Source organism: Mucilaginibacter sp. P2_A4, from assembly GCF_056405015.1.
The window spans coordinates 115344-170423 of record NZ_JBFUCX010000017.1 but is presented as its reverse complement, the minus strand read 5'-3'; the positions used below and the strand labels follow the sequence as shown (position 1 = coordinate 170423).

At 39.4% G+C, this 55080-nt stretch carries 37 protein-coding genes (1 of these 37 cut by a window edge); 15 read left to right on the top strand and 22 right to left on the bottom strand.

The genetic code is table 11. The features are described from left to right. Positions 1–730: 730 nt before the first annotated feature. Positions 731–1138, bottom strand: coding sequence for a GNAT family N-acetyltransferase (locus AC1DYB_RS25760; protein ID WP_295712035.1), 408 nt, complete (start codon positions 1136–1138; stop codon positions 731–733). A 111-nt stretch (positions 1139–1249) separates the two neighbouring features. Between AC1DYB_RS25760 and AC1DYB_RS25755 the strand changes: the two genes are divergently transcribed. Next, complete coding sequence (locus tag AC1DYB_RS25755; RefSeq protein WP_477439193.1) at positions 1250–1438, top strand: hypothetical protein; 189 nt, start codon at positions 1250–1252, stop codon at positions 1436–1438. Between the two features lie 52 nt (positions 1439–1490). On the opposite strand, the gene AC1DYB_RS25750 is transcribed toward AC1DYB_RS25755, so the two are convergent. The 6 genes from AC1DYB_RS25750 to AC1DYB_RS25725 form a co-directional block, all read right to left on the bottom strand. Continuing rightward, on the bottom strand, positions 1491–2651 hold the full coding sequence (locus tag AC1DYB_RS25750) for a glycoside hydrolase family 130 protein (RefSeq protein ID WP_477439191.1): 1161 nt from the start codon (positions 2649–2651) through the stop codon (positions 1491–1493). 10 nt (positions 2652–2661) lie between these two features. Then, positions 2662–4002 (bottom strand): sugar porter family MFS transporter, encoded by a 1341-nt coding sequence (locus AC1DYB_RS25745; protein WP_477439189.1) that lies wholly within the window; start codon positions 4000–4002, stop codon positions 2662–2664. A 57-nt stretch (positions 4003–4059) separates the two neighbouring features. Continuing rightward, positions 4060–5109, bottom strand: a complete 1050-nt coding sequence (locus tag AC1DYB_RS25740; RefSeq protein ID WP_477398875.1) for a LamG domain-containing protein — start codon at positions 5107–5109, stop codon at positions 4060–4062. Positions 5110–5134: 25 nt separating this feature from the next. Then, positions 5135–6646: a RagB/SusD family nutrient uptake outer membrane protein gene (locus AC1DYB_RS25735; RefSeq protein ID WP_477439187.1), complete on the bottom strand. Its 1512-nt coding sequence runs from the start codon at positions 6644–6646 to the stop codon at positions 5135–5137. 18 nt (positions 6647–6664) lie between these two features. Then, a complete protein-coding gene (locus AC1DYB_RS25730; RefSeq protein ID WP_477439185.1) occupies positions 6665–9964 on the bottom strand; it encodes a SusC/RagA family TonB-linked outer membrane protein in 3300 nt (1099 codons plus the stop codon). A gap of 258 nt (positions 9965–10222) precedes the next feature. After that, entirely contained in the window at positions 10223–11320 is a 1098-nt protein-coding gene (locus AC1DYB_RS25725; protein WP_477439183.1) for a FecR family protein, read from the bottom strand. A 142-nt stretch (positions 11321–11462) separates the two neighbouring features. Here AC1DYB_RS25725 and AC1DYB_RS25720 point away from each other — a divergent pair, with 142 nt between their 5' ends. Then, on the top strand, positions 11463–12014 hold the full coding sequence (locus AC1DYB_RS25720; RefSeq protein ID WP_295712015.1) for an RNA polymerase sigma-70 factor: 552 nt from the start codon (positions 11463–11465) through the stop codon (positions 12012–12014). Positions 12015–12138: 124 nt separating this feature from the next. Here the strand turns inward: AC1DYB_RS25720 and AC1DYB_RS25715 are convergent, their stop codons facing one another. The 7 genes from AC1DYB_RS25715 to AC1DYB_RS25685 form a co-directional block, all read right to left on the bottom strand. After that, positions 12139–13959, bottom strand: a complete 1821-nt coding sequence (locus tag AC1DYB_RS25715; protein ID WP_477439181.1) for a glycoside hydrolase family 35 protein — start codon at positions 13957–13959, stop codon at positions 12139–12141. Positions 13960–14032: 73 nt separating this feature from the next. Continuing rightward, positions 14033–15373 carry a vanadium-dependent haloperoxidase gene (locus AC1DYB_RS25710; protein ID WP_477439178.1) on the bottom strand — a complete coding sequence of 447 codons (1341 nt, stop codon included), beginning with the start codon at positions 15371–15373 and terminating at the stop codon, positions 14033–14035. A 4-nt stretch (positions 15374–15377) separates the two neighbouring features. Continuing rightward, positions 15378–18713 carry a VCBS repeat-containing protein gene (locus AC1DYB_RS25705; protein WP_477439176.1) on the bottom strand — a complete coding sequence of 1112 codons (3336 nt, stop codon included), beginning with the start codon at positions 18711–18713 and terminating at the stop codon, positions 15378–15380. A gap of 96 nt (positions 18714–18809) precedes the next feature. Further along, positions 18810–20660, bottom strand: coding sequence for a RagB/SusD family nutrient uptake outer membrane protein (locus tag AC1DYB_RS25700; protein WP_477439173.1), 1851 nt, complete (start codon positions 20658–20660; stop codon positions 18810–18812). A 10-nt stretch (positions 20661–20670) separates the two neighbouring features. Continuing rightward, positions 20671–23970 (bottom strand): SusC/RagA family TonB-linked outer membrane protein, encoded by a 3300-nt coding sequence (locus AC1DYB_RS25695; RefSeq protein WP_477439171.1) that lies wholly within the window; start codon positions 23968–23970, stop codon positions 20671–20673. A 504-nt stretch (positions 23971–24474) separates the two neighbouring features. Beyond that, positions 24475–28581 (bottom strand): hybrid sensor histidine kinase/response regulator transcription factor, encoded by a 4107-nt coding sequence (locus AC1DYB_RS25690; protein WP_477439168.1) that lies wholly within the window; start codon positions 28579–28581, stop codon positions 24475–24477. A gap of 378 nt (positions 28582–28959) precedes the next feature. Continuing rightward, a complete protein-coding gene (locus AC1DYB_RS25685) occupies positions 28960–29769 on the bottom strand; it encodes a patatin-like phospholipase family protein (protein ID WP_477439166.1) in 810 nt (269 codons plus the stop codon). A gap of 231 nt (positions 29770–30000) precedes the next feature. Here AC1DYB_RS25685 and AC1DYB_RS25680 point away from each other — a divergent pair, with 231 nt between their 5' ends. Further along, positions 30001–30690, top strand: coding sequence for a VIT1/CCC1 transporter family protein (locus AC1DYB_RS25680; protein WP_295711993.1), 690 nt, complete (start codon positions 30001–30003; stop codon positions 30688–30690). A gap of 52 nt (positions 30691–30742) precedes the next feature. Here AC1DYB_RS25680 and AC1DYB_RS25675 read toward each other — a convergent pair whose 3' ends face one another. Further along, positions 30743–32044, bottom strand: coding sequence for an NRAMP family divalent metal transporter (locus AC1DYB_RS25675; protein ID WP_477439163.1), 1302 nt, complete (start codon positions 32042–32044; stop codon positions 30743–30745). Between the two features lie 226 nt (positions 32045–32270). Next, positions 32271–34052, bottom strand: coding sequence for a hypothetical protein (locus AC1DYB_RS25670; protein WP_477439161.1), 1782 nt, complete (start codon positions 34050–34052; stop codon positions 32271–32273). Positions 34053–34514: 462 nt separating this feature from the next. Here AC1DYB_RS25670 and AC1DYB_RS25665 point away from each other — a divergent pair, with 462 nt between their 5' ends. The 9 genes from AC1DYB_RS25665 to AC1DYB_RS25625 all read left to right on the top strand — a co-directional run bounded on the left by AC1DYB_RS25665 (position 34515) and on the right by AC1DYB_RS25625 (position 43672). After that, the gene (locus AC1DYB_RS25665; protein ID WP_477439159.1) at positions 34515–36905 is read left to right on the top strand and encodes a heavy metal translocating P-type ATPase; all 2391 of its coding nucleotides are present in this window, start codon (positions 34515–34517) and stop codon (positions 36903–36905) included. Then, positions 36902–37063 (top strand): cbb3-type cytochrome oxidase assembly protein CcoS, encoded by a 162-nt coding sequence (gene ccoS, locus AC1DYB_RS25660; RefSeq protein ID WP_295711981.1) that lies wholly within the window; start codon positions 36902–36904, stop codon positions 37061–37063. The genes AC1DYB_RS25665 and ccoS overlap by 4 nt, the downstream gene beginning before the upstream one ends. 85 nt (positions 37064–37148) lie before the next feature. Next, complete coding sequence (gene ccoN / locus AC1DYB_RS25655; protein WP_295711978.1) at positions 37149–39275, top strand: cytochrome-c oxidase, cbb3-type subunit I; 2127 nt, start codon at positions 37149–37151, stop codon at positions 39273–39275. Between the two features lie 7 nt (positions 39276–39282). Then, positions 39283–39474 (top strand): hypothetical protein, encoded by a 192-nt coding sequence (locus AC1DYB_RS25650; protein ID WP_295711976.1) that lies wholly within the window; start codon positions 39283–39285, stop codon positions 39472–39474. Further along, positions 39471–40370: a cbb3-type cytochrome c oxidase N-terminal domain-containing protein gene (locus tag AC1DYB_RS25645; RefSeq protein ID WP_477439156.1), complete on the top strand. Its 900-nt coding sequence runs from the start codon at positions 39471–39473 to the stop codon at positions 40368–40370. The genes AC1DYB_RS25650 and AC1DYB_RS25645 overlap by 4 nt, the downstream gene beginning before the upstream one ends. Before the next feature lie 10 nt (positions 40371–40380). Then, on the top strand, positions 40381–41754 hold the full coding sequence (ccoG, locus tag AC1DYB_RS25640) for a cytochrome c oxidase accessory protein CcoG (protein ID WP_477439154.1): 1374 nt from the start codon (positions 40381–40383) through the stop codon (positions 41752–41754). A gap of 3 nt (positions 41755–41757) precedes the next feature. Continuing rightward, entirely contained in the window at positions 41758–42180 is a 423-nt protein-coding gene (locus tag AC1DYB_RS25635; RefSeq protein WP_477439153.1) for a FixH family protein, read from the top strand. Then, entirely contained in the window at positions 42177–42866 is a 690-nt protein-coding gene (locus AC1DYB_RS25630) for a sulfite exporter TauE/SafE family protein (protein WP_477439152.1), read from the top strand. Before AC1DYB_RS25635 ends, AC1DYB_RS25630 begins: the two co-directional genes overlap by 4 nt. 71 nt (positions 42867–42937) lie before the next feature. Continuing rightward, a complete protein-coding gene (locus AC1DYB_RS25625) occupies positions 42938–43672 on the top strand; it encodes a YoaK family protein (RefSeq protein WP_477439150.1) in 735 nt (244 codons plus the stop codon). A 16-nt stretch (positions 43673–43688) separates the two neighbouring features. Here the strand turns inward: AC1DYB_RS25625 and hemN are convergent, their stop codons facing one another. From hemN to AC1DYB_RS25605, 4 genes are all read right to left on the bottom strand, one after another. Then, complete coding sequence (gene hemN / locus AC1DYB_RS25620) at positions 43689–45059, bottom strand: oxygen-independent coproporphyrinogen III oxidase (protein WP_477439148.1); 1371 nt, start codon at positions 45057–45059, stop codon at positions 43689–43691. A gap of 3 nt (positions 45060–45062) precedes the next feature. Continuing rightward, complete coding sequence (locus AC1DYB_RS25615; protein WP_477439146.1) at positions 45063–46094, bottom strand: 2-hydroxyacid dehydrogenase; 1032 nt, start codon at positions 46092–46094, stop codon at positions 45063–45065. Between the two features lie 81 nt (positions 46095–46175). Then, positions 46176–47228: a response regulator gene (locus AC1DYB_RS25610; protein ID WP_477439144.1), complete on the bottom strand. Its 1053-nt coding sequence runs from the start codon at positions 47226–47228 to the stop codon at positions 46176–46178. Beyond that, positions 47225–48412 (bottom strand): PAS domain-containing sensor histidine kinase, encoded by a 1188-nt coding sequence (locus AC1DYB_RS25605; protein WP_295711958.1) that lies wholly within the window; start codon positions 48410–48412, stop codon positions 47225–47227. Before AC1DYB_RS25605 ends, AC1DYB_RS25610 begins: the two co-directional genes overlap by 4 nt. Positions 48413–48732: 320 nt before the next feature. Here AC1DYB_RS25605 and AC1DYB_RS25600 point away from each other — a divergent pair, with 320 nt between their 5' ends. From AC1DYB_RS25600 to AC1DYB_RS25590, 3 genes are all read left to right on the top strand, one after another. Further along, the gene (locus tag AC1DYB_RS25600) at positions 48733–50019 is read left to right on the top strand and encodes an acetyl-CoA hydrolase/transferase family protein (protein ID WP_295711956.1); all 1287 of its coding nucleotides are present in this window, start codon (positions 48733–48735) and stop codon (positions 50017–50019) included. 151 nt (positions 50020–50170) lie between these two features. After that, a complete protein-coding gene (locus AC1DYB_RS25595) occupies positions 50171–50584 on the top strand; it encodes a hypothetical protein (protein WP_477439141.1) in 414 nt (137 codons plus the stop codon). 158 nt (positions 50585–50742) lie between these two features. Then, positions 50743–52140: a L,D-transpeptidase scaffold domain-containing protein gene (locus AC1DYB_RS25590; protein WP_477439139.1), complete on the top strand. Its 1398-nt coding sequence runs from the start codon at positions 50743–50745 to the stop codon at positions 52138–52140. A 46-nt stretch (positions 52141–52186) separates the two neighbouring features. Here the strand turns inward: AC1DYB_RS25590 and AC1DYB_RS25585 are convergent, their stop codons facing one another. Together AC1DYB_RS25585 and AC1DYB_RS25580 are read right to left on the bottom strand one after the other, a co-directional pair. Continuing rightward, the gene (locus tag AC1DYB_RS25585; RefSeq protein ID WP_477439137.1) at positions 52187–54343 is read right to left on the bottom strand and encodes a c-type cytochrome domain-containing protein; all 2157 of its coding nucleotides are present in this window, start codon (positions 54341–54343) and stop codon (positions 52187–52189) included. 94 nt (positions 54344–54437) lie between these two features. Then, a protein-coding gene (locus AC1DYB_RS25580; protein WP_295711949.1) for a DUF1501 domain-containing protein crosses the window boundary here: on the bottom strand, positions 54438–55080 show its 3' portion. The gene runs 815 nt beyond the window's last position; 643 of the gene's 1458 nt are visible here — the last part of the coding sequence; its start codon lies off the right edge, out of view; the stop codon is at positions 54438–54440.

Sequence of the window (55080 nt, the reverse complement as noted above, 5' to 3'; positions counted from 1 at the left end):
TATGTTTTGGAGGTTTTAATACCTCTTAACTTTTCATTTTTATTGGCTAAAATCGCTTTAGCTTTTTTTACTTCTTTTCCTCTTTCAAGGACCCTTCCGTTTGGGTCTGCAAAGGTAGAAACCTTTTCCGCTTTTCCAAAACCTTTTTCGCTTTTATTTTTTTAAGCGTTTTTTCAGTTTTTAATCCCCTTTTCTTTCTCTCTCTTCTCCTTCAGCGGCGGGGTGCAAAAGTAGCAAACTTTTTGGCTTTCCGAAAATTTATCTGATGTTTTTTTGAAGCTCTCTTCTTCTCACTTTCACTCTTCTTGCTTCAAAAACCCTCTTCTTAACCTTTCTAAGAACAATCCCCGCTTCCTCGTTTGCGGGCTGCAAAGGTACGCCGATTTCACAATTACGCAAGCTATTTTTAACAATTACTTAACCTGTAAGCTTAACTCCTTAGCAATCAATCTGAAAAACTTTTTCAAAGGCTGTTTAACGGAAATTATGCGGGGAAACGGGGGATTCTTCACAGGATACCATACCGTTATATATAGTAAAACATTATTTCGCAAAGACGGAAAAGCAAAAAAGGATTGAAAGCTCACAATCCCTATTTCCTACGGTTATTTTTAACTGCTACACAATGCACGGATAAAAGCTATCAATATTAGAGTAGAGTCTTAGAATAGAGTCACGAAGAGAGCTGTACTGAATTGATTGAGATCAATTCAGTAACTAAGGATAACTACTATAATAACTTTTCCAAAATTATATATGGACCTTTTCTTTCCAATTCATTAAAACCTAATTTCTTACAAGCGTTCAACGCAGCAAGATTGTTCGCATTTACCTCCGTAAGGCATCGTTTAAAACCTTTATAAATTAAATCGACAAAGCAAAAATCAACCAACCTTCTTCCATACCCCATTTTTCGTGTTGATGGTGAAACTACCGCCATTGATAAAAAAGCAAGCTTATTTTCATAGTCATTAGCGTAATATGCTAAAAAAGCAAGTAGAACATCGTTCTCCATTATAGAAATTAAACATCCTTTTTCGATGATTTTATCAATGTAGGCATTTAAATCACCAAGTTCATATGTTCCACTACCATCATTGATCAATGGATACATTAAATCATAAATTTTTGATTTCATTTGCGATTGGGCTTGAAACACAATTTATATCTATTTTTCTACACGATAAAAAAAATGCGAATAATGCACACAAATTGTAAAGTTTGAGCCGTTTTAAAATACATATTGCACATGATTACTCTGATAAACAATTCATACGATTTTGGAAGTAATATAAGTGAATTGCCCGAAAACTTTTATGGAGGGTACACAAACGGCCTTAGCGATAACGCCAAAGCCGTTGTTGCACCACGGAGAGCGGCACGAAAAAATCTACTGGTAAAAACAGTCTATACTTATTTATATACGTCTGGCCTATGACTCAAAATTAGTGAGGCCGCATCTATCGTTAGTTTAACCGTTGCCCTTGTTATTACTTATCTTCAACAGGATCTGCAGAAGCTGGCATGGATGGGTTATATATTGCAACACCAACCCTTGAATCGGCGCAGCCGTAGTACAGAAACCATTTCTTTTTGAAATAAACCATGCCTTCTATAAAGACTGTACCATTAACATATTGTCCGCTTTTTTCAAATGGCTCCATAGGTCGCAGGAAAGGCACATCCAACCTGGTAATATTTTTAGAAGGATCCTTCTTATCAAACAAAGCTTGCCCTGCGCAATACGAATTGGCGTTAAACCTTTTATCCCTATTATCATCTGCTTTGTTTTTACCATTATAAAATAAGATAATACCTTTTTCTGTCATCAAGGCCGGCGGTCCGCATTCCGTTAAATCGCTGTCGAAATAACCATTGCGGGGGGATATCAATTGTTTCAATTCGCCATTTTTATCCACAACCGGCGCCCAGTCAACCAGGTTGGTTGATGTAGCAGCATAAACATGTTGCTCTCCCCAATACAGCCAGTATTTACCATTAATTTTAATCACTACTTGCTTTCCATTTACCACTTTTGTTAAAATGGATGCCGACTTACTTGCAATATTAAAAAACTTACCGTGGTAAGCAGTTTCAAAGATAGGACCATGTTTTTTCCAGTGCACCAGATCTTTAGAGGTAGCTGCACCCAAACGAGGCAGTTTACGATTCCATTCGGTATAAAACACAACATATGTTCCATTGGGCGTAACTGCTACACGCGGATCCTCACACCCACCAGGCCATTCATATTGCTTGGCAATATCATTATCCGGATAAAGTACCGGTGTTTTTTTTCGGTTAAAATGAATGCCGTCACTGCTTTCCGCATATCCTAAACGGGATGTGCGAAAACCGATTCCTATACCAAACAGGTCTTCCGCGCGATACATTACAACCACTTTACCGTTTTTTATAGCTGCGGCCGGGTTAAAAGTATCATTTGCTTCCCACGGTACCATCTTGTTGCTTACCGGGTCTTTAAACCTCGAGCTGGTATCTGGTGATATAATGGGGTTGATATTTGCAGGTCTTTCAAACCCGCCAAAAGCCCATGAGGGTAAAATATTTTTATTGGATTGACCTAAGCATGTCTGGGCCACTAATACAAGGGCCAAAATCTTTCCGGTCTTTATTAAATTAATCAGCATAAATGGTTTGTTAAATATTGGCATATAATTCTTCAATTTTTTCAAGGGGCACACCTTTTGTTTCAAACACATAACGACTTACAAATAAAATCATGCTGATATTAATTATTCCATAAAGGCCAAATGTGATTACAGGCCCCAGTTGAGAAAGCATGAGCGGGAAAGTTAACGAAACAATAGAGTTTGCTACCCAGTTACCAAATACCGCAATGGAAGTTGCTGTTCCACGGATCTTATTGGGAAATATCTCTGCCACATAAACCCAAAGCACCACACCCCAGGTACAGGCAAAGCCACCGATGTAAATGAATATGGTAAGTAACACAAAATAATTTTGCAACAGATTAAAATAAAATAACGCAGCTAAGATGAACATACATAGCCCCATAATAACTGAGCCCGAAAGTAATAGCTTTTTACGGCCAAGTCTGTCAATCAACGGAAAGGCAAGTAAAGTAAATATCAGATTAACAATACCTGTTAATATGGTTTGAAATAAAACACTCCCTCCAAAATGTATTTTTTCAAATATCAGCGGAGCATAGTAAAATATAATATTAATACCTGTAAGCTGGGCTATGGAGGCAAACACCAAACCTATTATCACCACCTTTCTGAAGCGTGGTGTAAACACATCCTTAAGTGCCGGAGTACTTTCTGATTCGATATCATCTGTTACCATTTTTACCTGTGCCAAACTTTCCTCTTCTGAATAAATACTGCCAAATACCTTTTTGGCATCAGCAATTTTGTTTTTGGATACCAGCCATCGGGGACTTTCTGGCACAAGTAATAAAAGGATAAAAAATATCACCGATGGAATCACGGCGGCGGCGAGCATATAGCGCCAATAATTATCATTATTTAAAAATGTATAAGAGGCATTTACTATCAAATAGTTGGATATAAAAGAAAGCAAAATACCGGTAACAATTGCTAATTGCTGCAACATACCTAACCTTCCCCTGAATGACGGAGGTGCTACTTCTGAGATATAGATCGGGGCAAGGGTTGATGCCATGCCTATAGCTATCCCCCCAATAAAACGATAAATAACCAGTTGAACAAAGCTGCCGGCAATACCACTTCCTAATGCGGCAATAATATATAAAAGGGAAGTTACGATCATGAGGTTTTTACGGCCGAACTTATCTGCCAAACCGCCGGCAAACAGCGCGCCCGGGATACATCCAATAGATGCCATAGCTACAACTAACCCAATTTCCGCATCATTAAGCTGAAAAAAAGGTTTTAAGTAATGTACTGCACCGGCTATTACAGCTGTATCAAAGCCAAATAACAGGCCGCCTAAAGCTGCTACAATGGATATTAATATGGTATAACTTTTCATAGAAGATTGGTTAAGATCAAAAAAGGGTGGCTTTATATTGCCACCCTTTTATATTAGTTATAAAGTACTTTCAATAGTATAGATCGATAACACCTCGGCATCCGTTAAGGCACGGTTATAGAAACGGAGATCATCCATCGAGCCATTGAAGAATGAGCCACCATAGTAGGCATAATCACTTGACTGATCTGTGGTAATCAAACTTTTAGGAAGTTGTTGCCCTATTGTAAGATTAACAGGATTGGCAAGAGTTAACGGAGCACCCGTTACAGCTGCGGTTTTCACCAGGGCACCATTAACATAAAACTTCATAGTGCCGTTGGTATAGGAAACGCTTGCATGTGTCCAAACTTCCAAAGGTACAGCGCCGGGATTATCATCCACATCATGGTAGCCGTTATCAGCATGAAAAGTCATGAATAAAAAATTATTGCTTTGCAGTTGGAATTTAAACCCGTTCCAACGATTTAAAGACATAATATAGTTGTCGGAGTAAGTGCTATGCCTTTTTATCCAAATACTTATTGTAAACTCCTTAGGGTTTAATGTGATGTCATACGGAACTTCAATATAGGCTCCGTTATTAAAATCGAAGGCCTTGTCTGTCCTGCCAAACCGGTCGGCAATCAACTTTGGCAGCGTATTACCATCTACCGGCGCATTACCGGGACCAATTATACCTGTTTTTAACATTCCGTTATGGCCATTTGTGGTAGCATCATTGGCATTTCCATCAAATTTCCATTGCGCAATAAGGTTAGCTGCAGATACTTCCTGGATAAGCCGGCTTTTAAACTGCGTTAAAACGCGATTAAGATTTGCCTGCGCATTATTTACCTGCTGTTGGGTAAATGTGCCTGTTTTAACACCTGCCGCAAGGTCAATTGCTGTTTTAAGATCGGTTCTTGCACCTACAGCGTACTGTCCTGGTTTACTGCCTTCAACCGTAGCCGTGTACAATAAAGTTGCCGAATCAATGGCTAAGCCCAGCTTTGTTTTGTCAGAATTATAATTGGGTTTATCCGCACTTTTTGTGCAGGATTGAAATATACTTATCAACGCTATCATCACCATGAAAGCTGCTGACGACTTTTTGAATCTACTCATTTTATAATATTTTTAAGTGTTACCGTTACTTACCTAATTTTAAATTGGTTTGCCTTTCGCTTAGCGGAATAGGGAAAAACTGATTACTGCTAAAGCTAAAGTTAGGCACATCTTTAAGTGCATCGTTGGCGTAGGCTGAACCATAACGTATAATATCAAAAAAGCGATGAAACTCCAGCGCCAGTTCTGAGCGTCTTTCCTTGCGGATAACATCCCGCAACTGACTTTGGTCGGTAATTGTTATATCTGGTAATAAACCAGCCGGGATAACTCCGCCGGCATATCCAGGCAGTGTTTTATCATTTACATAACTCTCACGTGCTCTTTTGCGCACAAGGTTCAAAGGCGCTAAAGCTCCGGCAGCGTCTCCTTTTTCATTTAAAGCCTCAGCCTGAATCAACAAAACCTCTGCAAACCTGATGGCCTGGTAATTTAAGTTACCATCACCTTTTATAGATGTTGGAATTTCGCTTAACGGCTGAATATCCTTTTTACTTAAATATCCGGTGGAAGTCCATGTAGGATCAAAACTGGTATCAAACCATGGATGCCCTGCCCTACCCACCGTATAGTCAAGCCTTGGATCATCAACGCCACCAGTTGATTTTTCAAAATTGTTGACCAGGCTTTGTGTTGGATAGAAAAATCCATAACCATTTTGCGAACGCGGAGCAAACCATTGATTCAAGGTATTTCCGGCAAATGGCACCAAACCAGTTGCATGCTGGATAGAAAAAACAGCTTCCGCATTGTTTTTTGTAGCAGCCCTGAAGTTATCTGCAAAAATTGGCAGTAAGCTGTAAATCCCTAAATCGTTAACTGATTTAGCTGTAGATGCTGCCAAATCCCATTTCTTTTCAAAAAGATAGGTTTTAGCAAGGAGTGATAACGCTGCTCCCTTTGTTGCACGGCCCAGATCAGTAATACCCCAGGTTGTTGGCAAGCTATTGGCAGCTGCCTGGCAATCTTTCTCTATCTGCGCAAAAATTTGTGCCTGTGGCAATGCCGGGCTTTGTAGCTCCTCGGGAGTTTCTACTTTAAGATGCAATGGAATATCACCATATGCAACAGTTAAATTAAAATAATAGTAGGCCCGTAAAAATTGAGCCTGTCCAATTACCTTTTTCTTAACATCATCAGATACTGCTTTATTTGCATCTGTTAATCCATCGGTAACTACGTTACATTTAAAAATGCCATCGTAATATCTTTTCCAAACGCCTTCAACTGCTGAGTTTGATGATAAGATGTTAAAATCATTAATGCTTTGAAAATCGGCCTGATCACCAGGGTTTCCTCCTTTTATAGCATCATCAGATGCCACATCGCCCAATACCCATATGGCATTAGAAGAAGCATCTGTGAAAGTAAGCGGATTATAGGCAGCATTTACAGCCAATGTTGCATTAGCATCTGACGTGAAAAATTTATCTGCCTGGTATTGTCCCGAAATAGGTTGCTCCAGATTCTTCTTACATCCCGTATTCATAAAAACAAGGACGGCGGTAGTATATATAATAATATTTTTTGCTTTCATCTCTTAATTAAATTTAGATTAGAAATTTGCGTTAACACCAAAAGTGATTGTACGTGCTGATGGGTAAGTTCCCCAATCAATACCTACCGCCCGGTCACCATCTCCAGAATTGTTGCTGTTGCTATACATTTCGGGATCAAGACCTGTGTATTTGGTAAAAGTGAGCAGGTTTTGAGCACTAACAAATATCCTTAAAGATGATATGCTAAGGCTACTCAAAGCATTTTTACCCAGTTTATATCCCAATTGGATATTTTTAAGCCTTAAGTAAGAGCCACTTTCAAGGAAACGAGTTGATGGCATCTTGTTATTTTGCCCCCCTGACCATGATAAACGCGGAAATTCATTTGTTGAATTTGGTCCTGTCCAGCTTTGGGTTGCTATTCTTTCGGTTATGTTAAATGGTCGGTAAAAACCTTCTATATCTGTAAGCACCTGGTTGTAAATCTTGTTACCATATACTCCCTGGAAAAACAGGTTCAGATCGAAGTTTTTGTATTGGATATTAGCTGTAAGGCCATAAGTGAATTTAGGGATTGGGCTACCAACAAATGAGCGATCCTTTTCATCAATAACACCATCATTGTTAATATCCTTGTACATCACATCGCCCGGTTTAATACCAGGTCCCTGGTAAGCATGTGTGAACACCTGTTGAGCATTCTGGAAAATACCTTCTTTTTGTAAAAGGTAGAATGAGCCTATAGGTTGCCCCGCTTCTGTAAGTGTTGCATAATAGTTATTATCTATACGTCCACCAACAATTGGTAGTCCACCCGCAAGGGATGTAACCTTGTTAACCACCGTAGCAAAATTACCGTTTAAGGAATAGCTCCAGTCTTTATTGATATTACCACGAAAACCAAGTTCCAGCTCAAGCCCGCTGTTGCGCACTTTTCCAGCATTTACTGCTGGGTTACCGCCATTTCCTGCACTACTTGGTTCAGGCAGCTTTAGCAATACATTAGACGTATTTTTGATATAATAATCAGCGGTAAGTGTTAATGCATTCTGAAAGAAACCCAAATCTACACCCACGTCTTCCTGTGTGCTTGACTCCCATTTGATGTTAGGATTTCCTTTTTGAACGATGCTATAACCTTGATTGGATGTGCCGCCGAAAGGGTAATAAAACCCACCGGATACAAGCGATGCGTATGGATAATTACCGATGGAAGAATTCCCTAACTGCCCAACGCTTGCCCTTAATTTAAACGTTGATATGGGTTTAATATCCTTCATGAAATCTTCCTGATCAATACGCCAGCCTAATGAGCCCGAATAAAAGCTTTCATAGCGCGAAGCGGGAGATAATTGCGAAGACCCATCCCGTCTGTAATTCACACTTGCCAGGTATTTATTATTGTATTGATACCCTATCCGTCCGAATAATGAAAACAGGCCAACATCAGATCTGTTACCACCATTTTGTTGCGTACCGATACCACTATCCAGGTATTGAAAGGTTGACGATTGATCAATAAAGTTGGTACGGGAGGCTGATAAAGCCTGCACATCTGTTTTGATGGTTTCTGTACCTGCTAAAAAATTAATCACGTGCTTACCTAAGGTTAAATCGTAGGTTGCTGTATTCGTCCAGTTATAATTCAGTTCGTTTTGATGCGATTGTGCAAGGGAACTTGGAGAATTAAAAGATCGGTCGATACCATAAGTTTCAAAGAATTGCTTATAATCTGTCAGGATCATATTAATACCGATGTCAGACTTAATTCTTAAATTTTTAATCGGTGTCACTTCTGCAAACGCATCGCCTAAAATGGTATAGTTGTAAAAATTGCGGTTTGTGGCATCGGCCAGCGCTACCGGATTAATACCATCGCCCAATACATCATAATGAGCAGGTAGATCAACAAATTGACCTGCCGCGTTATAAACAGGGGTTGCAGGAGTACGGAATAAAGCATACCGAACAACGCTCGGCCCGGGGTTTCCATCTCCATATCCATCACCGGAGGTACCTACCTGCCTCGTTTTAGAATAACCAAGGTTAATATTTGTACCGATTTTAAGGTATTTTGATAATGTGCTGCTTATTGCCGTACGCAGGTTAAAACGGTTAAATGATGAATTTTTTATTAATCCATCCTGGTTAAAATAATTGGCAGATACTATGTATTGCGAATTATCATTTCCACCGCTTACTGAAAACTGCGCATTGGTTACCGGCGCAGGCTTAAGTACCTGCTTTAGCCAGTTCACATCAGAAAATGTTTTAGCAAGACTATCTGAGATAGGTGCCCGTCCGTCATTTTTTGCGGCGGTATTGTAAGCTGTTACATATTGTGATGTATTAGCCATCTTAATAAGATTCTCTGCAGTTTGAACACCAGTATAAGCACTTACAGATAGTTTTGCCTTGCCAGAACTGCCACGCTTAGTGGTAACTATTACCACTCCATTTGATGCCCTGGCGCCATAAATAGCGGCAGAGGAAGCATCTTTTAAGATGTTAATACTTTCAATATCGGCCGGTGATATTTCATTAATACCATCTTTAGTAGGTACCCCATCAATAATATATAGGGGGTTATTATCATTTATAGTCCCTACTCCTCTTATCCTTACAGATATGGCATCACCTGGCGCTCCGGTATTTTGGCTCACCGATATCCCGGCAGATTTACCCTGCATGATCTGGTCAACACCGCCCACAGGTATCGCGTTGATGTCCTTTGCGCTAATTACCGATACGGCACCGGTCAAATCCTTTTTCTTTTGAGTACCGTAGCCAATAACAATAACTTCATTAAGGCTGCCGGCCGCATCTTTAAGTGTAATGGTTAAAGTGGTTCTGCCTGCAACAGCTATTTCCTGTGATTGAAAACCTATATAGGAAATCACCAAAACGGCTGTTTCGGGTACGGTTACAACAAAGCTGCCGTTTACATCGGTAACAGCAATATTTTTACCGTTTTTTAAACCTACAGTAGCTCCTATCAAAGGTGCGCCTGTTGCATCAACTACTTTGCCTGTAAATTTAATATCTGCCACGTGTGGTGCAGATAACTGTGTGATGACTACCAGCTTATCAGATAATACCCGGTATGATAAACCGGTGTTTCTTAATGTAAAATCAAGTATCTGCAGAACGGTGTAGTCTTTAACATCAATGTTGACGACTTTATTGGGTATAGCCTGATCGCTATACAAAAAGGTGTAACTACTTCTTTTTTCAAGTAGTTCAAAAAATTTCTCCAGGTTAACGTTTTTAACATTTAAATCGAGTTTTTCCTGAGAATGAACCCTTGCCGAAACATGGATAAGGGTAACTAAAAGCAGAATACATGTTAATTTCACGTACAAAAGAATTTTTTTGACACACGGAGGATTAATGAAAGAACTAAAAGTTTTTTTCATACTTTTGATTTGTTGAGGTTAGTAAAGTTTATAAAATTCCTGAGATCCGTCCAGATATTAGGTTGTATGCACTGGCCCCAATGAAGGAAGTGTTCCCGCACTTCCTTATTTTTTGGGACTAATAAAACATTTTGGTTGGTATGATTTATTTCATCTGATAGTTCCTTTCTTCTCTTTTTAGTTTATTTAATTGGCTGGTTACCATATATGAATCTGATTATTGGCTATTGAATAGTGGAATGGTTCGGTATACTGAAAAGCATGGATAACTTCGTTAATACCCTGGTTGTTAAATGTTCCCGTAAATTTCTTTGTAGTATATTTATTATTATCAAAAACTATCCTGACGTTATACCAGCGCTCAAGCTGCACGGCAATCTCCTCAAAACTTTTTTGCTTAAATGACAGTCTATTATTTAGCCAGGCTGTTTCATCAATGGCGGTATCCGGTAAAGCAACCGACGCTGGAGTGGATACAATCATTGAATCTTTTATCGTGGCTTTATTGATCAGCAACACTTTTTTAGCCGTGTTTTTAATTGTATTTATAGTAATCTTTTCATTAGGATACATTACTATATGAGCAGATGGCGTGTTCTCGTTTAAGATCTCTACTTTACCTCTTATCAGGGTTGTTTCCACAAACTGGTCGCCATTGTAAGCTTTTACGTTAAAAGCGGTTCCCAAAACAACAACATTAAGTTTGCCGGCATGTACAATAAATGGATGTTGAGCATCATGCTTTACATCGAAATAAGCTTCACCAGTTAAGAAAACCTCTCGTTTACCGAGGTTGTTTAGGTTGCTAACAAATTTAATTGATGACGCTGCGTTAAGCCAAACAGATGATCCATCAGGTAAAACAGTGTGGACCCTTTTTCCGTTTGGTGTTACAATGGCCTGTTGCTGGATAGGTGTATCCGTATGACCGGTGTAAAATTTAATCCAAAGGCCTGCCATCAGTAAAATAGTCACAGAAGCAGCAATCATCCAGCTTTTGCGGGTATTGCGCTGCAGCGGGTCAAGCCGCCCGTGATAGATCAGTGGCTTTTCGGCGAAACCGCTTTCATTGTTCAGGGCCTCATCAAATTTTTCAAGGCCCCGTTCCATAGCCCGGCGCTCTGCCATAGAAAAACTCCCAGGAGCCATTGTTTTAAGATTCCTGATACTCTCATGTTCAGCACGCAGTTCTGGCCTGGCCTGGAATATCAATTCCAGTTCATCAATCTCATCAGCAGAAATTTCTCCTGATACAGATCTTGAAATGAGCAGCCAAATCTTTTCTTCTGATGTCATATAATACAAGACACAGAGAAGTTTAAAAACCCCCAAATGAAAAATAAATATTTTATAAAAAAAGGTTTTTATTTGGGGATTAATATATCATTAAAAAAACTCTACCTTTATTAACCAATTATAAACAGGGTATCTCCTACTTATGCAAGTTATTCTCAACAAAAGTTTTGAGCGGACAGACCTTAAGGATGAGCAGGTTTTTAAAGACCTGTACAGGCAATATTTTGTTAAATTATACCGGTTCGCAACATCCCTGGTGCATTGTAATGAAACCGCGGAGGAGATAGTTCATGATGTGCTGATCAATTTGTGGAAGAAAAGGAACACTTTTACTGAGATAGAAAATTTGAATACCTATCTGTATGTATCTGTGAAAAATCTTTCATTAAATCATTTAAGAAACGAGCGCAAATACCTTTATGAGGATATTGAAACGATATTCAATGAAAACAACTACATTACTGTTGATCCGGAAAGTGTGATGATCAGTAAAGAAGGTGTCAATACCTTGAATGGCTTTATCAATAACTTACCTTCCAAGTGTAAACTTATTTTCAGACTTATAAAAGAGGACGGCCTTAAATACAAAGAAGTTGCTGTATTGTTAAACTTGTCTGTAAAAACTGTAGAAAACCAGTTGGCTATAGCACTGAAAAAAATCTCAGAATCTATAAAAAAATCTTCGGCAATATAGGTTCCACGTCCCTACCAACGTGTATCATCCAAATATTAGGGCTGATGGATTAAAAATCAGATCACGATTTCTAATCCATCAGCCCTATACCATCTATAATACTAAGCGAATCGTATTAATCAAATTACAACAACTGGCTTAGTATCGGCTTACTTATTCCCGAAAGTTGATTTTGGCCCGGTTTCAGCAATTCCAGGATAACAATTTCATTATTCCCTTTTTTAAGCCACTCTGCAGGTAAATACACTGTTTGCTGCGGACCAATATTCCAATATCGGCCCAAATTGTGCCCGTTTACCCAAACTACGCCTTTACCCCAGTTGCTCAGATTTAAATAAGTATCAGCTACGTTGTTCAGGCTAAAAACACCTTTCCTTATTACCGGTGATTGTGAATTAACAGCCGCATTGTTAAATTTAATTTTGCTTAAGTTATTAAACGGAAGCGAATACATTTTCCAGTGGTTTAACTCGATACCACCAAAAAGTACGTTTTCGGTAATTCCCTTTTTATTTTGCAACAGGTATTTGCCAAAGTTTATCCGGCCCAGGTTTTCAACTAATATTTCTAAAGTTACTTTTCCGGCTGGCAGTGTAAGTGTTAAACTATCCTGGTTTAACCTGCGGTCGAGCGTGCCTGCTTTTTTACCATTTACCATAACAATAGCGTAATCCCTTAAATCCTTAAGCTTAAGCACTCCGCTTTTACCTCCCTGAAGGATGGTTTTATATAATACAAAACCATAATCCTGGTGCAAATCTTCAAAAGTTAAGGGAGTTAAATTTTCTTTCGGCATTGGCAACGTTGCCAGTAAATTTACTGCCTGCGTTAGTTTAATTGATGGTATGCTGATGGCCGGTTTAGCCGCCGGAACCGCCGGTAAGTGTACATCAGAAGGCAAGTATTTCTGTATAACCTCTCTGAATTTCATAAATTTTGGCGTGGCATTACCCGCCTCATCCAGGGGAGCATCATAATCATAGCTGCTTATTTGCGGCTCATAGGGTGTTTCATCTTTATAGTTAGCACCATTCATAAATCCGCGGGTTGTACCTCCATGAAACATATACATGTTAATAGATATGCCTGCCGCCAAAACAGAATCGAGGTGACCTGCATAATCCTCGGCAGGGACGGTGTGGTGTTTGGTACCCCACCAATCAAACCATGCCGGGTACCATTCCGCTATATAATAAGGCCCCTTGCCTTCATGATTATCTTTTATAATTTTTTTGACTTTGGCTGGGTTATCCAAGCCATTAACAGCCGGAAGCAAGCCTGGTAAATAGCCTTTTACCAAATCGGGGGCAGGATCGCAGGTGTATAATAATCCATCGAAACCAGCCTCCTTAAACAACTTTTGATTAATGGCCAGGTACTCTTTATCACTACCATATGAACCATATTCATTCTCTATCTGCACCATTAATATATTACCACCATGGTTAATTTGTAACGGCGCCAGTTGTTTGCCTATTTGTTTAATATAGCTTTCATACTCTTTCAAATACGTTGCTTCTTTACTCCGCACTACTAATCCTTTTTCATTTTGCAGCCAGTAAGGGTAACCTCCAAACTCCCATTCGGCACATACATAGGGACTTGGGCGTAATATTACCCACAATCCCTCCTGTTGTGCTATACGTACAAATTCAGCAACATCATTATTGCCGGTAAAATCAAAAAGTCCTTTTTGCGGTTCGTGAAGGTTCCAAAAAACATATGTACCTATAACGTTCAATCCCATGGCTTTTGCCATTTTCATCCGCGCCCGCCAGGCCTCGCGCGGTACCCGGGGATAATGCATCTCGCCCGATATCATCTGGAATGGTTTGCCATCAAGCAAAAAAGACTCATCAGCCATTGCAAACGTATGTGTCTGGGCAAATGTATTGATGACATTTAAAAAGAATATTGTAAGTAGTATGAGGTGTTTGAGTTTCATCTTAGGGTTATTAAAGTTTTTTTGTTTTACAACAGCGTAGTTGAATTATGATTTGTTAGAAGAAGAATGTCTTTTATTGGTGTTTAGCCCGGCCATTATATTTGCTCAATACCCATTGACCAACTTTAACACCCTGTATTATACCATTATCAATAGCATCTTTAAAATGAATGCCGCCCCAAAAGCGAGACATACCAGCTTCGGTAGCCGCCTGGTTAAATGAACTAAAATTACGGGGAGTAAGTCCATATTTTTCTTCCACATTATCTGTGTAATGAAAATTGTCGCCAAAATAATGGGTAAGAATTACTGCCGATGCTGATGATATCACAGAATGGCCGCTGATGTATTCAGGGAAAGGTGGTGTTTGCAACAGTGGTTTCCAGTTAACATCAATGTACTTGCGGATAGCCGTTTCCGGACGAACACGGTTGGTTCGGTATTTATCATCCCAGCAACATATAAAGCCATCCAATAATCCTGTAGCCACCATAGTATGGATTTCCAGTGCTTTTGAAAAGCCGGTTTTTGTTTGTTTGCATGCTATGCCTGTAATTCCCATCCAGTGTGCGCCGGGTGAGATCTTTTTTACGCCTATCAGCATGTGGCCGTTATCCTGAACAGCAAATGGATTGCAATCCCAAAAGCCAGCTATTGTTCGTTGCTCATCTGTTAGGCCTTTTCCGCTCGCTTTGTAGTTCATCAACATGAATTTATAAAAAGCAGACTGTTTATCAGTGGAAAAAGGTATAGGCGGTGCCGGCAGAAATTGAGACGAAGAATCAAGTGTAAGCGGACGGATGGTATTAAAATAAGGTTCAACCGGGGCCATATAAGCCGGAGGTGTAGGATCCCAGGCGCCATCCTTTCCCAGTGGTGTATACCTGGTATAATTACTGATCCTGTTATATCTATCCTTTTTAACATAAGCGAGAATCTGCTTGCTAATAGCCTGCGCATAATGTTTGGAGCTATCAATAACTTCATCTGTAAAACCTATTTTTTTGCACGAATCCAAAAAAGCCTGCTCATATTTAATCAATAAACTACCCGATGGCTGCAGTTTTCCTGCAGTTTCCATCATGGCTATTAACGCACTTAGTTGATAAGCATAACCCTTGGCATATGCCGGTTTTTTAACAACAGGATATTCATTTAAAATGCCATGCATGTTTTTAACACTTTTGTCGTTTTCTGCTATAACTTCATAGCCTGCCAGGCAGGTATAAGAATAAAAACGTGCCGCCAAAGGTGGGTTTGTTACATCATGAATCATAATAACCGTCATATGATCAATCACTTTGGTAATATCGGCGCTTGTTAATGATGGTTGTACCTGTTTCTTATTACTGCAACTGTTATATAACACAGCCGCTGTGAACAATATAAATGCTAAAAAAGCCTTTCTTTTCATATCCTTAAAATTCTTTATAGGCTTTTACTCCCTGTTGATTGATCCCAAACAATAAAGTGCGGTTAACTTCAATTGCACTTCTTACATCTCCCCATAATTTAAAACCAGATTGTAACTGAGATATATATTCAAAATGGCCTTTACCATCACCCTTTAATAAGGTGCCATAATTTGCATCATATTTACCTAAACGTAACCGGGCTTTATTGATGTTACCGCATAAAAGCAAATCCTGCTTACCATCATGATCATAATCTAAAGACGTGATTGTATATACCGGCGAGAACTGTACCTGTAATGGCAATGACGATGAATGTAATTTACCTTTACCATCGCTTAAGAAAAAGGTAGTAGCCAGGTTATTAGCCTGTAAGTAGCCCGCTCCTTTTAACTCCACAGCAGTAAAAATATCGGTAAGAGAAGCATCAGCATAACTTTTATAATCAGGAAAACGCGAACGCATCATACTAATCTGTTCTAAAAGTTCATCCCTGGAAACATAAGGATAACTTTGATGCTGTATGTAAAAGCAAAAGATTGGATCAACTGCACCGTTATCATCAAAATCCTTATAGTACATTTCTGCAGGTTCTTTATCGCTGGCTTTGCATTGGGTATTTAATCCCTGATTCCCAACAAGCAAATCCGGGTGCCCGTCGTGATTAAAATCTTCCACAAGTATCTTATTCCACCAGCCGCTATTGGGTTTATCAAAATAAGTATTGGTACTGTTTACCAGTTTGCCGTTTTCATTAATCATTACGGTTACCGGCATCCACTCTCCTACTAAAATCAAATCAGGTACTTTATCCCCATTCATATCTACCCATGCAGCATCAGTCACCATACCTATATGCTTTAACCCGGAGTTATATTTTACAGTTTCATCAGTAAAATGCCCCTTACCATCATTTACCAGGATAAAGCTTTGTGGTGCTTCGGGGTACCTGCCGGGTATTACTCTTCCGCCTACAAATAAGTCCGGGTGCCCATCGCCATTGATATCAGCCATCCTCACACAGCTTTTACTGCTGCGCATTACAGGTAATGCATCTTTTGATTTGGTAAAATTTCCCTTCCCGTCATTTAAATAAAGTCTGTCCTGCAATAAAGCATCATCTGGTATATAATTATCATACCCACCAGAACATACATACAAATCTGGCTTTCCATCGCCATTGGCATCAAAAAATAGTGCATCCGTGTCATTGCTTTTTTTATCAGCATCAAAAGCGGGTTCTGGTTTTGCATTGAATTTACCACCCGGTTGCTGAAGATACAGCATGCCCGGCATTCCATTGCCTCCCCCTACATAAACATCTTCCAATCCATCGCCATTTACATCTCCTTTTGTAATACATGGCCCCGAAAACGATAGCGGGTTTATCATCAATGGCTGCCGTTTAAAATCGTTAAGACTATTTTTTTCCTGTTTATTAACTATAGGTGAGTTTACCTCTGTAAAAATCGGCTTTTCAATTTTGAGTGTTTGATGAATGTTAGCGGCATCTTTTTCGTTTAAAGTTAGCAGCTGATTGGCTTTAATGTTTTTTACAACCTGCTCTTTTCCCTGCTGCCATATTATGCGCAAAGAATCAATTACTTTATCGGTACCTAACCCAAAATGCAAGATTGGCGAAACGCTGGATTGAAATCCGCGGCTTGGCATTTGCTCCAGGTATTGCTTTTTATTTTTTATGTATATGGTAACTTTTGCTCCTACACCCTGCGTGTTTTTTACCGCGCCATTCAATTTCAGTTGCAGGTAGTGGTTATTTATTTGTTTATCAGATTCGTTTTGATAGATGAATGCGGGTTGGTTAATATTGTTTACCACCAGGTCAAGGTCGCCGTCATTGTCCAGATCGGCATAGGCTGCACCATTGCTGTTTGATGACTGTGTAATGCCCCATGGCGCGCTGGTATTGGTAAAAGTTAAATTACCGTTATTTTTAAAAAAGTAGCTTTTTACTTCCGATGACGGCATTTGTTGCACCAAATTGTATATATCCTTGCGCATCATTCTCTTATCCTTCAAAAAATCGCCCATATATTTTACAAAATCCATGTTGGTAAAATCGCGGGTATAGCCGTTGGTTACAAAGAGGTCTTTCCAGCCATCATTATCATAATCGGCAAATAACGGCGCCCAGCTCCAATCGGTGTTCGAGATACCTGATAGTTGTCCTATTTCACTGAAAGTGCCATTACCATTATTTATCTGCATCATATTGCGCATATATTGATAATAGAAACCTGTGCGAAGAGTTAAGCCAAATTTTTCATAATTATCCGGCGCGAACAATAGTTTTTGCCTGTGATTATCTTCCGGAAGCATATCAAGCGTAAAAATATCCGGTAAGGCATCGTTATTTATATCAGAAACATTATTCCCCATAGAAAACTGTGAGGTATGCCCCAGGGAAGATTGCAGTTTGTTAGTGAAAGTGCCATCTCCATTGTTAATGTACAGAAAATCGGGTATGGTATAGTCATTGGAAATATAAATATCAGGCCATCCATCCCCATTGATGTCAGCTATTGCCGCCCCAAGACCATAAGTAAGGTCCGAGCTGCTAATTCCAGCCTGTTCTGTTACATTTTTAAAAACGTTATTATCGTTTTTGTATAGTCGAACGCCGTTTGGCGAATTTGATTTTTTTAAGATAGCAGCCGTATTTACTTCATCTAAAACAGGTAACTGGATAGGACTATGATTTAATAAAAACATATCCAGGTCACCATCCCTGTCATAATCAAAAAAAACAGCTTGTGTGCTATACCCGGCATCTGCTAATCCATACTGCTGTGCCTGTTCTGTAAAGTGTGGATTGCCGTCTTTGTCATTTCCGGTATTAATAAAAAGTTGATTCTGGCGCTTCTCTGCCCTTACGTTTCCCGAGTAGCAAACATAAATATCCAACTTGCCGTCACCGTTCACATCGGCCATAGTAACTCCCGTTTTCCAGGGACCGGGTCTGCCTGCAACATCGGCTATGGCGGTAATATCTGTAAACTGCATATGCCCTTTGTTAAGGTACAGTTTGTTATCGGTCATATTGCCGGTAAAATATACATCCAGTAAGCCGTCTCCGTTTAAATCGCCTGTGGCTACTCCTCCTCCATTATAAAAGTATTCATACATCAAGACATTAGTATTTAACCCCTCTGTTAAAGTGTTACTAAAGTCTACATGGGTTTGATCTTTTGATAATAAGGTAAATAACGGATTGCTGTTGTTTACACCTGATTCGTTATTTTCGGTTGGATGACCGCAACTTGTTAGTGCAATAATTACGATAAAAAGTAGATGTGGAAATAATTTAATGTTTGTATTCACCAGGTGCCGCTTAAATTAATAGACTGAAAATTTAAAAGAATGCCGGCATTTTACCACCGGCATTCTTCATTCTAATATATAAGTTTTTTATAACTTTTAATTGTAACCTGGATTTTGAATTAACTTCTTGTTTTTGTTAATCTCATCGCGGCTAATAGGCGGGAAATAAATTTTATCATCCCAGGTACGGTTTTCTACTCCTGGATCAAGATCTTGAACCGTGTATGTGTAGTTGTAATTATTGGTATTATACCTATAAACACTTACCGTTTTACCTGCCTTTAAAGTAGCCGTGATTTTTATGATCCTTGCTTTATTGCCCAGCGTTGTTGGCGCAATCATCCAACGGCGTGCATCATAAAACCGTTGTTCTTCAAACATCAATTCTACATTACGCTCGTTTCTGTACCGCTGCAGCAGTGCATCACCGGCATCTGTAATTGCAGGCATTCCTGAACGGAAACGGATTTTATTGAGCCATGTCCTGGCCTCATCTTCCTTATTTAATTCAAGACATGCTTCTACAAAGTTAAATACAACTTCAGTGTATCTAATTAAAGGCGATGGCACTTCCGAACGGGTATTTTGATCAACAATAGCCGGGTTAGGATCCATAAATTTCCTGATAGCATAGCCTGTACGGGTACCATTCCAGTTTTCGATAGGGCCGTTTCTGGTATCCAAGCCGAAATAAGTTACGGGGCTGCTCGTTTTTGCGTCCGTTACCTGATAGGTTCCCATTTGAATTTCATTATATGGATCGATACCTGCACCATCTGCAGTACGTGGTTTCCATGGTGCGCCATCATATAAGATGGAAGCGTAAAAACGCGGATCCCTGTTTGTATAAGGGGCGGCCTTCTGTGCCGCGTTGTTCCAATCAAATTTTGAGCCATCCATCATTTCGTAATCATCTACCATGTTTTGAGTAGGTTCGCTTGATGTCCAGCCGTGATATCCGTTGGTACAATTGTTTCTACCATACCAGGCACCCCACTCATCTTTGCTATTGCTGAAATAACGGGCAAAAATTATCTCTCTTTCGCCGCCATTTCTTGACAAATAAGAATTTTGATAATTTGTAGATCCATCGGCGGCGCTGGCTGGAGCAGCTAAATCAAGGGCATAACCATATCCACCTTTAAGCATAAATGCCTTTGCCAAATCATAAACTTTTTGCCAGTTAACATCATGAGCGTCGGTTGTATAACCTAAAAGCTCGGGATTTTTAAAAGAACTTAAGCTTTTTAATGAAGCTATTCCAGTAGGGCTATGCAACTTACTGGCTGCGTACATCAGCACCCTTATTTTTAAAGCCACGGCGGCATCGGCAGTAGCACGCCCTTTTGCCTGGCTAAGGCCAGTTAACGATGTGTTGGCTGCATCCAACTCGCTCACTATAAAATCAACACATTCGGCATAAGTATTCCTGGCAAAAGTATAATCAGGAGAAGTAAGCGTATAAGTATTCTTTACAAGTGGCACACCGCCATAATAGCGCAGCAGTTGATTGTAAAAATAGGCACGCATAAAATGAGCTTCGCCCATAAGTCTGGTAACCAATGCCTTATCAAGGGTAGACTTGCCCAATTGCTCTAAAGCAAGGTTAGCTGACCTTATCCGGGCGTACATTTCATTCCACTCATAGGTATTGTTTACCCATCCTAAATGCGAAGGACTTATATTAGCCTCCATAATATCCTGTTTACCAAAATTATAGAGTGCATTATCAGTAATACAATCCATACTTTCCTGGTTAAGCTCGGCATCATGTAAGCCGTTATAAAGCTCGGTAACAAAGGCCTCAGAAAGGTTTGGATCGGACCACGTAAGCTCTGCTGATGCCTGATTCGATGGCTTTGTATTCAAAAAGTCCTTCTTACATGAAGTAAGCAGCACTCCAGACAGCATCGCGATTGTTGAAATATTTCTTATAAATGTTTTCATATCGTTCAAATTAAAATTTTACGCTTACACCCATATTCACGACTCTTGCCTGCGGATAATACTGACCTGATGAGTTGGTTGATTCAGGATCAAAAATTTTCTCTTTAGAAAATGTAAGCAGGTTAAGGCCATTTGCATAAAAACGCAAATTGCTAATACCAATTTTTGAAGTTAACGCCGATGGAACAGTGTAACCCAATTCGGCATTTTTAAGCCTGATATAATTTGTATTAAGCAACCAATAAGTATTTCCCCCAGAAAAATACTGGTTATTTCTATCAACTGTACGTGGGGCTGTTGTGCTTGGGTTATCAACCGTCCAACGGTGATCATAACTATACTGCAGAAAATTACCAATAGTGCCCGATTCTGTTTGCAGAAAAATTTGGCCACCGGCTGCACCCTGGAATAAAACAGTCAGGTCAAAGTTTTTATACTGAACCCCAAAATTGAAACCTCCCTGGAAAGTAGGCTGATTGGTTTTATCATTCCTCACCTGGTCGTCCCCATTAATTTTACCATCGTTATTTACATCTTTATACATCATATCGCCCGGACGAAGCGTACTGGCTCCAACACCGCTGTAATCAATCTTATTGGCATCAACCTGGGCCTGGGTAGAAAATATACCAGTATATATGTAATAAAGCTGGCTTCCGATAGGATGCCCTGTTGATTTTTGCCAGGCTGGTGCTCCGGGGGCTTCATCCCATTTGTCAATTTTATTTTTAGCATACCCACCATTTACACCTACGTTATACCTTACTGCACCAATATTATCATGGTAATTGAATTGAAACTCCCATCCTTTATTGGTCACTTTTCCATAATTTACAGGGGGCAGCAGGGCATATGGTATCGCTGTTGCAGGCACCGAAGCTGTAGAAGGCCATAATATCTGGGTGCGTTTATTAAAAAATGCTTCCAGGGTAAAATCCAATTTCCCATTTAGGGTAGTTCCTTCTAACGCTACATCGCTATTGTTGGCTACTTCCCAGGTAAAATTGGGATTCGGTACGCCATTTTCGGTTAATGTTTGAGCTGGCGCACCATTAATTATATATGAACCAACATTATTTAATGCCAAATAAGCATATTCTGCTAATGTAGTGGTACCAGGTTTAACAACATTATCGTTACCCATTTGACCCCATGATCCGCGCAGCTTTAAATTTTGGAAGAATTTTACGTTATTTTTAAAGAAGCCTTCTTCGGAGATTCTCCAACCGGCAGATATACCAGGGAAAAAGCCGAAACGGTGACTTTCCGGAAACATATAAGAACCATCTACCCGCCATAAAAACTCGGCTAAATATTTTTCTTTATAATTATATCCAACCCGGCCAAAATAATTTAAACGAGCCCTTTGCCAGGCGGTGCCGAAATTGTCTTTCTCGGAGTTACCACCCCAGTTTAATTGATCGATAGCAACCGAGTTAAAATATTTACGCGAAGCACCAAATTGGCTATCATTTGATTTTTCTTTGGTTACACCGGCCAGCAATACAATGTTATGACTGCCAAAGCTGTGAGTATAACTCACAATTCCCTCAAGTAAACTACTAAGTTGATCATCAGATGCCTGATTAAGGGTTGCCTGGGCTGGCCCGCGGGCTACTTTGGTAAGTACCGGAGTGCCGCTTGCATCTTTGGTAACATTGTCCCAACTGTACACATACCACGGCATTTGCCAGTCTTTGGTTTGTTGCATATATTTATTTAAAGCAACATTACCGGTAATTTTTAATCCTTCTACTCCGGGAACCAAAATCTCAATTTTGCCATTAGTTTGTACATAATATCTTACATCCTTACCATAACCGGTTTTGTTTGTAGTAATTAATACCGGCTGCTGGCCATTTTCAATATCAGGTCCGGGCAATCCATTTGGCCAATAAGCAGGCCTGTAGGGGTAACCGCGCATTATCATCCTGAATATATCACCTGCACCGGTTCCGGTTGAAAAGAAATTTGTATTGCTTCCGTTTGGAGATAAACGGTTTTCCTGGCGGCCAGATACACCTATAGAAGTGCTCACATACTTATTAACCTTGGCATCAACATTTACACGAAAATCATATTGTTTATAACCTGAAGCCGAGTTTTTGTAGTAGCCCTCCTGGTTTTGGTACCCTATCGAGGTAAGGTACTTAATGTTTTCGGACCCTCCTGATAACTGAATGTTTTGACGTGATTGAGGCGACCAGTCTTTTAATGTTGCTTTAAACCAGTCGGTGTTAGGGTGCCCCCACGGATCAGAACCATCGGCGAATTTTTGGAAATCGAGTGGCTGAAAGGTTGCAGTTGTTGTAGCCCCATTATCAGGCCGGGTAAATTTTCCCGCTGTTTTAAATGCAGCAGAAGCGGCGTTCCAATAGTTTGAAGGCAAACCATATAAATCTATCTCATTTACCATAGTGGCATATTCCGTTGAATTAGCCATTTTAGGTATAGTGGTAGGCTGTCCCCATCCTTTATTATAGGTGTATGAAAGCTCTGGTTTACCTGATTTACCACGCTTGGTAGTAATCAGAATAACACCATTAGCCGCCCTGGCGCCATAAATAGCTGCAGATGCATCTTTTAACACCGAAATACTTTCAATATCTGCAGGATTTAACCGGTCGATATTTGATTGTCCGGCAGGTGACGGCACCCCATCTAAAACAATCAATGCATCATTATTACCCAAGGTGTTAGTACCACGGATACGGATTGTAGAACCATCATTACCAGGTTCACCGCTTGCATTCATAGCAATAACCCCCGGCATACGGCCGGCTATAGAGTTAGAAAGGTTAACGGCTGGAGATTTTACCAGCTCATCCCCTTTAACAGATGTTACAGAACCGGTAACGGTTACTTTCTTCTGTACACCGTAACCAACAACCACAACTTCGTTCAGTCCTTTGGATGATGACTGTAGCTTAATAGTTAAAACACTTCTACCACCTACAGGCACTTCCGAAGTGTTATAGCCAATATATGATACAACTAATATGGCATTATCGGCCGCTGTAACTGTAAATTTTCCGTTTACGTCCGTTACAGTCCCCGTGTTTGTACCCTTGATCAATATTGATACGCCAACCAGCGTTTCGCCTGTTGTTTGATCAACTACTTTTCCCGAAATTTTTATCGGGGCGTTTTCTTTGATCCCCCCCCCGTTTGTTTTTGTAAATTTTGTTTTTTCGATTTTTGCTACGCCGGCGTATGACAGACCAGCAAATATTAAAGCTATTAATATTTGACTCAGCGCAATTTTAAAGACCCTTAACAAGTTTACAGTCTTATGTAAATTGTATTCCATATTATCTTATTTAATTAATTAATATTTAATGCACACTATAAAAGCGAGATAATTTAGGAGCTAATTATTCTTATAATCCACCCCTGTTTGCGGGTTTCTTAAGTTTGTTTTTTTTCCATTTAGCGTTTTGAGGTTTATAATAAATTAAAAATTGGTTTTAGTGCAGCAAACATTTAAGAAGCATATCCAGTCGTATTATCATTAATAACAATAAATAATACTATCACCCGGTTGCTCTCCTTATTAATCTATTAGTAAGATCAGCCTTGAAATCCCCACATTTCATGACAGTATTATAGTTGTTAAACCAGCGTTTAATAACTTAATATTATCATATACTTTCTCTTCAATAAAAATAAATGTGGGTTTTACATTTATACTTGGCAGCACTAAGATGAGTAAAATAAAGATTGTTAATGAGGGGTAAACTCATACAACTTAAGGGGGTAATTGGTAAAATGGAGTTTTTTTTACCGATGTGCAGGCTTTTACCCTATAGTTAAATTAAAATTTCCCTGTTTTTAATTTAACTGCGTTCCTGGTAATATTAGCATGAAAAGGAGCACGAAATTTTTTGACATATTCGGAGGGATTCATTTCAAACAGTTTACTAAACTGTTCTCTAAAATATTTAGGGTCATTAATACCCACATTGTAAGCGGCTTCAGAAACAGTACAATTAGTATTAAGAAACATTTCAGCAGCTTTTCTAAGTCGTATAAATCTTATAAAACCATTGGCAGATTGCCCTGAAATAGCTCTGATCTTTTTATAAAGATTAGAATGGCTCATTCCTATTGTATCTGCCAGGGTTTTGATGCAAAAATCCTTATCACCCAGGTTATCCTCCACTACTTTTATACAGGCCGCTAAAAATTCTTTATAATCAGGCGGAACCTTAAGGTCATTTGATTTTAAAGTGATCTCGTTATAAAAATATTTCTGAAGGTTATTTTTACTCTTGAGCAGGCCATTAACCCGGGCAACAAGTAATTCCCGTTCAAACGGTTTACTTATATAATCATCAGCCCCACCTTCTATTCCTTTAAGCTTAATTTCGGGTGATGAGCTTGCAGTTAATAACAAAACCGGGATATGATTTAGTGCCGGGTCTTCTTTAACTCTGCTGCATAACTCTATACCAGTTAATCCCTGCATCATCACATCACTGATAATAATATCCGGCAAAAATTGATATACCATATCTAATCCCTCTGAACCGTTTACTGCTTCAAAAATTTCAAACTCTGCAGAAAAAATTTGCTTTAAATAGGATCTGATCTCTTCGTTATCTTCCACAATCAGCATTGATTTTGATTCAAGATTATAAGGCTCGGCTTTTTTGCTCTTTACCGCAGTTAAATTTTTATTGTTCGCGGGTATCCACTCATGACCATCAGTAAGCTCATCCAAAAAAACGGAGGTTTCAGCAACATCTTCAAAAATATAATTAGCCGCCAAATGCTCTTTACCTTTCAATAAGCTTATCCTGAACGTGGTTCCTTCTCCGCTTGTACTATGATAGGTAACATTTCCCTTATGATTATCGATAAACTTTTTTACAAGATACAGGCCTATACCAAATCCCCCGTTTAATGGCATTTCATTTTGTACCTGATAAAATTTATTAAATAATTGTTCGCCAATATTTTCGGCTATTCCACACCCGGTATCTTTTATTTCAATGTTAACCGAAGATTCAGTTTGAGAAATACAGCAACTTACTTTCCCATAATCTGGCGTAAACTTAAATGCATTTGATATTAAGTTAAATAAAACAATTTCTATCTTTTCCCTATCAGCAAATACTTCTATCGCATCGGTGTCTGAAACAAAATCAAACGAAATGTTTTTGCTTTTTGCCTGATGGCTGAAACACAGGAAAACTTCTTTACTTAGATTTACAATATTTAGCCTTACAATTTTAAGCCCATCAGATTCACTTTCCGCTTTTCTGAATAACAATAATTGATCAACCAAACTTAATAGCCGGCGTGCATTACGAAAAACAATATTCAAGTTACCTCTTTCTATCTCTTTTTCTTCGGGATTAAACAGTAATTCTTTAACCGGATTTATTATTAAAGTAAGTGGTGTACGAAACTCATGGGAGATATTTGTAAAAAAGGATAATTTACGCTCATTAAGCTCCTTTTCATTTTCGGCAGACATGTGGGCTATTTTTACTTCATATTTCAACTTAGCCTGGTTACTCCGATACAGTAAATAGTAATAAATAAGCGTTGCTACTATAAATAAATAGCTTAAATAAGCCCACCAGGTTTTATACCAGGGAGGTAATATTTTTATTTTTAAGGTAGCATAATTTTCAAACCAGATACCATCCTGATTAGCTGCTTTAACTTTAAATTCATAGTCACCCGCCGGGAGGTAGCGGTAAGTAACTGATTTTTGATTCTTTACACTATTCCAATTTTTTTCTAATCCAACCAATTTATAGGTGAATTGGCTTTTTTCGGCATAAGCATAATTTAGCGCTACATATTGGATAGAAAAAACCGATTGATCGGGGTTTAGCGTAATATTATTTGACTCCTCAATAACTTCACTTAATATGCTATCCTTTTGGCCAACTTCAACCTCTTTACCAAACAACTGAAGGCCTGTTATCAAAACCTTGGGTTTAAACAGGTTTTGCTTAACTGTTGCAGGATAGAAAACGTTATAGCCTTCGGTACCGCCAAAAACCATAAACTTGTTTTTAGCGCAATACATTGACGAACCCGGGTTAAATTGGCCAGTTTGTAACCCATCCGAGCTATCATAATTAATAATTTTGTTGGTATGTATATCAATCCTTGATAAGCCTTTGTTGGTGCTTATCCAAATATCGCCGGCCTCGTCTTTTTGTATTGCATTTACGGTATTATCTGCCAATCCATCTTTTTCGGTATACCTCTTAAACTGTTTATTTTTGATATCATATAAAACAAGTCCGTCTCCTTCTGTACCTATATAGAGATTCTCTTTTTCATCTAAATACAATGAGTATATGAAGTGGCTTGGCAAAAACTTTTCAACCTGGGCCTTACTAAAATAGTTAACAAACTTATTTTGATCCTTTATATAATATTTGAGGCCAGAGGCATATGTCCCTATGAAAAGATTACCATATTTATCCTCCGAAAGCGCGCGAATATAATCTGAACTGATATTACTATTCTGGGGGTTGTAATTAACAAATTTATTGCTGCCCGCAGATAATAAACTCAGTCCGCCTCCATTTGTACCAATCCATAAGTTATTTTTTGAATCTCCGAGAATCACCCTTACATCGTTTAAACCGATGCTTGATGGGTCATTTGCTTTATGAATGAAATTAGTAAATGAATCGGTTTTTTTATCATATCTGAAAAGTCCGTGTGAATAAGAACCAAACCATAATGTATTTGAATGATCTTTATAGGCACAAAGTATATTATTACTGGTTAATGAGCCAGCTTTTCCGTTTGCCCTATAATATTTTACAACTTCACCATTTAGCTTTTTCTTATATATTCCATCACCGTCGGTACCCATCCACAAATAGCCTTCATCATCAATGCACATTCCATAATATCTTAAGAAACTGCTACCATAAGCATCTGTTAATTTATTTTGAAATTTTTTAAACTTTTCGGGAACGCTACTTAGTAAGTAAATACCATCACCGTAGGTTCCGGCCCAGATATTTTTATCCCGGTCCAGAAATAAGGTTTGAATAGTACGGACGGTAATATTATAGCTATCTTCCGATTTCACCGGATCAATAGTTATATTCTTGTATGATGATTTTTCTGCCTTTTCAAGATCTATATTATACAAACCTCCATCCTGAAGGCCGACAAGCAGATTTTTATGATCATCCTCTAAAAGAGAATAAAAATAATTACTTCTTAACTTATAATCAGATCCTAAAAAAACATGAAATTCATTCTCTTTTCTTCTGTAAAGAGCCAATCCTTTGCTGGTTGCTATCCACATATCATGATTATGATCTTCATAGATACAGGTGATCAATCCTTGAGGGACCTGACTAATTGGGAACTGATTATTTAAATTTTTAAAAACGCCTCCATTCCGTGTGCTAAATACATTGAGCCCACCATCGCGCGTACCCACCCATAATAGTCCGTAGGTATCTTCAACCACATTAATAACTGATAAATCACCCAACAAACCTGGCAATTCCTTTTTTGTGTAACTTTTAAACTGACTAGTCTTTATGTTATAGGATGAGAATCCGGAAGCACCGCAAGAGAACCATAATTGATTCTTCTTATTTTCAAAAATGCTGTTTACGTTGTTTAAATAATTGGATTGAACACCAGGTGGGTTCAACTTTATAAAACGCTCTCTATTGGTATCAAATTGATAAATTCCCCTTCTGGATGATATCCAGATATGTCCTTGTGTATCCTTATATATAGTTTGAACATAGTTACTGGGCAGGCTATAAGGATTATTAGGTTCAAATTTAAACACTTTAAAATTTGTACCGTCAAACCGATTTAAACCATCACCAGTGGCAAACCACACAAATCCTTTATTATCCTGAGTTATACCATTTATTATCCCGAATGAAAGTCCATCTTTCAATGAATATTTCATTACTTTTTTTGTAAATAGGCTCTGCGAAAAACTAAAGAAAAAGGCTGTAACTCCTACAAGAGTAAATAAAAATCTTCTCATTAATATGAATAACCGGTTTATAAAGGATCAAGCTTTCTGTACAGAAACTATATATTCAAATGTAGTTTATTTATATAAAATAAGTGTGCTAATGACAATAAAATTTTAAATAATGCGTTTGGAAAAATTGGCGGAATTATTTGCGTAATAAGCATCTTAATTTCCAATTATTCAATATTCCTTTCACAAAGCTGCCGAAACTAACATCAAAACATTCTCCTAAAGCCTTTTTGCGCTTTTAAAATACTTATACTATCTAAAAATAAAATAATTAGCCAAAGCGGTTCAACGGTCAGTCTATTTATTTTTGTTCGCACAATATGTTTTCAGCCTTTCATTCCCCTTAATTGTTTTCAAGCCTTCTTCATAACCAATCATGTAAATTTCTTCGGCAGCGTTGGTATCAAATATTCCGTAGCCGCCCAACCAATGCGGCTCAATCACTACATCACACAAAATTTTATGTGTATTAAGGGTGGAGTTTATCAAGATCATAGCAGCCCTGTCAATCAGGCTCCCAAAAGATTTAATTTCTGTAACTGTAGGCAAATGATTACAAGATGAGCCAATAATCAGGTCGCAAATGCCTATCAATGGTTCAACCGGGAAGTTATTTAGTATTCCGCCATCTACATACATATGATGGTCAATTATTATGGGTTTAAAAATACCAGGCAAACAGCACGAGGCTAAAACTGCCATATCAAGCTCGCCATCAGTAAAATAAACCAGCTTCCCCTCACCCAAATCTACAGCAGTAATAGTCACTGGAATTTTGAGTTGTTGAAAGGAATTATGTGGAATATATTGTTTTATCAGGTAACGGGCTTTTAATATAGATATTAAACCGGCGCGGCCAAGTGAGGGGCGCAACAATCTGAGCAGGCTGGTATCCTTAATCATCTGTAAAATTTCTTTCGGAGCATAACCTTCAGCAAAAAAAGCCGCGGCTATTGCTCCGGCGCTTGTACCGGAGATATGTGAGAATTTAATTCCATACTCGGTTAGGGCCTGTATAACACCTAAATGGGCTGCGGCTCTTATTCCACCGCCTGACAGTGCTAATCCTACTTTTTCAGACTTATTTTGATCGGTACTTGTATTCATCTACATCTTAAAAACTTAATATATAACCTTTCTATCTATAATTAAGTTTAAATCTTTGCGAACGTTTTAAAAAGCCACCCAATAATTCATTTCAAAAAATCTTTGAGAGTGGGTATAAGACACTGACACTATAAACCTGCATTTAAATAATTGGATTGCTTTGTTCATGTTTGTTTTTAATATTTTATCTTAAACGCACATTCTAAAAGTCAAACTATTAATATTATCAAAATGCACAAAGAACATCATGTTACCAGCTCAGAAATCATCAGGGATGTTGTTATAGGCATGTCGGATGGTTTAACCGTTCCTTTTGCCTTAGCGGCAGGGCTTAGCGGGGCTATTAGTTCTTCGGGGCTGGTAGTAACTGCCGGCATTGCCGAAATAGTTGCAGGTTCGATAGCGATGGGGCTGGGAGGCTTTTTAGCAGGCCGAACCGAGGTGGATCACTACAACTCTGAACTTAAACGAGAATATAACGAAGTAGAGACTGTGCCCGAACAGGAAAAAGCAGAAGTAAAAGAAGTTTTTGCAGAATTTGGCCTGTCGAAGCATTTGCAAGATGAAATTGCTGAGGAACTATCTAAAGATAAAAAGAAGTGGGTTGACTTTATGATGAGGTATGAACTTGGTTTGGAAGAGCCAAACGCCAACCGCGCATCAAAAAGCGCCTTAACTATAGGATTTTCTTATATAGCAGGAGGAATTATTCCTTTATCGCCCTACCTCATTATTGATAATGCTCAGGAGGCTTTAAATTACTCTTGCATAGTAACTTTAATTTGCCTGTTTGTTTTTGGTTATTTTAAAAGTAAACTAACAGGGCAACCAGCTTTAGGTGGTGCATTAAAAGTGGTTGTTATTGGCGCATTAGCAGCCGGTGCCGCGTTTGGAATGGCAAAACTAATAAATGGAAAGTGATTAATTGAAATCACTTTCCATTTATTAACACCCTAAAAACCAAACTACTGAGTTACTTAAATATGGTATAGAACATGGCAACCGCTGCGGCTCCCATTGCTAAAAACGTAACCCAAAGCAGGGTATTGGAAAGCCATTGGTTTTTATATTGCCCCATAATTTCTTTACTGCCAGCAATCCTTATAATCAGAAATAGTAAAGGTACAGCTGCAACGCCATTTAACACTGCCGCGTAAACAAGGGCCTTTACCGGATCTATACCAATAAAATTAATTAATAAGCCAATCATCGTAGCAATGCAGATTACCGAATAAAACGCGGGCGCCCTCCTGAATTTCAAGTTCAAGCCTGATTTCCATTCAAATGCTTCGCAAACGGCATACGCTGCAGAACCCGAAAGCACAGGAACAGCTAATAAACCCAACCCAATAATGCCAACAGAAAATATCAGTTTGGCCAAAAAACCTGCATTTGGAAAACTATGAACCAAAGGCTCCAAAGCCCTTGCAGCATCAGCGGCAGTTTTAACATCAGTTACACCACTTTTATGAAGTACCGTTGCTCCTACAACAATAATACTCCAGGTAGCAAATTCAGAAAAAAGCATACCAAAATTATTGTCTATTCTCATTCTGCTGATATGTGACCAGCTAACCTGGGGCTTGTTATGAAATATTCGGCCTTCTGCCTGTTGTTCTTCCACTTCCTGGGACGCCTCCCAAAAAAACATATAAGGAGATATGGTAGTACCTAAAACACCGGTTATTATAAATAAAAAACTGAAACTAAACTCAAAGTGAGGTACAATACTCGCTCTTAAAACAGTTCCCCAGGGTTGACGAACTATAAATAATGTTAAAGGGTAAGCCAGTAAAGCAATGGACAACCATTTCAATATTTTTGAATAGGTTTTGTAATTGGTAAATATTTCTAATAAAAGAATAACTATCGTAAATACCAGGGTTAAAACAACAAATGGCGCCGGAAATAACAATTGTGCTGCGGATGCCATGGCACCAATATCGGCCCCTATATTTATTGTATTTGCTACCACTACCAAACCCACCACGGCATATAAAACAGATTTACTATAATGTGCTTTAACAACGGCGCAAATACCTTTACCTGTTACCAAACCAATACGTGCGCATGCTTCCTGAACGGCAGTCATAAACGGCAACATATACAGCGCAGTCCATAATTGCCCATACCCGAATTGTGCGCCTGTTTGGGAATACGTTGCAATGCCGGACGGATCATCATCAGCGGCGCCTGTAGTAAGTCCCGGACCTAAAATTGTAAGGAATTTTAAAAATTTGTTTTTTGATTTCTTTTGCTGCCCCTTTGATTCCATATAAATATTAATATTGGCATTTCAATATACGGGTTTAAAATGAACCTAAAATAAATATTAGCCCTGGAAATAGGAAGCATTTAAGAAAACCAGGTAAAACACTTTACATCAACCTAATTTTCACTTAAAAATCAACCAAAAAAGAACCTTCTCTCTCTCGTTTATAAAAAAGGCAGTCTTCATATAATGCGACTGCCTCTTTTTTGTCTTGTTAATTTACTTCAATTTAGATATTTATTCCACTTAATTCTTTCTCTGAAGTGGTTAATTCATGTACCCATTCCTGTAATAGCTGTGAGGTTTGATTAGTTGATTCTGTAAAAAGTGCCTTATAGTAATTAATCCCCTCTTGCAGTTGTAGTTTAAATTTAGAAAGCTGTTTCTTTTTCTTATCCGTAACATCTTTAAGTTGAGCCTGGATATCGGTTTGCAGATAATCAATATAAAGGTTTAACTCTTTTATAAACATATGAGGCCGTTTTATTTTACCAAGCAGGTCTGTTGCCCCATAAATATGTTTTATCATATCCTCAAGAGAATAGATTCCGGAGAAATACGCCAGATTTGGACCCGGACAAATAGCCACAGCCTTATTTTCTCTCGGTTTCAACAGATCATACTTGAGATAGGCGGATGCGCACAACCCTTCACATAGGCAAATTTTCTCAGTAATTGTTTGGTATTGCCTATCATGTTCTGCCTGGGGTAGATCCAAGGTTTGCAGTTGCTGTATTTTCAGGTTTTGATATTCCCTGGATGCCGTACATATGGGCTTTTCGGTAAACTCTGTATTGGTGCTAAGGTATTTTTTTGTGCAGGGGCTACCTGGCCTTCCGGTTTCAAGACGCTTAAGCCGCTGAACCTCGGCAGTACTATTTTTAAAGTTATTGAAAAGTATGCCCAACGGTGAGGAACCACTCAAATAGAAATCACTTTCTACAGCATGCTCCAGCTGCGCAAGTGTACCTTTATCAACATTGGTAACTTCTGGAACCAATAGAAACGGACTACCCCAACCCGTGGCGTCTAATTGATAATGTTCAATCAAAAATTTATTTTCTTGTGCTGTACCTATCCCTCCCTGCACACTTAATTTTTGTTTAGGAGATACAGGGCAAGTAATTCCTTTTTCAAGCAGAGCTGATTGGTAGCTTTGGAATAACTCGTTCACCATTTCCTGTCGCTTTTGCTTAAATTCTTCCAGAATCGGTCCCAACAAAAAACCTTCAGTAGCAAAGGCATGACCTCCGCAGTTAAGTCCTGATTCTACCCGGAATTCTGATACCCACAAACCCTTTTTGGCCAGAAATTTAGCCTGTATAAATGCCGAACGGAAATCACTCACTTTCAAAATAACTTTTTTGTTGATTGTTCCGTGCTCATCGGGCAGGAAATCATTAAATGTTTCCAGATAGCTGTATAACCTCGGGTTCATACCGGCAGATAGGATCACAGAGGACGTAAGCTTGCTCTTAGCAAACCCACGAAGAGCAGCAAGCGCATCTGTGTTCTGCTCGCCCGTTGATTCTCCCTGAACGGTATAATTCATTTTATCAACCTTCGACATGATATTAACGTCGATGGCGCCTTTGGTCATTTCTTTCTTAAGCAACTCCTGGAAAAACTGTTTTTGATTTCCTTCAGAATAATCCATCATCAAATCATAGCCTTGTTTTAAACGCGCGCTTTCGGGTAATAATTCAAAATACCTGCACAGATCATTACCGCTTTCAAAAGGCAGCTGCTTCAATTCTTCAAACTGTTTATCAACCAGGTTGGCAACCAAATCAAGATAAGCAGTTATTCGTTTAGCACGATAGTCCTCCTCTTTTTTTAGGATAGGAACATATACCCAGCCATTAAGCTGTGTGTGATATCCGCGTATCCTTTCAATCAGTTCATCATCTACAATTGACATAACTGATGAAATGCCATAACGGGCAACCTTTAAAGGGGTATCAATGGAGTAACCCAATCCTAAAACCGGGATGTGAAATGTATGACTCATAATAGTATATATTTTAGGCTGTGATAGTTAATATATGGTTTGAGATCATTCTGAATTACAAATGATGATCCTTGCTTAAGTGCGCCAAACCTTTCAAATACGCCAGGATGCGTTAAATGGGCTTCAACAATAGTTACATTTAAAATCTCTGGTATTTCCATTTAAACTAATAAGCCGCAAAACTATAGGGTAAGGCAGCTGCAATAAATGATGAAAGTCATTTGTTGGGAAAACTTTCATCATATATAATCTATAGCGGGCAGAGACACTACGGTGCTTATCGTTATCCTGGTGATCTGGATTTGCTAAAAATGCCGATGGGGTGTTGAAATGAAAGGTGGCAGGATGAAATGTACACCGTCAATTAATCAAAAAGGTGATCGAGATCACTTTTTTACACAACACGCATCATTCTGTGTGAACTGCTGAAAGTTCATTTTTGAGCAACCCAAATTTAACAAAATGACGGAAGCCCCTACAATTGCAAAAACAACCTGCTACCATTGCGGTGATGAATGTTTAACCACATCATTTAGTATTGATGAAAAGCAATTTTGCTGCCACGGCTGTAAAAGCGTTTATGAAATATTAGCAGATAGCGGCCTTTGCAGCTACTATAACTACAATGATCATCCGGGCGCCACCAGGGCAAGAATTGATAAACGGTTTGATTATTTGAGTGAACCCTCGATTTTAAAAGAACTACTTGACTACACAGATGATCACATCTCCCTCATCACCTTTTATATACCACACATACATTGCAGCTCCTGCCTTTGGCTACTTGAGCAGCTAAACAGGTTCAATCCTGCTATCCATTATTCAAGGGTTGATTTTTTGAAAAAACAGTTGGTTGTGCGTTTTGATCACCAACAGCTCGGTTTACAGCAATTGGTAGAGCTTCTTTATGATATAGGCTATGAACCGCTCATCAGCCTGCAGGATATCATAAAAAAACAAAACAAGGCAGATAAAGGTAATCTTGTTCAAAAAATAGCTGTAGCGGGGTTTTGTTTTGGTAACGTAATGCTTCTTAGCTTTCCTGAATACTTTGGGCTCTCGGTATATGAACACAGCTTTAAACAGTTCTTCGGGTATTTAAATATACTTTTTGCCTTACCGGTGGTATTTTTCAGTGGCCGGGGCTACTTCATTTCTGCCTGGACAAATTTAAAAAGCAAAATACTGAATATTGATTTTCCCTTGGCCCTTGGTATCGCGGTGCTTTTTGCACGTACAGTGTCAGAAATATTAACACATACCGGTGCAGGCTTTGCAGATACCCTATGCGGACTTGTATTTTTTTTACTGGTAGGCAAATTTGTGCAGCAAAAAACTTATCACCATATCTCGTTTGAAAGAGATTACAGGTCCTTTTTTCCGGTTGCTGTTCAGGTTTTAACTGATGAAATTGAAAAGCCTATCCCGCTTGCCCAATTAGTAACCGGGCATCGTATGGTGATCCGTCATAATGAGATCATTCCGGCAGATGCCATTCTTTTAAAGGGCAAGGCATTGATAGATTTTAGTTTTGTTACAGGAGAAGCTGTACCTGTTAATAAAACATTGGGCGAAATAATTTACGCCGGTGGCCGCCAAACCGGCGAAGCAATAGAATTGGAAGTTGTTAAACCTGTATCACAGAGTTACCTCACCCAACTATGGAACAATGAAGCGTTTACCCGCAAGCAGGATAACCGCATGAAAACCTTCAATGAAACGGTTAGCAAGTATTTTACTATTGTATTAATTATCATTGCCGTTGGCTCGCTGATGGCCTGGCTTCCGTTTAATTTCAGAAGAGGTATAGATGCCTTTACTGCTGTATTAATTGTTGCATGCCCGTGTGCGCTTGCCTTAAGCACACCTTTCACCATGTCGGCCGCACTGAGTATTTTCGATCGCAACCTTTTCTACCTGAAAAACACAGCTGTAGTAGAGCAACTGGCCCGTATTGATACCCTGGTTATGGATAAAACAGGCACCATAACCACCGGCAACAGCAAACGGATTGAATTGAGCGGAGAATTATCTGATGTACAAAAGCAAATGGTGTATAGTGCCTGCTCAAATTCCATTCATCCTTTAAGCCGAATGATATGCCAATTTTTAGGCGACATGAGGAAATTACCGGTAAATGAATATATAGAAATACCAGGCAAGGGCATTAATGCCAACATTGCCGGGCACCAGCTTCATATTGGAAGTGGCGACCTAATTTTTGGGTATTACATAGATACAAAGCAAATAACGCGCGTTCATTTAATGATAGACGGCTATTACCTGGGCTATTTTGGATTTGCTCATGAGTATCGTGATGGCATGGAGAAGATCAGTTCACTATCACCAGATTACCAGCTGTTCTTGCTTTCGGGAGACCAGAATCATGAAAGGAATGAACTGATCCATTTTTTTCATGATGATGCCAGGATGCATTTTAATCAGTCGCCTCAACAAAAGCTTGACATGATCCAAAAACTTCAGCAAAAAGGGCATAAAGTGATGATGTTAGGTGATGGACTAAATGACTCGGGAGCACTTAAGCAAAGTGACCTTGGAGTTGCTGTAACCGATAATGTAAATAACTTTTCGCCCGGGAGCGATGCCATCCTGGATGGACGTTCATTTGATAAATTACCGGCATTTCTTCGTTTTTCAAAAGATACGGTTAACATTATCCACCTGTCCTTCCTCATCTCCTTAACATATAACATTATCGGTTTAAGTTACGCGGTAACAGGGCGCCTCTCCCCGCTTGTAGCTGCTGTACTGATGCCATTGAGTACCGTTACCGTAATATCCTTTACCACACTGGCCACACATTTTACAGCAAAAAGAAGAAAATTAGTATGAGCATCATTTATTTCCTCATCGGCTGCAGCGTATTGCTGGCCCTTGGATTTTTAAGTGCCTTTTTATGGGCACAGCGCAGCGGGCAAAATGATGACCTGTATACGCCCTCCATTCGCATTTTACTGGATGATGAACATCCAGATGAGGATAAAAAGTGACTACGATCACATTTAAAGCCAACTGTCATCATTCTGTCACCCGCCACTCCTCAATAGTTTTACAACCATAAAAAGATAACATTTTATGCAGCCCGAAAATTTTTATTATGACAACAAGATCGTCCGGAATTTTGGTATCGCTACCGTAATCTGGGGTATTATTGGAATGACTGTAGGCTTAATTGTAGCCATTCAGCTTTACCATCCTGCCGCCAATATGGGTAACCAGTATACAACCTATGGACGTATCCGCCCTCTTCACACCAATGCGGTTATTTTCGCATTTGTTGGTAACGCCATTTTTATGGGAGTTTACTACTCCTTACAACGCCTGCTTAAGGCACGCATGTTTAGTGATGCTTTAAGCCAGATCCATTTCTGGGGCTGGCAACTCATCATTGTTTCGGCAGTAATTACACTGCCATTAGGATTTACTACCTCACATGAATACGCCGAACTGGAATGGCCCATTGATATTGCCATCACCATTATCTGGGTAATTTTTGGCATCAATATGTTTGGTACGATATTTAAACGCAGGGAAAGACATTTGTACGTAGCCATTTGGTTTTACATTGCCACATTTATTACCATTGCTGTTTTACATATTGTTAACTCATTTGAGCTTCCGGTATCAGGTTTTAAAAGCTATATGGTTTATGCCGGCGTTCAGGATGCGTTGGTACAATGGTGGTATGGCCATAACGCGGTAGCGTTTTTCTTGACTACCCCATACCTGGGCATGATGTACTACTTTTTGCCCAAAATGGCTAATCGTCCTATCTACTCTTATAAATTAAGTATTCTGCACTTTTGGGCCCTTATCTTCATTTATATCTGGGCAGGCCCCCACCACTTATTATATACTACCTTACCGGGTTGGGCACAATCATTAGGTGTAGCCTTTTCTATTATGCTTATAGCCCCAAGCTGGGGTGGTATGATCAACGGATTGCTTACCCTTCGCGGTTCATGGGACAAAGTAAGGGATGATGTTATTTTAAAATTCATGGTTGTTGGCTTAACCGCTTATGGTATGGCCACCTTTGAAGGACCAATGCTTTCTTTGAAACAGGTTAACGGCATTGCTCACTTCAGCGATTGGATCATCGCGCACGTTCACGTTGGCGCCCTGGGCTGGAACGGCTTCCTCACCTTTGCCATTTTATACTGGCTTATCCCCCGTATATATAAAACAGAACTGTTCTCTAAAAAAATGGCTTCTTTCCATTTCTGGATAGGCACCCTGGGTATTTTATTTTATGCCATACCCATGTATTGGGCCGGCTTTACGCAAAGCCTGATGCTAAAGGAGTTCACATCAGAGGGAATGCTGAAATATCCAAACTTTTTGGAAACTACTTTGCAAATCCTACCCATGCATATGATGCGTTCTGCAGGTGGCGCCATGTACCTGTTAGGCGTTATTGTTATGGCCTATAACCTTACACGCACCGCTTTACAAGGTAAACTGGTAGCTAATGAGGCTGCCCAGGCTATGCCCCTTGAGCCTGTACATACCATTGCGAGAGAAAACAGCTGGCACCGCAGGCTGGAACGTAAACCTATTCAGATGCTTATAGCTGCATTGCTTGTTATCCTTGTGGGAACTTTTATTGAGCTGATGCCTACCTTAACCATATCATCAAACATACCAACAATTGCTGCTGTAAAACCTTATACGCCGCTTGAATTGCAGGGTCGGGATCTTTATATAAGAGAAGGTTGCGTAAACTGCCACTCACAAACGGTACGTCCCTTCAGATCAGAAACTGAGCGTTACGGTGAATACAGTAAAGCGGGCGAGTTTGTTTATGACCATCCATTTCTTTGGGGTTCCAAACGTACCGGACCGGATCTGGCCAGGGAAGGACAGAAATATGGAAACGCCTGGCACTATAATCACTTAATGGATCCGAGGCTGATGTCGCCGGGAAGTATCATGCCTAATTACGATTGGCTGATAACTCAAAATTTGGATACCACATCAACCCGGGTTAAAATAAACGCGATGCGCACTTTGGGTGTTCCCTATCCAGTAGGATACGAGAATATAGCTAACCAGGACCTGGATAAACAGGCAAAAGAAATAAAAGACAACCTGTACCAGGATCATATCAAGGTAAAAAGCAACAAAGAGATCATAGCCATTATTGCTTACCTGCAGCGTTTGGGAACAGATATCAAAGCAAATAAAACAGCCAATAAATAATTACATCATGTTTAAGCAATTCACAGAAAACATTAACGCAAACCAGGCTTACCTGCTTTTCTCTTTGGGGATATTCTTTGTGTTTTTTATTGTAGTAACGGTTATGCTTATCCGTATCCGCAAACCGCATGTAGATCATATGAGTGATTTACCGCTACAAGATAGTTTAACCGATTTACAACAACCTTACCAATCATGAAATTTCACCGGATCATCATATCCTCAGCCTTAATATTGCTTATGCAACCGGCTATGGCGGCAAGCGATAGCCTGATTCCTACCGATATAATGAATTACATCGGCTATGGGGCTATCGTAACTATGCTTCTTTTATTCCTCATAGTGATGTTGATTTTACTGAAAACTTTTAAAGTTTTAACCAGGATCATTTTTAAATATGAGGGCTATACCGAAGAGCAAATCATTGCAGAAATGAAACCTGCAAAAAAAGAAAAGAAACCCAAAGCCGAGGTTTGGCAAAAACTGCTTTCCCTAAGGCCGATGGAACAAGAGAATGAGATACTGATAGCTCATGATTATGATGGCATACAGGAATTGGATAACCCAATACCTGGCTGGTTCATGTACTTGTTTTACGGCTCTATCATTTTTGGCGTTGCCTATTTGCTTAATTACCATGTTTTTAAAACAGGGCAGTTACAATATGCAGAATATAAAACAGAAATGGTACAGGCTGATATAGAAAAGAAGGCATTTTTAAGCAAAGCTGCTAACCGGGTTGACGAGAACACGGTAAAACTGGTACATGATCCCGCAGTAATAGCATCCGGGCAGGCTATTTTCAAATCAACATGCGCACCATGCCATGGTGATCACGCGCAGGGCAGTGTTGGGCCAAACCTTACAGATGATTATTGGCTGCATGGCGGCAAAATAAACGATTTGTTTAAAACAATTAAGTATGGCGTATTGGCAAAAGGCATGCCCACCTGGGAAAAGCAATTATCACCCAAACAGATATCCGACGTGGCTAACTATATAAAATCTATACACGGAACAAGGCCTGCTGGGGCTAAAGAACCCCAGGGAACTAAAGAATCAGATGCGGATAACAAATTAGCATCTAACAATTAAAATACAGATCATGGACGGATTACTGGAAGGGAAAGAAACAGAGAAGCGTAAATGGATATATCCGCTGATACGGAAAGGTAAATTATATAAATGGCGTTCATGGATTAGCTATGCATACTTAATACTGTTTTTCACAGGTCCGTTAATCAGAATAAAGGGGCAGCCTTTATTGATGCTAAACTTTATCGACAGGCAATTTGTAATCCTGGGGCAGGTTTTCTGGCCCCAGGATATCTTCCTCTTTGTATTGGCTACCCTGGTTTTTGTAGTTTGTATTGTTTTATTTACAATCGCTTTCGGCCGTATTTTTTGTGGTTGGATCTGTCCGCAAACTATTTTTATGGAAATGTTTTTCAGAAAAATAGAGGTTTGGATAGAAGGCGATGCAAACAAACAAAAAAAGTTAGATGCCGGTCCCTGGAACAAGGAAAAAATATGGAAAAAGACAGCCAAACATCTCCTGTTTGTTATTTTTTCATTCCTTATTGCAAATACTTTCCTGGCCTATCTGGTTGGCAGCGAAACACTGTTCAAGATCATCAGAGAGCCTGTTGAACTGCATTGGTCAGGATTTTTAAGTATCTGGATATTTACCGTTGTTTTTTACCTGGTATACAGCCAGGTACGCGAACTGGTATGCACTGTAATATGCCCTTACGGACGGCTTCAGGGAGTATTACTCGACCAGGACACCCTTGTTGTTGCTTATGACGAAGTTCGTGGCGAACCAAGGGGTAAATTATCCAGAATCATTGAACCTGTTAATACAAAAGGCGACTGTGTGGATTGTGGTTTATGTGTATCTGTTTGCCCCACAGGGATAGATATAAGACAGGGAACACAAATGGAGTGTATTAACTGTACGGCATGTATTGATGTATGTAACGAGGTAATGGAAAAAATCCATAAGCCGCTTAACCTCATCGGTTTTTACTCAGAAAACATGATCCATAAACAGCAAAAGCCATCTTTTACCGGAAGAATGGCTGGCTATAGCGGGATCATTGTTGTTTTGATCACCGTGCTGAGTTACTTCATTTTCAATCGTGGAGATATGGATATTACTGTTATGCGCAGCGCCGGCATGCTGTACCAGGAACAAAAGGGAGGTTTTATCAGTAATATTTATAACGCTGAGATCATCAATAAATCAAACCTGGACAAGAACATCACGCTCCAAACCGCCGACCCGGCCATCGGAATAAAATATATCCAGGCACCGGGCAAGGTTGCTGCCGGCGGATCTGTAAAAACTGTTTTTTTTCTCATGGTGCCCTCCCGGCAGATTCACGCTCCAAAAACGGATATTAAAATAAACCTAATAGTGAATAAAAAAGTAATTAAAACAGTAAGCACAACATTTGTTGGGCCATTAAATGATTAAATTATGAATTGGGGAAAAGGAATTATTATAGGAATGGGTTTATTTATGCTGTTTATTATATTAATGTGCGTAAAGATGTTTGCTTTACCGGCCGACGAATACGACCATCATTATTATGAAAAAGGTTTAAATTTTGATAAAGACTTTGATAAGGAAAAGCAAGTGGTAAAGGATCATGCCCGACCGCTAATAAGCATTATCGAAAAGCAAGTAAGCGTCACTTTTGCAGAACCAGCCAAAGGGAATATTAAATTTATAAGGCCATCAAGCGAGGCCCTAGATAAAACATTTCAATTAAATACTGATAATGGCCTTGTAACACAAATATCGGCCAGGGCCTTAACAGAAGGCAGGTGGAGGGTAGTATTGGAATGGCAAAGTAATAAAAAAGCCTATTTATACGAACAGGAAGTAGATATAAAATGAGCAGTAACCAGGTAGCTTTCTTTATTGGTTTATTTGGCAGTGTGCACTGCATAGGAATGTGTGGCCCGCTTGCATTTGCTATACCATCATTTCATGCGCGATGGTGGCTTGTAGCAACAGATAAATTTATTTACAATGCTGGCCGTGTTATTACCTATTCGTTTTTAGGATTACTTATTGGTTTTATTGGTAAGCAACTTTGGCTGGCTGGCCTACAGCAAAGTGTGAGTATGTTAACGGGTATACTTATCATAACGGCAGGGTTTTCACGGTTGTTTAAAATAAAACTTATGCAGAGCCGGTTAATGCCTAAAATATTAGCGCCTGTTAATCGCTTAATAAATTATGCATTGAAACACAAAGCAGGGCATTTAGCAATTGGAATGTTAAACGGCCTTCTTCCATGTGGTTTTGTTTACCTGGCCCTTGCCGGGGCTGTTAATACCTCTTCGCCATTTTCTTCTGCGCAATATATGTTTTGGTTTGGTGTGGGAACATTTCCACTCATGTTGCTGGCCACGCTCAGTTCTGGCTTTATCGGTCCGACTGTAAGGCGCCGTATTAATAAGGGAATGCCTTATCTTATGGTTTGCCTTGGCCTTTGGTTTGTTTTGCGGGGCCTTAGTTTGGATATCCCCTATTTAAGCCCGGCCAAGCAATCCTCAGGAATTAATGCCTGCCATTAAACACGGTTTCCTGTTATTTTAACTGATATTTAATTTCTTAAACACGATACCACTGGGTAATACTTTGAAGAATGTTAAGACACCTGGGAACAAAAAGAACCTATCAGCATAATGTAAAACTGGCATCATTGTTAGGTATTACTGCAGGCTTTGTTAATGCAGCAGGATTCCTGGGGTTTAGTGTTTTAACTACCAATGTAACCGGTCATGCTGCATTATTTGCAGAGCAGATTGCTTTGCAAAACTGGGGAACTGCAAGGGTAGTTGCCCTTTGGATGTTCCTTTTTTTGGCCGGAGCTTTCATATCAAGTTTAATTGTTTCCAGGATTGGCAAAAACCAGCAATATTCATATGTAATTCCAATATTGATTGAAGCAACTATACTTATCAGCGTAGCCCTGTTGGGGTATAGATATGACCACAGCTTAGTTGCAAAGGAAATATTTGCGGGTAGCCTGCTTTTTGCAATGGGCCTGCAAAATGCACTTGTTTCCATGGTATCCGGTTCGGTGGTCAGAACAACGCACCTAACCGGCACATTTACCGATCTGGGCATTGAACTGGCTCAGTTTATCCAAAATAAACCCGAAGAAAATAAGGCATTAAAGCCAAGAATAAAGTTACGCATGGCCATTATTCTTTTCTTTATGTGCGGTGCATTGGGTGGTGCGTGGCTTTTCCGCTCATTTAGCTTTTATTCTTTTTTTGTACCGGTTATCATACTTATATACACTTTAATATATGACGTGTTCCGGATCACGGTTAAACGCTATTACAGAAACGTTAAAGGCTTGTTTAATAAATGATCGGGAGTTAGAACAATTAAACAGCCATGCTAAATAATTGGGTGGCTGGCTTATCTGCCCACAGCCTTGCATCCAGGCACATACAAATATTACGCAGGAAACGTTTTCCTTTTGGTGTAACCTTTAAACCCAACGAATCCAGTTTAATTAAGCCATCTTCTTCAAGCGACTGAAGCTTCTCCATCCCCTCAAAAACGGCTTTACATGGCTCTGAATGATGGTTCCAATAAGTATATCCCTTACACATTATATTTAAAATATGCTTGCGTATAATAAGATCCTCGCTGGTAAGCACATGGCCTTTAAAAACAGGCAGCTCTCCTTTTTTGGTAAGTTCAAGGTATTCTTCAACTGTTTTAACATTTTGAGCAAAAGCATACCAGGAATCACTTATAGATGATACACCCAGGCCAACCAATAATTGGGTGTGCTGGCTTGTATAACCCATAAAATTACGGTGTAAATGACCTGATGTTTCGGCCTCCAATAACTCATCTCCCGGTAAAGCAAAATGATCCATACCAATTTCCTTATAACCAAAGCTAATGAGCAGGTTTCGCCCCGTTTCATGTAACTTACTTTTCATATCCGGGTTTGGTAAATCATTTTCTGTAAATCGCCTTTGCCCTGGCTTAAGCCAGGGTACATGTGCATAGCTGTAAAAGGCGATCCTATCTGGCTTTAAGCCCGAAACCATATTCATGGTATTAATCAAACCTTCTAATGTTTGCAATGGGAGCCCATAAATCAAATCATAATTAATAGATGTATAACCAATTCTTCGGGCCTGTTGCGTTACTGCCAATACCTGCTCAAAGGATTGACTCCTGTTGATAATGAACTGTACCTTTGGATCAAAATCCTGGATTCCTAAACTTAAACGGCGAAAACCAAGATCAAACAAGGTTTGTAAATGATCAACAGTAGTATTTGCCGGATGGGCTTCGAAACTAAATGCAGCGTCTTTATGAATGTGAACGCCTTGAAGCAATCCATCAACCAATTGATGTAAATTTTCAGCGCTAAAAAATGTTGGAGTACCACCACCAAGATGTATTTCACGAATCACCGGCGTACCTTCAAATACCTGCAAATACATTTGCCACTCTTTTAAAACAGCTTCAATGTAAGGCTTTTCTACACGGTGATTTTTTGTGATACGTGTGTTACACCCGCAATATGTGCAAAGATTTTCGCAAAAAGGGAGGTGTATATAAAGGCTAATTCCTGACGAAGTGTTGCTTTCGTCAAAAGAAAATTTGACAGATTGTTTCCAGAGTGAAGTGTTAAAAGTGTCACTATCCCAATACGGCATAGTAGGATAACTGGTATAGCGCGGAACAGCCACATTATATTTATCGGCTAATTGCTTGTTAATATTTTCCATGGCTTAAGAATGGATAACCTTTTCTGTAACTGGATTTTTTTTGCATTCCTGTGCACATGCGCAGGCTTTACCAACACATTTGTTCAATTGCCAAAGATCAAGGCTTTTAATGGTCTGGTCGGCAATTTCCTGTAAGGCTTCTTTAGTGAGATAGGCCTGATGAGGGGTGATCAAAACATTGGGATAGTTCATCAAACTTTGTAATAACGAATCTTTAACGGGGTCATTTTTATGATCTTCAAAAAACAAACCTTTTTCAAACTCATATACATCAAGCCCCAAATAGCCTATTTTTTTACTTTCAATAGCTTTAAGCACATCTACGGTATTAACCAGCATACCTCTTGAAGTATTGATCAGCATCACGCCATTTTTCATTTGATCAAGCGTAGCTTTTTGGACGAAATATTTGGTATCCGGCGTAAGTGGTATGTGCAATGAAATGATATCGGCAGTACTTAGGAGATTCTCCAATGATGCAGGTTTCACATAGCGTAGATTCTTCGGAAAATAGGGATCATATCCTATTACCTGGCATCCCAAACCATGATATATGGATGCGGCTGCCTGCCCGGTATTCCCTAAGCCAATAATTCCAACCACTTTTCCGGAAAAATTAAAGCCAATCAGTCCATCGTTTCTGAAATCAAATTCATGGCTGTGCTGGTCGGCCTTAACTACCTGCCGGTTTAGCGCAAATGCCATTGCTACGGAATGTTCTGCAATTGCCTGTGGGGAATAAGATGGTACATTGGCTACTTTTATACCATAAATAGCTGCTGCATCTTTATCAATATGATCTGTCCCGGCCGATCTGGTTACTATAAACTTTACTCCCAGGGCAGCCAGTTTTTCAATAACCGTTGCAGATACATCATCATTGGTAAAAACAATTACCGCATCCTTCCCTTCGGCATAGATAGCCGTATCCGGCCCCAGGGGGTTGGAAATAAGTGTTATGTCGTGCTTCTTTTGATTGGCTTTCGCCAAATATTCTTTTTCAAAAGGCTTAATACTATAGGCTACCGCTTTCATCCAAAATACTTTTATAAAACAAAGTTATCGTTATGATTGCCCCGATAGTATGAGCCAGGTCAGTCAAAAAAATGACCTATATCAGTTTTTCATTTTAGCAAGCTTTTCAGGCTCCAAAATGGTGATCAGGCTGCCCTTTTTTTCAATCAATCCTTCGTCCTTAAAATCTGATAAAGTACGACTAACAGTTTCCGTAGCCATACCAGCCATAGCGGCGAGGTCTTCCCGCGTAATTTTAAAGCCTTCTTTACCGTCGTTTTGTTGGCGATATAGCCTGATCATGGCCTCTGCCATTCTTTTTCGCACTGAATGATAGGCCAGCTGCATAAGCTGATCTTCCTTATCCCTTATATCATTTGCTAAAAGCTTAATAAACTCGCGGGCAACTTCCGGATACAGATTAAGTAATTGCTCCAATTGATCTTTTGGGATAAGGCACAATACGCTATCTTCCAAAGCGGTTGCTGTATCTGCGTAAGGCTCATTGGCCAGCAGAGCGTTAATACCCAGGTATTCATCATGGGCGTAAATACCGGTCATCAATTCCCGTCCGTCTTCTGCAAGTTTAATCGTTTTTACCTTTCCGCTAATAACAAGGTAAAGACCAGAACCTTTGTCCCCATCATAGTAAATAACCTGATTTTTTTTAAAGTGACGGCTTTTGCGATCCTGGATGATCTTTTTTAATTCAGAAAGCCCGTCATTTTTGGAGATAAGGTTATTTAAACGATCTAATGACTTGCTATAAAAGTTTTTTTGAATTTCCTTTTTCTTCAGCCTGCTTTCAATGGCGTTCAGGAGGTCCATATCATCAAATGGTTTGGTAAGATAATCATCCGCCCCCATTTCCATTCCTTTTCTTAAATCCAGTCTTTCGGCTTTTGCAGTTAAAAATATAAACGGGATAGCCGCGGTTTCAGGATTCTTATTCAGCATATATAAAACACCGTAACCATCCAATTCGGGCATCATTATATCGCATAAAATAATGTCTGGAATTTCCTTTAACGCAATTTCGACTCCTTTTTTTCCATTATTGGCATCAAACACCTGGTAACCGGCAAGTTCAAGAATTTCAACCACGTTCTCGCGGATGTCGTTATTATCTTCAATAATCAAAACTTTTTTACTCATGATATTGGAAATGTAATAGTGAATATGGTTCCCTGGTTAATATTACTCTTAAATTCTATATGCCCGTTCATCAAACTGGTATAACGTGCCACAATATTTAAACCTAAACCGGTTCCGGGAATATTGCCCGTATTGTGAGCGCGGAAAAATGCTTCAAATAAATGCTTCTGGTCGGCATCCGGTATCCCAATACCATTATCTCTGATGGTAATAATGCATACATGATCAGTGATCTCCGTATTAAACTCTATAAAAGTATTCTCGCCCGAATATTTGATGGCATTCGCGATAAGATTGATGACACAGTTTTTCAGCAGATTTTGGTCAAGGTTAACTATACTATGAGTGCCGGTATGCTGATAAATAATATTTTGATTTTGTTTGGCCACCACCTGCAGTTCTTCAGTTATTTCTTCAGCGAGTTTAACCAGATCAAACCGTGTGCATGAAGCCTCTACCCTCCCGGCCTCCAGTTTTTCCAGCGACAGGAAATCATTCAGGATGGTTGTTAAATTACCTACCGCATTTTTTATTTTCCCTACATGTTTCCTGATGTTAGGATTATCAAAAGGCTGGGCATATTTCTCTATCAAAGAGGCTGATAGTTGCACAGCACTTAAAGGCGTTCTGAATTCATGAGAGGCCATAGAAACAAAGCGGCTTTTTAAATGGCCCAACTCTTTCTCCTTTTCAAGGGAAATGCTAACCTCTTCTTTTGCTTGTTGCAGGGCTTGCACCGTGTTTTTCAACGACATTGTACGCTGTTCAACCAACTCTTCCAGGTGAGCGGCATAATTCCTTAACTGATCTTCGGCTTCCTTTTCCCTCGAAAGGTCATGGATAAATCCGGTATATATTTTTCTCTCGGCAAAAGGAACCTCGCTTACACCAAGCCGGAATGGAAATGTTGACCCATCCTTTCTCAATCCGGTTACTTCACGTCCAATACCAATTATATGTGGACTACCTGTTCGTTGATAACGATTGATATATTCATCATGTTGCTCTTTATCCGGCGGAGGCATAAGCGTTGAAACATTTTGGCCTATCACCTCTTCTGGACTACACAAAAAAAGCTTACAGGCCGATGGATTAATGCTTTCAATAATTCCACGGCCATTAATTGTAATAATACCATCAATGGCATTATCAATAATAGCTTTTAACAGGGCGGTGTTTTCCATAAGGCAGTTTTATCAAAAAATTGATATCCATCACAAATATTAACATAAAGCTCCAATTAAAATATAACTGTTTTCATATAGAAATGTGATGATGGTCATTTTTTATAATATAAAGTAATTACGGACACTATTAAAAAGTCCTAAATGCAATGACAACAATTTCCCAGTAATCATTTCGGTGAAGAATATCACAAAGAACTGCTTGATGCCATATTGTACATTTAATGATCACTGTCAGGTTTTAACATGTCGGCAATCAGCTTTTCAATGCCAAATTGGATTTAGTTTTGAAACGAAATTTAAATAAGCTTAAGATTTATATGATTGATATAAAATATATCTCTGCAGACGAAGCATTGAAATTGGTGCAGCCCGGTAACCGTGTCTTCATACATGGCAGTGCCGCTACTCCGGTGTGTTTAGTTGAAGCCTTACAAAAAAGACACAATGATCTTTATAACGTAGAATTGGTTAGCATCACAACACTTGGTGATGTGAATTTTGACAGGCCCGAACATCGTAAATCCTTTTTCTTTAATTCGCTGTTTGTTTCGGCGGCCACCAGGGCCGTAGCTAATAGTGACGATGGAGACTATGTTCCGATATTTCTGAGCCAGATCCCCCAATTGTTCCGAAAAAACATTCTGCCAATAGATGTGGCCTTAATCCAGGTATCACCACCAGATATTCATGGTTATTGTTCCCTTGGTACTTCGGTAGATATTGCCAGGGCAGCAGTTGACACTGCCAAAATTGTTATTGCCCAGGTAAACCCGTTAATGCCCAGGACGCATGGAGAAAGTTTTGTCCATATAAATAAAATAAACGCTATGGTTTGGCATAAATCCGAACTGCCGGAAGTAAATTATGCTTTTGAAACCAATGCTGTGGTTGAAAAAATTGGTTACCACGTAGCTTCGCTCGTCGATAATGGAGCAACATTACAATTAGGTATTGGCAGTATTCCTGACCAGGTACTAAAAAACCTCAGCACACATAAAAATTTAGGTCTGCATACAGAAATGTTCTCAGATGGCATCATACCACTTATTGAAGCAGGGGTAATAAACAATAGCCAGAAAAAATTAAATAACGGCCGCTCGGTAACCGCCTTCATAACCGGAACCCGTAAGTTATATGATTTTGTAAATGATAATCCAAGTGTAAGGGTAATGGATATAAGTTATGTAAATGACACCAGTATCATTCGTCAAAATCCGAAGGTTACGGCCATTAACAGTGCCATTGAGATTGATTTAACGGGCCAGGTCTGCTCCGATTCTATTGGTACCTATCAGTATTCAGGTATCGGCGGGCAAATGGATTTCATTCATGGCGCATCGCTGTCTGAAGGGGGTAAACCAATCATCGCATTACCTTCACAAACAAACAAAGGCATTAGCCGCATAGTGCCATTTTTGAAACAAGGTGCGGGCGTTGTAACCACGAGAGGGCATGTGCATTGGGTGGTTACCGAGTATGGCATAGTTAATCTTTTCGGCAAAAACTTAAAGCAACGAGCCAGGGCATTGATAGAACTTGCACACCCTGATCATCGGGAAATACTGGAAAATTCTTATTTCCAAAGATTTGAACATGCCCGATAAAACCTGTTTAATAAGCGGACGCCCAATTTAGCATTTGAAAATATGAGAACTGTCACCTTTATAAATGACGATCATCATCTACGTACCTACTAACAGTTTCGATATTTATAAATTACTTAACAGGAATTAAAAAAATAAAACCTGAATTTATATGGAAACAACAACCGATATGTCTGCCAGATCATTACAATATTATGTCATAGCTCGGCGATGGCTCTCAGATCTTGAGTTTTTCAAAATTGAAACTTCGTTCCTGCATCGTTTGCTGGATAGCAACATATCCCGCTTAAAGGACAATAACCATATTGATAAACTCATTACTACCGGAAAAACACTTCAGAAACTGGAACAAATGGAAGTTGATGACTTGCTTAACAAGCAAATAAAACAACTGGAGTTAATGGCCGAAGATATTATTCCTGAAGATACGGAAGCATTAGCCTCAACGCAGGTACAATTGGAATATTTTATGACCAACCTAACCCGCGAATTCCGTTTAATAAAGCAGGAACTATTTAATCTTATACTTGATGTTGAGCATGAAGATAAGATGGTTGTAAATTAATCTCACCCCATAATTAATAATTGAAAGAGGCTGCGTCATACTGGTTATGAGCGGCCTCTTTTTTTGTCTTCCAGGTGCTTACTATCAATCTAAAATGTGATATAGATCATTATTCGCCTAAGGGGTTTAACCGAACTTTATAGCACAATTTAATGGTTATGAAAAACACTTTTGTTAAACACTTTTTGTTAATAGGAATCGCTATCCTGGTAACTTTTAATATCCAGGAAGCTTGCGCCAAAATCATTAATAATACAGATAAAAAAGTATTCCAAAGCGATAGTTTATTTAGTAAAGAAATTCAGAAACAAGTAAATAGCAAAGATTTAAGCAGTCATTTATATTACCCTAAATCAGTACTTCGGTTATATAAGCAAAATGGATTTACTCCTGTCTGGATAAAACCGCAAAACGGGGAAGGGCCCACATGGCAGGCTATGCTCATGCTTGACTGTGTATTACAATTCGGACTTTCTCATGCTGATTATCACCCCAAAGAACTACTTTACGATAAACTGCATAATATATTAGATACACCAGGCAAAGTAAACCTGGATCAACAGGCCAGGTTTGACATTATGCTTACTGACGCTATTATAACATTCATGAACAACCTGCACTACGGAAAACTTAATCCTGATTATCCGGCCCGTAAGGTTGATGGCAATGTAGATGGCCGTTTTCAAGCTGATAGATTTTTGATACAGGCGCTTAAACAAACCAATACCATGGGAGCAATAGCGAGCGTACAGCCAAAATCAAAAGAATACAGGGATATGCAGCGTAAAATGCATTTGCTTGAGGGCTTATACCAAAATGATTGCTATGAAACTCCCCAGGCCGTGATCAGGAAGATTGCAATTAATATGGAACGGCTAAGATGGGTAAATATTGAAGACAGTGCTTATATCCATATTAATATTCCATCATACACGTTAAAACTACGCCTTCGGGATTCTACTTACTTTTTCAGGATAATAGCCGGCAAACCAGGAACCCCCACCCCAACATTGCAAAGTACTGTTGGTTTCGTTACCACTGCTCCAAAATTGAAGATTCCGCCAAAAATGTTACCCGGAAAAATATTACCTAAGGTAAAAACAGATAACCTCCACCTGCAAAACAATCAACTGGCTACTGACAATAAAAAGGATACGAACATTCAACGATCTTTCATCGACGCCCCAGGTTCACTTGCTTTTCACTTCCCCAACACTTATAATATATATCTCCATGATATAAAGGAACAGGCACTATTTATGAAAAAAGAAAGGGACCTGAGTAATGGATCTATCGGTGTTGAACATGCAGAAAAGCTGGGAACACTTTTATTAAAAAATGATAATTCTGAAAGTAAAATTGCTGCCCTTCATAACGGGATGCTCAATCATGTTAATAAGAACATCGCTTTAAAAAAACCCCTGCCAATTAAAATCACTTACCTCACCTGCGAGATAAAGGACGGGGAAATAGTTACCTACAATGATATTTACAGTTTGGATAAAAGCCTTGAAATGAAGTTCTATAATGTTAATCAATCATTAAGTATGAAATAGGAATTTTATAGATGAAAGTGCCACCATTTTTTTTAGCCAGGACCTCTTAATTAACAAAAACCTCATCTATAAAAACCCAGCCCGGCTTGCCCTTTGCCGGATGCCAGGAAGGCACGCTTGCAAGTGGTTTAATTACCAACTTTACACAAGATACCGATTGGGTTGTTTTTAGTTTACACTCCAGGTTCATGATGCCGAACGCATCAGTTTTAAGTGGCATAGCAGGAGCTGCATGACTTAAAAGTTTTAAATGATTTTGATCAGCTCCGCCCCATACTTCAATTTTAGAGGGTAAAAATATCTGTGGCCCCGTGTTACGCATCGCGTCGAGGCTAATAGAGTGCAAATCTACGGGCTTATTAAACCACAACAGCATTTCCATATCCTTTTGTGATGCAAGCCATTTACCATTGCCAAAATTGTTTCCTCCCAGTTCTTTATCAATTATTGTTTTGGGGCCGTCGCCTTTGTATTTATCATCCGGGTATTTCAAGAAGGCCACACTATCTGGTGTATAAGTGCTTTTGTAAATATTGAATTGAACAGTATCACTACCTATCCACCCTGCTTTAAAAGCCCGTGCCCTTATCACTGTACTTTGGGTAAATGTTACGCCGGATTTATAGGATGCGGAATGAATACTATCAGGAGCAGTGCCATCGGTAGTGTATCGGATATCAACTCCCCTAATAGGATTACTTAATTGCAGCTGGTAGCTTTGCTTAAATACAATTGCTGTATTTTTTAACTGCGGACTGGTTAATTTTATCGCTTTTCCATCATCCTTAAATCCTGTTAAAAGTTTAACCCGTTTATTGGCTTTTTGAAAGGTTTCCAGCTCGGCAGTTTTTAAGCCGGTATCCCATACGGCCAGCTCAGTTAAGCTTTTTATGGCTGTTAGTTGCTTTATATCGGCAAAGCTTAATTTTATGCCAGCCAGCGAGAGACCTTTAAGGTATTTAAGCGCGGCAAGTTCTTTTAAGCCATTACCCGTAACATCACTAAAATTAAGGTTAAGCTGCCGAAGGTTTTCAAACCTGGCAATAACTTTCAGGTCGGCATTCTTTACCGGCATTTTATTAAGGTCGAGAGCTACAATCTGTTTTTTAATGGGACTTAACTCTTCTAAAGCCTTAATATTGTAAGTGCTTTTATTGTAGATATTTACCGCCAATGCCGGCGACTCATTAGCCAGCTTATAAATAACCCGGTAGTTATTGTTCAGCTTTTTAATATCCTTATCATCTGCAGCAGAAAAATCATAAACCTCCTCAGTGCTTTCAACGGGCTTTAGCAGTTTTGATGCAATCATCCTTAAGGAATCTGTTGCCGGCAAGCTGATAACTTTTTTCTTAAAGTCAGGATTGCCCTTTACCCACAGATAAAGGAGCATTTTCTCCTCATCGGTAAGTTGTGGTTTGCCAACTGGTGGCATATGCTTTTTTTCGCCCTCGGGCAAATGCACGCGCTGAAGAAGTAAGCTTATTGCCGGGTCGCCGGGCACAAAGAGTTTCCCGCTTTTACCACCCTTCAGTATCGCCTCCTGGCTGGTAAGCATAAGCCGGCCCTTCATTTTATCAGCGTTGTGGCAGCTTTGACACTTCGCCATGAAGATTGGGTTTATCACATCCTGATAAACTAACGCCTTATCAATCGGAACCAGATTTTTCTCTTTATCCATGATGGGTCCTAAAACAAAATCTTCGCCATGGGTAAGATTCCCGCCAAAGTGCCCGGCAACTATTAAACAAAACACGGTAACTAATGCCCCCGTTTTGGCCAGTGTAGCTGTATATTTCGGAGTGTTTCGAATAAGGTATACCCCATAACCCATAAACGCGACACTCACCCCAAACCATTTGTGCCATTGTAGGGTGTTACCTTCATAACCAGCCTCTTTAGATAATAACAAACCCATGATAACTGTTACAGACGATAAAAGAGCCCCTAACAATAACAGGTAATCGGTAAAACTCTGGTATAGCTTTTCGTTGGCAAACTCAACGCGAAAACGAAAAAACTCCATCACCATAGCCAGCATAAGTATCACTATGGGAAAATGCAGGATCAAGGGATGCAACCTCCCTACCGGCTGAAGCCATTGCGGCACAACCAGGTTATTGCCGGCAACAACTAAAACTACTATGAAAATATTTAGCGCAAATAACGTTCCGTCTGCAAAACCTTTATGGTTGCCTTTCATATATTAGCAATGGTGCTTTTAATTAAACTCTTATAAAATATTCCAGGCGCCCAATGCCTTAAAATCCCGTCCATCCTAAAAATAAAAAATTGTGTTATGTTATTATCCCCTTTACAACGTTGCCTGCAACATCAGTTAACCTGTATCTTCGGCCCAGGCTTTTAAAAGTTAATTTTTTATGGTCGATGCCTAACTGGTTGAGGATGGTAGCATGAAAATCATGTACATGCACGGGATCTTTCACTATATTATAACCAAAATCATCCGATTCGCCGTAAACCAAACCGGGTTTAATACCGCCACCGGCCATCCATATGCTAAAACAACGCGGGTGATGGTCACGGCCATAGTTAGCTTTTTCAAGCTTACCCTGGCTATAATTGGTACGGCCAAACTCTCCGCCCCATATCACCAATGTTTCATCAAGCAAACCGCGCTGTTTAAGATCGGTAACCAATGCTGCGGATGCCTGGTCGACATCCTTTGCCTGTCCTGCCATTTCCTGTGGCAGGTTGCTGTGCTGATCCCATCCCTGGTGATATAGCTGTACAAAGCGTACCCCATTCTCTGATAGTTTTCTCGCCAATAAACAATTGGCCGCATAGGTACCGGGAATAAGGCAATCAGGGCCATACATCTTCACAATATCGTCCGACTCCTTTGATACATCCATAATTTCAGGAACGGCGGTTTGCATCCTGTAAGCCATTTCATATTGCTGTACTTTGGTATTTATC

What these genes read in the sequence shown, in the direction of transcription:
- AC1DYB_RS25760 (WP_295712035.1), bottom strand. Translation starts at nt 1,138, where the DNA reads ATGAAATCAAAAATTTATGATTTAATGTATCCATTGATCAATGATGGT.
- AC1DYB_RS25755 (WP_477439193.1), top strand. Translation starts at nt 1,250, where the DNA reads ATGATTACTCTGATAAACAATTCATACGATTTTGGAAGTAATATAAGT.
- AC1DYB_RS25750 (WP_477439191.1), bottom strand. Translation starts at nt 2,651, where the DNA reads ATGCTGATTAATTTAATAAAGACCGGAAAGATTTTGGCCCTTGTATTA.
- AC1DYB_RS25745 (WP_477439189.1), bottom strand. Translation starts at nt 4,002, where the DNA reads ATGAAAAGTTATACCATATTAATATCCATTGTAGCAGCTTTAGGCGGC.
- AC1DYB_RS25740 (WP_477398875.1), bottom strand. Translation starts at nt 5,109, where the DNA reads ATGAGTAGATTCAAAAAGTCGTCAGCAGCTTTCATGGTGATGATAGCG.
- AC1DYB_RS25735 (WP_477439187.1), bottom strand. Translation starts at nt 6,646, where the DNA reads ATGAAAGCAAAAAATATTATTATATATACTACCGCCGTCCTTGTTTTT.
- AC1DYB_RS25725 (WP_477439183.1), bottom strand. Translation starts at nt 11,320, where the DNA reads ATGACATCAGAAGAAAAGATTTGGCTGCTCATTTCAAGATCTGTATCA.
- AC1DYB_RS25720 (WP_295712015.1), top strand. Translation starts at nt 11,463, where the DNA reads ATGCAAGTTATTCTCAACAAAAGTTTTGAGCGGACAGACCTTAAGGAT.
- AC1DYB_RS25715 (WP_477439181.1), bottom strand. Translation starts at nt 13,959, where the DNA reads ATGAAACTCAAACACCTCATACTACTTACAATATTCTTTTTAAATGTC.
- AC1DYB_RS25710 (WP_477439178.1), bottom strand. Translation starts at nt 15,373, where the DNA reads ATGAAAAGAAAGGCTTTTTTAGCATTTATATTGTTCACAGCGGCTGTG.
- AC1DYB_RS25700 (WP_477439173.1), bottom strand. Translation starts at nt 20,660, where the DNA reads ATGAAAACATTTATAAGAAATATTTCAACAATCGCGATGCTGTCTGGA.
- AC1DYB_RS25695 (WP_477439171.1), bottom strand. Translation starts at nt 23,970, where the DNA reads ATGGAATACAATTTACATAAGACTGTAAACTTGTTAAGGGTCTTTAAA.
- AC1DYB_RS25690 (WP_477439168.1), bottom strand. Translation starts at nt 28,581, where the DNA reads ATGAAATATTCATTGAAAGATGGACTTTCATTCGGGATAATAAATGGT.
- AC1DYB_RS25685 (WP_477439166.1), bottom strand. Translation starts at nt 29,769, where the DNA reads ATGAATACAAGTACCGATCAAAATAAGTCTGAAAAAGTAGGATTAGCA.
- AC1DYB_RS25680 (WP_295711993.1), top strand. Translation starts at nt 30,001, where the DNA reads ATGCACAAAGAACATCATGTTACCAGCTCAGAAATCATCAGGGATGTT.
- AC1DYB_RS25675 (WP_477439163.1), bottom strand. Translation starts at nt 32,044, where the DNA reads ATGGAATCAAAGGGGCAGCAAAAGAAATCAAAAAACAAATTTTTAAAA.
- AC1DYB_RS25670 (WP_477439161.1), bottom strand. Translation starts at nt 34,052, where the DNA reads ATGAGTCATACATTTCACATCCCGGTTTTAGGATTGGGTTACTCCATT.
- AC1DYB_RS25665 (WP_477439159.1), top strand. Translation starts at nt 34,515, where the DNA reads ATGACGGAAGCCCCTACAATTGCAAAAACAACCTGCTACCATTGCGGT.
- ccoS (WP_295711981.1), top strand. Translation starts at nt 36,902, where the DNA reads ATGAGCATCATTTATTTCCTCATCGGCTGCAGCGTATTGCTGGCCCTT.
- ccoN (WP_295711978.1), top strand. Translation starts at nt 37,149, where the DNA reads ATGCAGCCCGAAAATTTTTATTATGACAACAAGATCGTCCGGAATTTT.
- AC1DYB_RS25650 (WP_295711976.1), top strand. Translation starts at nt 39,283, where the DNA reads ATGTTTAAGCAATTCACAGAAAACATTAACGCAAACCAGGCTTACCTG.
- AC1DYB_RS25645 (WP_477439156.1), top strand. Translation starts at nt 39,471, where the DNA reads ATGAAATTTCACCGGATCATCATATCCTCAGCCTTAATATTGCTTATG.
- ccoG (WP_477439154.1), top strand. Translation starts at nt 40,381, where the DNA reads ATGGACGGATTACTGGAAGGGAAAGAAACAGAGAAGCGTAAATGGATA.
- AC1DYB_RS25635 (WP_477439153.1), top strand. Translation starts at nt 41,758, where the DNA reads ATGAATTGGGGAAAAGGAATTATTATAGGAATGGGTTTATTTATGCTG.
- AC1DYB_RS25630 (WP_477439152.1), top strand. Translation starts at nt 42,177, where the DNA reads ATGAGCAGTAACCAGGTAGCTTTCTTTATTGGTTTATTTGGCAGTGTG.
- AC1DYB_RS25625 (WP_477439150.1), top strand. Translation starts at nt 42,938, where the DNA reads ATGTTAAGACACCTGGGAACAAAAAGAACCTATCAGCATAATGTAAAA.
- hemN (WP_477439148.1), bottom strand. Translation starts at nt 45,059, where the DNA reads ATGGAAAATATTAACAAGCAATTAGCCGATAAATATAATGTGGCTGTT.
- AC1DYB_RS25615 (WP_477439146.1), bottom strand. Translation starts at nt 46,094, where the DNA reads ATGAAAGCGGTAGCCTATAGTATTAAGCCTTTTGAAAAAGAATATTTG.
- AC1DYB_RS25610 (WP_477439144.1), bottom strand. Translation starts at nt 47,228, where the DNA reads ATGAGTAAAAAAGTTTTGATTATTGAAGATAATAACGACATCCGCGAG.
- AC1DYB_RS25605 (WP_295711958.1), bottom strand. Translation starts at nt 48,412, where the DNA reads ATGGAAAACACCGCCCTGTTAAAAGCTATTATTGATAATGCCATTGAT.
- AC1DYB_RS25600 (WP_295711956.1), top strand. Translation starts at nt 48,733, where the DNA reads ATGATTGATATAAAATATATCTCTGCAGACGAAGCATTGAAATTGGTG.
- AC1DYB_RS25595 (WP_477439141.1), top strand. Translation starts at nt 50,171, where the DNA reads ATGGAAACAACAACCGATATGTCTGCCAGATCATTACAATATTATGTC.
- AC1DYB_RS25590 (WP_477439139.1), top strand. Translation starts at nt 50,743, where the DNA reads ATGAAAAACACTTTTGTTAAACACTTTTTGTTAATAGGAATCGCTATC.
- AC1DYB_RS25585 (WP_477439137.1), bottom strand. Translation starts at nt 54,343, where the DNA reads ATGAAAGGCAACCATAAAGGTTTTGCAGACGGAACGTTATTTGCGCTA.